Below are 55863 nucleotides of genomic sequence, written 5' to 3' on the forward strand. Positions count from 1 at the left end.
CAAGCGCACCGAGCAGGTCAAGCAGGGCAACCCGCTCGACACCGACACGATGATCGGCGCGCAGGCCTCGAACGACCAGTTCGAGAAGATCCTGTCCTACATCGACATCGGTCGCCAGGAGGGCGCCAAGGTCCTCACCGGTGGCGAGCGCGTCGACCTCGGCGGCGACCTCTCGGGCGGCTACTACATCCAGCCGACCATCTTCGAGGGCAACAACTCGATGCGGATCTTCCAGGAGGAGATCTTCGGCCCGGTGCTGTCGGTGACGCGCTTCGACGACTACGCCGACGCCATGAAGATCGCCAACGACACGCTCTACGGCCTCGGTGCCGGCGTGTGGTCGCGTGACGCCAACACGGCGTACCGCGCGGGCCGCGAGATCCAGGCCGGCCGCGTCTGGGTGAACAACTACCACGCCTACCCGGCCCACGCGGCCTTCGGCGGGTACAAGCAGTCCGGCATCGGCCGCGAGAACCACAAGATGATGCTGGACCACTACCAGCAGACCAAGAACATCCTGCAGAGCTACTCGAACAACGCGCAGGGATTCTTCTGATCGTCCCGCGGGTTCCCCTCAGGAGGAGGTGGTCGCCATGACCCAGATCAGCACGAGCACCGACGTCACCGAGCAGGTGCCGGAGGTGCCGGGGTCGGGGACGGGTCGCGTCGCCCTGTCTCCGCAGGCCTCCGAGCTCCTGGTGCAGCTCACCGACATCCACGGCCCCCTGATGTTCCACCAGTCCGGCGGGTGCTGCGACGGCAGCGCCCCGATGTGCTACCCGGACGGGGACTTCAAGATCGGGGGCCAGGACGTGCACCTCGGTGACCTGGTGGTGGAGGGCCTGGAGAAGCCGATCGGCTTCTACATGTCCGCCTCGCAGTTCGAGTACTGGAAGCACACGCACCTCACCGTCGACGTGGTGAAGGGCCGGGGCAGCGGATTCTCGGTGGAGGCCCCCGAGGGCGTCCGCTTCATCATCCGCTCGCGGCTGTTCACCGACGAGGAGCTGCGCGACCTGGGCGACCTGTAGCGCTCACCCGAGCACGATCGAGGGGCGCCCCCGCTGCGCGGCACGCAGCGAGGGCGCCCCTCGCACGTTCGGCCCCTCCCGACGAAGGAGTTCGACGATGAGCACCCCGACGACACCCTCCGCGACCCTGCGCGAGCTGACCGGCCTGCCGTCCTCGCCCGCCTCCCTGCGCGAGTCCGCGCTGGTGATGATCGACCTCCAGAACACCTACACCCGCGGCGTCATGGCGCTCGAGAACGTCGAGCCGGCCATCGACGAGGCGGCGGGTCTCCTCGACCGCGCGCGCAGCGCCGGGATCCCGATCGTCCACGTCCAGCACGACGCGGGCGCAGGCACGCCCTACGACGTGCGCGACGAGATCGGCGCGATCGTCGACCGCGTGGCCCCCCGCGACGGCGAGCACCGCATCGTCAAGAACTTCCCGAACTCCTTCGTGGGCACCGACCTCGACGAGTACCTGCGCGGCGTCGACGCGACGAACCTCGTGCTCGCGGGCTTCATGACACACATGTGTGTGAACTCCACCGCCCGCGGCGCCTTCAACGCGGGATTCGCGCCGTCGGTGGTCGCGGCGGCCACCGCCACCCGCGCGCTGCCGGGTCCGGACGGCGCAGTTCCGGCGTCCTCCCTGCAGAGTGCCAGCCTCGCCGGGATCGCCGACATGTTCGCCGTCGTGGTTCCGGACGCCAAGGGCATCCCCGACTGACGCACAATTTTCGGTGCCGAAGTCCCGGTCGTCGGCGAGGACGCGCGACGCACATCACTCGACAAACTCCCGTTCCCGGAAATAGGGTCCGGCCGACCATTTCGGGTCGGGCTTCGGAGGTCGTGGTGGCGCAGAAAGTCGTGGTTTCCCTCGTCGACGACCTGGACGCGTCGGAGGCCGACGAGACCGTCGAGTTCGGCCTCGACGGCGCGACCTACGAGATCGACCTCTCCGAGGCGAACGCCGCGGCGCTCCGCGACGGCCTGGCCGATTTCGTCGCCCACGCCCGGCGCAGCGGCGGCCGCCGGAGGTCCGCGCCCGCGGCGTCGGCGAGCACCCCCCGGCGTGGCGGCGGCCGTGCCGCGGTCGACCGCGAGCAGAACCAGGCCATCCGCGAGTGGGCGCGCAAGCAGGGCATGACCGTCTCCGAGCGCGGTCGCATCCCGAGCGAGGTCTCCGAGGCCTACCACAAGGCCCACTGACCGGCGCTCCGCTCCGGGCAGGTCGCGATCAGGCGCCGGTCAGGCGCCGGTCGCGTAGGCGAGGAGCGCCGGCCGGTCGATCGTGGCCGCCCGCCCACCCGGATGCACCACCAGGAGGCGACGCTCCGCGAGCGTGCGCAGGGCGGTGTTGAGTGTCTGGCGGGCGATCCCGAGACGCTGGGCCAGCAGCGTCTGGGATCCGCCGAAGTCGACGTGCCCGCCGGGGCCGGCGAGCTCGAGAAGGAGGTCGGCCAGCCGCCGGGTGACGGGGAGGAACGCGCGTCCGAGCGTCGCGCGGTTCTGGAGCCGCACGATCCGCACGAGGTCGGAGAGCAGGGCGAGCAGCGTGTCGGGGCTGGTGCGCAGCGCCCGGATCGCGGGCCCCGCCGGCACCGCGAGCACGGTGGTGTCGCGCACCGCGACGGCGTCCTCGGTCCGCGGGCCCGGCCGCAGCACCTCGAAGTAGCCGAACGCGTGCCCCTCCGCGGCGACCCCGACGTCGACGACGTCGCCCCCAGGCGACACGGCCCGCGACACCACGCTGCCGCGGAGCAGGACGAACATCGCGTCGCCCGCGTCGCCCGTGCGGAACACCGCCTCCCCGGCCGCGTACCGGCGCCCGACCGCGGCGTCGGCGAGCGCGCCGAGCGCCGCGGGCTCGAGTCCCTGCAGCTGCGGGCACGCCGCGAGGGCCGCGCGGACCCCGGCCTGACCGTTCCGTGCCGGCGCCTGAGCGTCCGCCGTCACCGCCACCCCCGATGCACCTCGGTCCCGCCGGCCGGAACACCACTCGTCCGGCCGAGTGCCGCTGTCACCGCGGTGACTGCTCGTCGATCATGACCTTCCCGCCGCTCCGCGTCGACGTCCGCGTCGGATCCGCGACAGCCCGGCCGTGCGGCGGCGCCGGTCCGGTGACCGCCCCGCGGTTCGCCGGTGGCGAACGGATGGACGGGATGAGGCGAACGTCTCGCGTGGTTGGAACCCACATGACCCCGTGCTCGACGAGCCGGGGACACGATCGGGCCTGTCCGTGGGTGGCGCCCGTCACGGTGGTGCAACCGTCGTCATCCCGTGGCGTCACGCGCGACGACTAGGATGGCCGTACGGTGCTGAGGCATCGTGGGGGTCCCGATCTGGCATCGGGCACTTGCCAAGGGACCACCGAGGTCGTCACCACGAGGGCGGCCACGGTGGAGGACCGCCGGCGCAGCAGTCAGGAGTGACGAATGTTCGAGAGGTTCACCGACCGCGCGAGGCGGGTGGTCGTCCTGGCCCAAGAAGAGGCCCGGATGCTCAACCACAACTACATCGGGACCGAGCACATCCTGCTCGGGCTGATCCACGAGGGCGAGGGCGTCGCCGCCAAGGCCCTCGAGTCGCTGGGCATCGCGCTCGAGGGCGTGCGCCAGCAGGTCGAGGAGATCATCGGCCAGGGTCAGCAGGCTCCCAGTGGCCACATCCCGTTCACCCCGCGCGCCAAGAAGGTGCTGGAGCTGTCGCTGCGCGAGGCGCTGCAGCTCGGGCACAACTACATCGGCACCGAGCACATCCTGCTCGGGCTGATCCGCGAGGGTGAGGGCGTCGCCGCGCAGGTGCTCGTCAAGCTCGGCGCGGACCTCAACCGTGTGCGGCAGCAGGTGCTGCAGCTGCTCTCGGGCTACCAGGGCAAGGAGCCCGCGGAGTCCGGCAGCCAGCGCGGCGAGGGCACGCCCTCGTCCTCCCTGGTGCTCGACCAGTTCGGTCGCAACCTCACCCAGTCGGCCCGCGAGGGCAAGCTGGACCCGGTCATCGGCCGGGAGAAGGAGATCGAGCGGGTCATGCAGGTCCTGTCCCGCAGGACCAAGAACAACCCGGTGCTCATCGGCGAGCCCGGCGTCGGCAAGACGGCCGTCGTCGAGGGCCTCGGCCAGGCCATCGTCAAGGGCGAGGTGCCCGAGACGCTGAAGGACAAGCAGCTCTACACCCTCGACCTCGGGTCGCTGGTGGCGGGCTCGCGCTACCGCGGTGACTTCGAGGAGCGCCTCAAGAAGGTCCTCAAGGAGATCCGCACCCGCGGCGACATCATCCTGTTCATCGACGAGCTCCACACGCTCGTCGGCGCGGGTGCCGCCGAGGGCGCGATCGACGCCGCGTCGATCCTCAAGCCGATGCTGGCCCGCGGCGAGCTGCAGACCATCGGCGCGACCACGCTCGACGAGTACCGCAAGCACGTCGAGAAGGACGCCGCGCTCGAGCGCCGCTTCCAGCCGATCCAGGTGGGGGAGCCCTCGGTGGCCCACTCCATCGAGATCCTCAAGGGGCTGCGCGACCGCTACGAGGCGCACCACCGCGTCTCGATCACGGACCCGGCGCTGGTCGCGGCGGCCACCCTGGCCGACCGCTACATCAACGACCGCTTCCTGCCGGACAAGGCCATCGACCTCATCGACGAGGCCGGCGCCCGCATGCGCATCCGCCGCATGACCGCGCCGCCGGACCTGCGCGAGTTCGACGAGAAGATCGCCGACGTCCGTCGCGAGAAGGAGTCCGCGATCGACGCGCAGGACTTCGAGAAGGCGGCGCGCCTGCGCGACGAGGAGAAGACCCTCATCGGGCAGAAGTCCGAGCGCGAGAAGCAGTGGAAGTCCGGTGACCTCGACGTCGTCGCGGAGGTCGACGACGAGCAGATCGCCGAGGTGCTGGCCAACTGGACCGGCATCCCGGTGTTCAAGCTGACCGAGGAGGAGACCACCCGTCTCCTGCGCATGGAGGACGAGCTCCACAAGCGCATCATCGGGCAGGAGGACGCGGTCAAGGCTGTGTCGCAGTCCATGCGCCGCACCCGCGCCGGCCTCAAGGACCCGAAGCGCCCCTCGGGCTCGTTCATCTTCGCCGGCCCCTCGGGTGTCGGGAAGACGGAGCTCACCAAGGCGCTCGCGGAGTTCCTGTTCGGCGACGACGACGCGCTCGTCCAGATCGACATGGGCGAGTTCCACGACCGCTACACGGCCTCGCGGCTCTTCGGCGCGCCCCCCGGGTACGTCGGCTACGAGGAGGGCGGCCAGCTCACCGAGAAGGTGCGCCGCAAGCCGTTCTCGGTGGTCCTCTTCGACGAGATCGAGAAGGCCCACTCCGAGGTCTACAACACGCTCCTGCAGGTGCTCGAGGACGGCCGCCTGACCGACGGCCAGGGCCGCATCGTCGACTTCAAGAACACGGTCATCGTGTTCACGTCGAACCTCGGTACGCAGGACATCTCGAAGGCGGTCGGCCTCGGTTTCCAGTCCGGTCAGGACTCGGGATCGAACTACGAGCGCATGAAGAACAAGGTGACGGACGAGCTCAAGAAGCACTTCCGTCCCGAGTTCCTCAACCGCATCGACGACATCATCGTGTTCCACCAGCTGCGCGAGGACGAGATCGTGCAGATGGTCGACCTGATGATCGGCCGTACCGAGAAGCAGCTCCAGAACAAGGACATGTCCCTGGAGCTCACCGACAACGCCAAGAAGCTGCTCGCCCAGCGCGGCTTCGACCCCGTGCTCGGTGCCCGGCCGCTGCGCCGCACCATCCAGCGCGAGATCGAGGACCAGCTGTCCGAGAAGATCCTCTTCGGCGAGGTCGAGTCCGGCCAGATCGTCCTGGTCGACGTCGAGGGCTGGGAGCCCGAGACCGACGACAACGGGGTCACCAAGCAGGCCCCGGAGTCGGCGACCTTCACCTTCCGTGGTGAGGCCAAGCCGACCCCGGTGCCCGACACCCCCGAGGTCGCCGCGGCGGAGTAACCCCGCCCGGTCACCGTCACCCGGAGCCCCGGTCCCCGTTCCTCGGGGGCCGGGGCTCCGGCGTGTGCGGGGGTTTGTCAGCGAAGTGCCGTTGCAGACACTCAGCGTCCGTATCGGTACTTCGATCACACGATGAGGACGGGGCCAGGTCCGTAGTGGACGCGTGGGGCCGGGAGCACGGCGGCGATCCCGAGGTGGGCGAGAAGGTCCTCGCGGAGCCCCTGCGGGTCGTCATGCTGCTGGCGGGGTCGCGATCCGAGCACGTGCAACCCGACTGATCGGAGGAGGCGCTGACGCGCCAACGTCGCACGCACCTGCTCGGGCGTCGCGAGGTGGTGTTCGACCGAGTCGATCTCCCAGACGAAGCCGAGCTCTCTGACGAGGCCGTCCACCGTGGCCAGGAAACGTCCGTCCTCGTCGTAGACGCTGACGTTCCACTCCATCGTCGGGAAGTCGTCGAACGACTCCCAGAAGTCCCGCGCGGTGAACTCGACCGGCGAGAGCACGCCGGCACCGGCGGCCTTGAGGACGCGCCTCGGCGCTGCGCTTCCCTTACGCGATCCGAGCTGCAGCTCGTGCCAGAGCTCCTCGAGGAGAACCATCCTGCGCTGGACGGCCTCGGTGACCACGGCGGCGATCTCCTCGTGGTCCTTCAGACGCTTGATGTGGTCGACGATGCAGCGAGCGAGCCAGTGGCGCCACCGGCAGTTCGTCGCGGAGCCGAGGTCGCGGCAGTCGGATGGTCCGTTCGAACCGCGCTCGACCCGTGCTGAGAACGCGGTGCTCGAGCGGGATGAGGACGTGGTCCACGGACGGCTCGCCACCGCGGCGAAGGCCGTAGTGACGCGCTCCGCTCAAGCCGGTCAGCATCGCGCTCTCGCCGCCGCGGACCAGCGCCGCGATCTCGTGCTGGAGCGGGGTGGGGGTGCCGTTCCCGAGCATCAACGTCGCGGGCAGCATCAGCGTCCACGGGCCATCCTGCTGGGTCCGTCGGTACACCGTCCGCTCGGGGACGCCGCGCCGCACGAGCTCCCGCGCGGAAATGATGCCCTCCCAGCTGGCCGCTCGGAGGGCCTCACCGTCGATCGCCCAGTCCCCACGCTTCACCACGGCGACGATCGTGAATGCCTCGCGGGTCGGGGTGTGAGGGCGCGGACGTCGGCTGTGGACGACGGACGCGGGTGTGGATGGGGCCGGGGCATGCTGCGGCCGCGGCGGGTCCGATCGGGCCGTCGGAAGCCGCTAACCGGCCGAGAGGGCCGACGCGCTGGGTCCGGCCAGTGGTCGGCGCCGGGCCCATGATCGAAGTACCGATACGGACGCTGAGCGTCTGCAACGGCACTTCGCTGACAACACCTCAGCCGCTGTAGATCCCGGCGAGGGCGGCGGCGACGCCGGCCATCTGTTCGCGGAGGGCCGCGGGGGCGAGGACCTCGACGTCGGCGCCGAGGGTGAGGAGCTCGGAGCGGGCGTGGGCGAAGGACTCGATCGGGATCACCGCGCGGGTCCAGCCGTCGGCGTCGGTCGGCCAGCTGCCCTCGGCGAGCGCGCGGGCGGTGTGCGGGCGCAGGACGGCCGGGGCCAGCTCCATCGCCCGCGGGGAGAGGCGCACGGTGGCCTCGGCCTGGTAGAGCGCGTCGGTGAGCTCCTGGGTGCGCTGGTGCCAGTACTTCCAGAGGTCGAAGCCCTCGGGACGGTCGAAGCGCACGTCGAGGGTCTCGAGGTCGAGGATGCGCGCGATCCGGTAGGTGCGCGGCTCGGCGGCGCTGTCGCCGGACGGCACGGCGACGAGGTACCAGGTCCCGGCCTTGAGCACGAGGCCGAGCGGCTCGAGCTCGCGCTCCACCTCGGGCTCGCGCCCGCCGGTGGCCCAGCGGCGGTAGCGCACGCGCACCACGCGCTGGTTCCACACCGCGTCGGCGACCCCGGTGAGGGTGGGGACGTGGTCGGCCTCGCGGAACCAGCCGGGCGCGTCGAGGTGGAAGCGCTCGGCGATGCGGCCCGCGCGGTCGGACAGCTCACCGGGCAGCGCCGCCTGCACCTTGAGCTGCGCCGCCGCCAGCACCCGCCCGAGGCCGAGCTCGGCGGCGGCGTCCGGCATCCCCGAGAGCGCGAGCGCGTCCGCCTCGTCGGCCGTCATCCCGGTGAGGTGGGTCCGGTACCCCTCCAGCAGCGAGTAGCCGCCCTCGGGGCCACGGTCGGCGTAGACGGGCACGCCCGAGGCCGACAGCGCGTCCATGTCGCGGTAGATCGTGCGGATCGAGACCTCGAGCTCGTCGGCGAGCTCCCGCGCGGTCAGGCGACCACGGCTCTGCAACAGGAGCAGCACGGAGAGGAGGCGGCTGGCGCGCACACGTCAGTGGTACCCCATGGCTGACAGACCCTGTCAGGCACGTCCCCCTTCCGGGCTCACGGGTTCGCCCGGTTGCTGGTCGGCGGGCTGGAGCTCGTCGGGAATCCCGTCGGCGTCGGCGTCGCTCAGCAACGGGTCGCCCATGCCGGCGCGGGCCGCCTCGAGCTGCGCGGCCAGCGCCACCCCGAGCAGCAGCGCGACGCCGGTGACCGTGGCCCACAGCAGCAGCGCCATGATCCCGGCCAGCGGCCCGTAGGTGTCGCTGAAGTCGCCGGAGACCGCGACGTAGAGCGCCACGCCGCCCGACGCGGCGAGCCAGAGCACCACGGTCAGCCCGGCGCCGAGCGCGAGCCACGAGAGCCCGGGTTGGTGGCGGCGCGGGGAGTACCGGAACAGCACGGTCACCGCGACGACGAGCGCCGCGAGGCCCACCGGCCAGCGCAGGACGTCGAACACCGTCTCGGCGACGTCACCCCAGCGGTAGACGTCCTCCACGGCGTCGCCGAGCGGACCGCCCGCGATGATCAGCACGAGGCCCACCCCGAGCGCCGTGCCCGCCGTCAGCGTCAGGACCGCGGCGCGGAGGTACTTGCGCACGAACGGCCGGTCGCGCTCGGTGCCGTAGATCCGGTTGGTGCCGCGTTCGAGCTGGGCGATGGCGCTCGTCATGGCCAGGAACGCGGTGATCAGGCCGAACGCGACGGCGAACTCGCCGACGTTCTCGCTGCGCGAGTCCTCGGCCTCGGGGGCCTCGCCGTCCTCCTCGGGCAGCTCCGCGGGGCCGCGGGCGACGACGTCGGCGAGCAGCTGGTCGCCCGCGCCCGGGGACACGGCCACGACCGTCCGCGCGACGACCTGCGCGACCGACTCCGCGCCCACCGCCGTCGCGAGCCCGCTGCCCGCGATCACGAGCGGGACGATCGCCAGCGCGAGCTGCAGCGCGAACCCCCGCGCGTGACTGAAGCCGTCGCCGTAGCGGAAGCGCAGCAGGGCGTCGCGCAGCAGCGTGCGCAGCCCGACGCGCCGCGCGGTGTGCCACGCGTCGTCGGCCTGCAGCGCGTCCCCGTCCATGTCGGTGGTGACGGGCACCGCGCGTACCGAGCTCACGCGCACCATCATCGCCGATGTCCGGTCGAGTTCCGCGGCGCTGCGCCTCCGGCAGAACCTGACCGCAGGTGTCAGCCACGGTGCGGCAGGCTGGCCCCATGGTGGAGACGCTGACCCGCGAGCAGGTCATGGCACACCGCATCGCCGCCCAGGGGCTGCACCGCGACCGCCCGCTGGACGCGCTGTTCGCGCTGGGGCTCCAGGACTCGGGACCGACGGCACGGCTGGCGCTCGCCGCCCGCACCGACGGCGAGGTCGACCCCGTGGCGCGCGGGCTCGTCGACGGCTGGACACACCGCGGCGCCCCGCACCACCACCCGCCCGCCGAGCGCAACGCCGTCGCCGCGGCGGCCCGGCCGTTCGACGACGCCGACGCGGCCGCGCGCCTGAACTGGAGCGGGCCCGAGCAGCGCCGGGTCGGCATCCCCGCCCGCGAGTCGATCGACCGCGCGGCCGACGCGCTCGCCGAGGTGGTCACCGAGCCGATGACGAAGGGCACCGCGAGCGGCGCGGTGACGAAGCTGCTCCCCGACGTCCTGCTCCGCGACTGCCGCGGCTGCGCCACGGTCCACGTCAACGAGCAGCTCTTCCGGCTCTCGGCGTTCCCGGTCGGCGTCGGCCTCGACCCGACCGGCAAGACGCTGCTGCTCACCCCGCCGCCCGCCGGCTGGGAGCGTCCCGTCGACGGCGACCCGGCCCGCGCCGCCCGGCTGGTGCTCGACTACCTGCGCCTCCACGGGCCCGCCGGCCCGCGGGAGGTCGCCGACTTCGTGGGGACGACCCCCACCATCTTCGCGCCGGCGTGGGACGCGGCGTTGCCCGAGCTCGCGGAGGTCGAGGTGGCGGGCCGGCGTGCATGGCTGCCCGCCGACGACCTCGACGCCGCGCTCGGCGCGCCCGACCCCGACGTCGTCCGCCTCCTCCCGCCGCTGGACCCGATCCTCCAGGCGCGCGACCGCGAGATCCACGCGCCGGACGAGTCGCTGCGCAAGGACCTCTACAAGATCATCGGGAACCCGGGCGCCCTGCTGGCCGACGGCGAGATCGTCGGCACCTGGCGACCCAAGGCGTCCGGGAAGAAGGTGACCCTCGAGATCGCGCCGGTGGCGCCGCTGCCCTCGGACGTGCGCACCCGGCTGGACGACGAGGCCGAACGCGTCGCCGCCGCCCGGGGCCTGACGCTCGCCGGCCTCACGGGCGTGTGAGCGGGGTGCCCGGTGCAGCGAACGCGCTGTTCGCTGCTTCTAGGCGCGCAAAGTCCCCGTTGATCACGCGCCGGGCAGGGCCGCGTCGATCGCCTCGAGCGTCGCGCGCGCCCCGGACGCCAGGGACACCGCGCGCCCGTGACGGATCTCCGGCTCCCGGACGTTGATCCGGATCAGGGCGCCGGAGGCGGCGGAGGCGAGCTCGGCGTGGCGGCGCACCGTGGGGACGGCGGTGCCGGCGCCGACCTCGACGACGACGAGGCGGGGCGCGTCCCGGCTCCGCAGCCAGGCGCGGTGCGCGGCCATCCGGTCGCCGTGGTGCCCGGGCACCCAGGCCCCGTCGCCGAACATGAGGATGTTCGGCCGCGCGACGCGCCCGCACCGCGGGCACGCCGGCAGGGGAGGGCGGGCGCGCATCGTGTCCTCGTCGATGACGACGTCGACGTCGTCGGCGGGCCAGGTGCCCTCGTGGCAGGGCGCCGTGCACTGCAGGGTGCCGATGGCGCCGTGGCACTCCACGACGTCGTCCTCGGCGAAGCCCGCGGCCTGGAACGCGCCGTCGACGTTGGACGTGAACACCTGGGTCGGCCACCGGTCGGCCCAGCGCCGCAGGACGCCGAACCCGGCGTGCGGCACCGTGCGGCGGTACAGCGCGAGGCGGTGGCCGTAGAAGCCCCAGGCGAGCTCGGGGTCGGCGTCGAAGTGCTCGGGGTCGGCGATCTCGGAGAAGCGCAGCCCGAGCCGGCGGTACGGCGGGTACGCGCGCCAGAAGCCCTCGGGCCCCCGGAAGTCGGGCAGCCCGGAGTCGACGCCCATCCCCGCCCCGGCACCGACCAGCAGTGCCTCGGCACCGGCGAGCGCCTCCGCCGCGGCGGCGACGCCCGCCGGGTCGGGATGGCTCAGGAGCCGGACCCCTCCACGCGCAGGACCAGCTCGAACTCCAGGAGGTCGGCGCCCGACGACACCGGCTGCTTGCGCTCGCCGGCGTGCGCGGCGGCCGCGGCGCCCCCGTCGCGCCACGCGGCGAAGGCCTCCTCGGACTCCCACTTCGTGTAGACGAAGTACCGGTCGTCGCCCGAGGTGGGGCGCAGCAGCTCGTAGCCGAGGAACCCGGGGGTGTCCTTGATCGCGTCGCCGCGGGCGGCGAAGCGCTTCTCCAGCTCGGGCCCGTTGCCCTCGGGGACCTTGATGGCGTTGATCTTCACGACGGCCATGGGACTCAGGGTACGTCGCCGGCCTCGCCCGGCAGCGCGAAGCGGCCGTCCGCGAGCTGCTCGACGAGCCCGTCGACGAGCAGTGAGTCGAGGCACCGGGAGCGCTGCGCCGGGTCGGTGAGCCAGGCGGCCCCGAGGGCCTCGGCGGTGACCGGTCCGGGGGCGCCCCGCAGGACGTCGAGCAGCCGCCCGCGGACCTGGCGGTCGGTCCCGGCCCAGGTCTGCGCCTTGCGGACGGGTCCGTCCCACGCCGGACGGCCCAGCCGTTGCCAGGCGCAGCGGTCGACGACGGGGCAGTCGGCGCACCGGGGGCCGCGCGCGACGCAGATCGTCGCGCCCAGCTCCATCAACGCCGCCGACATGGTCGCCGCGTCGTTCGTGCGGGTCGAGCTCGGCTCCGCTTCGTCTCCCGTCTCGTCGTCCGGCAACAGCGCCTCGACGTCGGCCAGATCCCGCGCCGCCGCGGCGCCCGCCTCGGCACGGCCGTGCACGGCGCGGGCGACGACGCGGCGGACGTTCGTGTCGACGACCGGGACCCGGCGGCCATGGGCGAACGCCGCGACGGCCCGCGCGGTGTAGGTGCCGATGCCGGGGAGCGACTCGAGCGTCTCGACGTCGCCGGGCACGACGTCGTCGTGGTCGGCGGCGATCGCCTGCGCCGCCGCGTGCAGGCGCAGCGCCCGGCGGGGGTAGCCGAGCTTGCCCCAGGCCCGCAGCACGTCCGACGCCGGTGCCGCGGCCATCGCCGACGGACGGGGCCAGCGCTCGAGCCACGCCCGCCAGGGCTCCTCGACCCGCGCCACGGGCGTCTGCTGCAGCATGATCTCGGAGACCAGGACGCCCCAGGCCGTGGTCTCCGGTCGACGCCACGGCAGGTCGCGGGCGTGCGTACGGAACCACGGCACGAGGACGTCGGCGAACGTCCCGGGCCGTGCGGTGGGTGTGGACCCCGGCGTGGTGGTGGCGGCCATCGACCGTCGATCCTGCCCCGCGCACCCGCCGTCGCCACCGTCGGGTGAAACGGACCGACGACCGCGTGGTGGTCGATCGCGGGGAGCGAGCGCGAACCTACTTTCCGTGACGTGTGGGAGCCGGCCGGACCGCTTCCGCCGTCGGTCTACTGGCGGCGGCGCTGCGTGGCGCTCGGCGTGGTCGTCGCGGTGCTCGGCGGGCTGATCTGGGCCGTCGTCGGTCTTGCCGGCGGCGACGAGCCGGACCCCGCGACGGTCGAGGCCCGCGCCCGCGCGGCGGCGATGGCCGGCCCGCAGACCACCACCCCGGCGCCGCCGTCGGGGCAGGAGCCGGGGCCGGAGTCGGCGGCACCGACCGGCCCGATCGCGGCCGCGTTGCCGTCGGTGATCCCGCCCGGCGGCGCCCCCGCCCTCACCCCGGGCCCTGACGGCGCCCTGTTCGTGCCCCCGGGCGGCGACGGCTTCCGGAACTTCCTGCCCCCGGGTGTGCCGGCGGGCTCCTCGGGGCCCCTGCTCGGGCCGGCCGGCACGACCCCGCCCGCCGCGACCTCGCCGACGCCCCCGGCGGCCGAGACCCCGCCGTCCGCGACCACGGACCCGACCACCACTGAGCAGCCCACCCCCGCGAGCGCACCGGCGCCGGGACCCTGCGCCGACGGCGACCTGCGGATCACCGCCCGGACCGACGCACCGAGCTACGCCGCCGGCCGCAAGCCGGTGCTGAGCCTCGTCGTCACCAACACCGGCGCCACACCCTGCGTCCGCGACCTCGACGCCGCCAAGCAGGCCGTCGCGGTGGTCAAACGGCCCGGCGACGGGCTCTGGGGCAGCAACGACTGCTCGCCGGGCGACACCGACGACGTGCGCACCCTCGCGCCCGGCGAGGAGGCGGTGTTCTCGGTGCACTGGTCGGGCAAGACCTCGCAGCCCGGCTGCCGCGGCGAGCGGACCGCCGTGCCGCCCGGCACCTACCAGCTGCTCGCGCGGCTCGACGGGATCGTCAGCGACCCCGCGCCCTTCACCCTCGAGGGCTGAAGTCCGCATCGACACCGGCGAGGCCGGTGCGCATCAGCGCGCCGTGGAGGTCGTCGGCGACCGCCGCCGTGAGCCCCTTCGGCGTGCGGGCCTCGCCCGGCGGCACGATCGCCCGGCTGATGCCGAGCCGTCCGGCCTCGGCGAGCCGGCGCTCGAGGGCCACCACCCGGCGGAGCTCGCCGCCGAGACCGACCTCGCCGATCGTCACGAGCCCGGAGCGCACGGCCTGGTTGTGGAACGCCGAGGTGACGGCGACGGCCACCGCGAGGTCCGCGGACGGCTCGCGCAGCTTCATGCCGCCGACGGTGGCGACGAAGACGTCCTTGTCGTGCAGGCGCAGCCCGCAGCGTTCCTGCAGCACCGCGAGGATCTTGGCGACCCGGCCGCTGTCGAGGTCGGACACCACGCGCCGCGGCGGGGTGTCGTGGGCGCGGGTGGCGACGAGCGCCTGCACCTCGGCCATGAGGGGGCGTTTGCCCTCCATCGCGACCGTGACCGCCTGCCCCGCGACGGTGCGCTCGAGCCCGCCGGTGAACAGGCCCGACGGATCGGTGACCTCGGCGATGCCGCCGTCGTTCATCTCGAAGCAGCCGACCTCGTCGGTGGCGCCGAACCGGTTCTTCAGGCCGCGCACCATCCGCAGGGGGGAGTGCCGGTCGCCCTCGAACGAGAGCACGACGTCGACGAGGTGCTCCAGGGTGCGCGGCCCCGCGACCGCGCCGTCCTTGGTGACGTGACCGATGAGCACGACGGGCAGGTCGCGCTGCTTGGCGAGGGCGACGAGCGCGCTGGTGACCGTGCGGACCTGGGAGACCCCGCCCGGCGAGCCCTCCGCGGTGGCCGTGCCGACCGTCTGCACCGAGTCGACCACGAGCAGCTCGGGGTCGACGGCCTCGACGTGGGCGGCGACCTCCTCGAGATCACCGGTGGCCGACAGGAACAGGTGCGGGGCGAGCCCTCCGGTGCGCTCGGCCCGCAGCCGGACCTGCCCCGCCGACTCCTCGCCCGTGACGTACAGCACGGTCGCGCCGGCCCGGGCCCGCTGCGCGGCCACCTCGAGCAACAGCGTGGACTTGCCCACCCCGGGCTCACCCGCCAGCAGGACGACGACCCCGGGCACGAGGCCCCCGCCGAGCACCCGGTCGAGCTCGGCGACGCCGGTGGGCCGCGCCTTCGCCGTCTCCAGCCCGACCTCGCCGATCAGCCGGACGGGGCTCGCCGGTCGGGCGGCGGCAGCGGGCGCGACCCCGGGCCGGCCGGTGCGTCCCGCGGACGGCAGGTCCGGGACCTCCTCGACCGTGCCCCACCCGCCGCAGTCGGGACAGCGCCCGACCCACTTGGCGGCGGCGTGACCGCAGGCGGTGCACTCGAAGCGGCTGGCGCGGGCGCGGGAAGGCACGGTCGGAACGGTAGGCCCGACCCCCGACAGCGCCGGCGGCGACGCGGCGGGACTACCCGACCGCGGGCTCCGACGCGGAGACGATCAGCGGGATGGTGACCGCGCCGGCCCGCTCGAACGTGAAGGTCACGGCGTACGTCGGCCCCGCGGCGATCGCCTGCGTCACACCGGTGAGCACGACGCGGGTCGTGCCCGACTGGCGGGTGTCGAGGTTCGCCGGTCCGACCGGGCCGGGCTCGGTGCCGACCATCCGGATCGCGTTGCTGCCGGGGACGACGTTCGCGCCCTCCTGGCGGGCGCCGAGGGCGTACGGCGTCGACACCGAGACGAGACGGTCGGCCGTCGGGCCCTCGTTGATGATCGTGCCGCGCAGCGGCACCTCGCCGCCGGACGGCACGTTCTGCGCCTCACCGGCGTCGATGGAGAGGTCGCGCAGCACGATCGGGCCCACCTGGCCGGTCGCGCCGTCGGCCTGGGAGACCACCGTGTCGGTCTGCGTGACGCTGCCGGCGCTGCAGCCGGCGAGGGCGAGGGCCGCGGTCAACAGGGTCGCGACGACGAACCCCGGGCGGGGCCCGCGCGGGCGGCGGCTCATGATCGCAGGCGTCCTCTCGCAGGGGGGCAGTCTCTCGACGGGCAGCGACACCTTAGTACCAGCGGCGGGTCCCGGCCCCGCGGGAGCGTGCGCTCACCTCGGCGAGCACGGCGCACGGTGACTTGTCAAGTCCCTGACCTGCGAAGACGGCGGGATCCCCTGCGATGCCCGTGCGTCGGACGTGTTAACCTCGTAGAGGCGAAAGGGGCTCGGGACACATGGTTTTCAAGGTCGGCGAGACCGTCGTCTACCCGCACCACGGTGCCGCTCTCATCGAGGCCATCGAGACCAGGACGATCAAGGGCGAGGAGAAGAAGTACCTCGTTCTCAAGGTTGCTCAGGGCGACCTGACCGTCCGGGTCCCCGCGGACAACGCCGAGATCGTCGGTGTCCGCGACGTGGTGGGCCAGGAGGGGCTGGACCGGGTGTTCGAGGTGCTGCGCGCGCCGCACACCGAGGAGCCGACGAACTGGTCGCGCCGGTACAAGGCGAATCTCGAGAAGCTCGCGTCGGGTGACGTGAACAAGGTGGCGGAGGTCGTCCGCGATCTCTGGCGCCGCGAGAAGGACCGCGGCCTGTCCGCGGGTGAGAAGCGCATGCTGGCGAAGGCGCGCCAGATCCTGGTCAGCGAGCTGGCGCTCGCGGAGGGCACCGACGAGGTGGCCGCCGAGTCGCTGCTGGACCAGGTGCTGGCGTCCTGAGCCACGCTCGATGACCGCGGGGACGCGGTGACCGTCGCGGCGATCGTGCCCGCGGCGGGACGTGGTGAACGGCTCGGTCTCGGCCGGCCGAAGGCACTGGCCGTCGTGGGTGGGCTGACGTTGGTGGCCCGTGCCGTGGACGGCCTGGTCGAGGGCGGCGTGGACGTCGTCGTGGTCGTCGCCCCACCGGGCGGCGAGGACGGGATCCGCGCCGCGCTCGACCACCGCCGGGCCACGGTCGTGCCCGGCGCCGACGACCGTGTCGGCTCGGTGGCGGCCGCCCTCGCGGCCGTGCCCCGCGACGTCGAGGTCGTGCTCGTGCACGACGCCGCCCGCTGTCTGTGCCCGCCGGAGGTCGTGCGCGCGGTGATCGACGCGGTTCGTGCGGGCCATCGCGCCGTGGTCCCGGCCACCCCCGTGGCGGACACCCTCAAGCGCACCGGGCCCGGGGGCGTGGTGATCGCCACGATCGACCGCACCGGCCTCGCCGCCGTGCAGACGCCCCAGGGCTTCGAGCCGGCGACCCTCCGCGCCGCCCACGAGCACGCCCGCACCGGGCGCGAGGCCGGCGGACCGGTCACCGCCACCGACGACGCCGGGCTCGCGGAGGAGATCGGGGTGGGCGTCGCGACCGTGCCCGGCGACCCGCGCGCCTTCAAGGTCACCACCCCGCTCGACCTCGCGATGGCCGAGGCGCTGGTCGCGGCCGCGACGGCGGGGGCGTCGTGAGGGCGGGAGACGCAGCGGCGTGGAGCTCGACCTCGTGAGGGTGGGGGTCGGCACCGACGTGCACCCGCTGCGTCCCGGCGTGCCGTGCTGGGTGGCCGGTCTGCTGTGGGAGGGCGTCGACGGCTGCGCGGGGCACTCCGACGGCGACGTCGCCGCGCACGCCCTCTGCGACGCGGTCCTCTCCGCCGCCGGGCTGGGCGACGTCGGTGCCGTGTTCGGCACCGGACGGCCCGAGTGGTCCGGTGCCTCCGGTGTGCGGCTGCTCGGGGAGGTCCGGGCGCTGGTCGGCGCCGAGGGCTGGGTCCTGGGCAACGCGGCGGTGCAGGTGATCGGGAACGCCCCGAAGATCGGCACCCGGCGAGGCGAGGCGCAGGCGGTGCTCTCCGAGGCCCTCGGCGGCCCGGTCGCGGTGTCGGGGACGACCTCGGACGGCCTCGGGCTCACGGGCCGTGGCGAGGGCCTGGCGGCGGTCGCTACGGCGCTGCTCCGGCCGGCCTGACTTCTCCCGAACGGCACCCACCGCCCGCGCGCGCTTCCTACGATCCGCGCGAGGGGAGGTGCCGGGTGTTCACGACGCACTGGTCGTCGAAGTCCCATCAGGAGATCTTCGACGCGCTGGCCTCCGGCGGGCCCGACGGCTTCCGCGACACCAGCGGCACGTGGCAGCGCCTCGCCGACCGCATGGTCGCCGTCACCGACTCGGTCGAGCGCGCCAACCGCACCCTCGGCGCGACCTGGCACGGCGTGGCGGCCACCGAGGCCGACCGGCGCCTGCAGCCGCTGCGCCCGTGGGTCGACCAGGCCCGCGACGCGGCCGCGCGGGTCAACACGGCCGGCCAGGACCAGGCGGTGCGCCTGTCGGAGACCCAGGCGCGCGTCCCGGCGCCGCAGTTCTCCTCGATGTGGGACGCCGGGGTCGACGGGTTCCTCGACGGGTCGTCGCTGCTGGGCACCGTGCGTCCGGTGGCCGAGACCGTCGCTCCGGTGCCGCTCGGCGGCGCCGACGCGGTCTACCAGATGCTCCAGCAACAGCGGGCCCAGGAGGACGCGCAGCGGGCCATGACGGAGTACCAGGACGCGAGTCGCGGGCCCATGGAGACGCTGCCCGCGTTCGCCGGTCCGGGCGGGGCCCCGATCGATGCGGGTGCCCCGCCGACCGTCCAGGGCCAGCCGCCGGGTGGGGGCGGGGCGCCTGCCCAGGGCGGGGGTCCCGGCGCGGCGGGTGTGCCGGGCGGTCTGCCGGGCGGTGCCGGCGCGGTCCCTGGCGTGCCGCGTGTCCCGGCCGGCGGTGGCGGCGCGGGCGGCGGCGCGGGCGGGTCGGGTGGTGCCGGAGGCGGTGGTGCCGGAGGCGGTGGTGCCGGGGGTGCGGGAGCCGGGAGTGGGGCCGCGGGCGGTGCCGGGGCCGGGGGTGCCACGGGAGCCGGCGGCGCCGTGCCGTCGTCGTCACCCGCCGCGGGCGTCCCCGCGGCTCCGGGCGTGCCGGGGTCCGGCGGTGGCGGGGCGGGCCTCCCGGGGTCCGGTACCGGCGGGGCGGGTCTGCCGGGGTCGCCCGGCGTGCCCGGGGCCGCCGGTGGGGGCGCCGGTGGCGTCGTCCCTCCCGTCGCCGGGGGCCCGGGAAGTGCACGGCCGGTGCCGGGTGCCTCGACGGGCGGAGGCCGGTCACCCGGCCTCCCGGGTGCCTCCGGCTCCGCGGGCTCGGGCGGCTCCGGTGGCGCGCTCGGTGAGGCGGGCCGGTCCGGGGGAGCCAGCGGCGGTGTCCCCGGGTCGCGGCTGCCGGGTGCGGCGGTCGGGGTGGGCGACGGTGCCGGTGCCGGTGGTCGTGCCGGCGGCGGCCCCGGAGGGTCGACGGGCGAGCCGGGCGCCCGGGCCGGAGGTGCCGGTGGTGCTCTCGGCGAGGCCACCGCCGCGCGGGCCGCCGGCGCCGCGGCGGCCGAGGGACGCGCCGGCGCGGTCCCGATGATCCCGCCCGCCGGCATGGTGGGCGGCCCGGGCGGGGACGGGCGCCGGCAGCGACCCGACTACCTCGCCGAGGACGACCCGGACGCCATCGCCGGGGTGCTGCCGGCGACGGCGCCGCCGGTGATCGGCGAATGAGCCGCCGGTGAGGGCGATGACGCTCGGTGCGGGGTTCGCCGGGGCCCGGCTCGACGTCGGCCAGTACGTCGCGCTCTGGCGCGCGCTCGGGCTGGGGACGCGCCCCGCGACGCTGTACGTCCTCGACCACGGCGAGACCTACGCGGAGCGGGACGCCCTCGACGCCGCGGCCTGGCGGCGTCTCGCCGCGCAGAGGCTGCTCGACGCCCGCGGGGCACCCGATCCGGGGCTCGCCGACGCGCTCGCGGTGCTCGACCGGCCCGCCGTCGAGCTGGACGTGGTGGTGCAGCGTGACGGCGCGCCACCCCGCACCGCCGTCGCCGCGGCGCGCGGCACCCTCGGTCTCGTCGCCCGGCTCGACGGCGACGGGCTGCTCCTGGCACCGGCCGATCCCCACGACCTCGCCGGCTCCCTGCTGACCCGCCTGCCCGACGTCCGCGCGGCCCCGGTTGTCGGGATGTCACTGCCCGCCGCCGCCCTGTTCGGTCGCGGCCGCACGCTCGACGAGCGCGCCCACCGGCTGCGCCGGGCCGGCGTGCCCGCCCACCACGTCGACCGCGTGCGGGCCCTGTGGGCGACGACGCCGACCCGCGCCCTGACGTTCGGCTGCTCGGCCCGCGACGGCGACGGCGTGTCCCGCCGCGGCTCCCGCACGCTCACCGTCCTCGACACCGCCGTCGGACGGGTGGCGTGGGGCCTCGACGCGTCGGGCCGGCGGGTCCTGGTGCAGCCCCTCGACCGCCCGCGCCTGCGGGCCGCCCTGGCGGACCTCCTCGACGAGCACTCCCGGGCGGTGACCCCGAGCGATCAGCCCGACGGGTGCGCCGCGGACTGCGCCGCGAGACGGGCCCCGCGGTCGAGCAGGTAGCGGGCGATCATGCGGTGGATCGGCGTGACCACCACGAGGACCGGGGCCGCCCACGGGTGCTCGCGGCGCAGGAGGAAGACGACCAGGACCCGACCGGGCTCGGCGATGACCACGAGTCGCGGCGTGATCAGGCCGCCGGCGACGCCGTAGACGGCCTCGTGCGGCCCGGCGGACACCCGGTGCCAGCCCAGCGGCGCGGGGTCGGACGCCGGGGCCAGGCGGAGCCCCAGCACCCGGCGGTGGGCGATCCGCACCAGGGAGCGGAGGACTCGCGGCGCGCGACCCATGGCCAGCTCGGCGAGCTCCTCCGGGGCGAAGCGCGCGAGGACCTCCGGCGCGACGTCGACGGCGAACGCGTCGCCGTAGTCGACACGGTCCAGCAGGCCCATCGCCGTCACGCGCTGCGGGATCGCCACGCGTCGGGCCACGGTCCACCTCCCCGTCCACGATCCGGACGACACCGCGGAGCCGCCGCCGGTCCTTCGATTCCCGAAGCACGTCCCACGGAGTCTCGGGGTCGGGCCGCCGCCGCGCGCCCGGGCCGTCAGCCCCGCAGCACCGCCCGCACGGCCGCGGGGGCGTCGGAGGGCCGGTGCAGGGGCACGGAGCGCCCGCCGCCGGCGGCGGCGAGCCGGGCGCACGAGATGCGGGCCTCGTCGTCGTCGACCGTCACGAGCGTGTGGATCCGTGCCGAGCCCGACCCACCCGCGACCGGCGCCGGGTCCTCGCCCTCGTTCCACGCGCCGTCGGTGAGCACGATGAGGTCTGCGTGCGGGACACGGGCCGCCGCGGCCTGGGCGAGCGCGGTGCGCAGGCCGAGGGCCAGGTCGGTGGTCGAGCCGCCGCGCAGGTCGAGCAGCGAGTCGAGCACCGCCGAGGCCGGCGCGGGGGAGTGCAGGTGGCGCAGCACGACCGCCCGCGACCAGAACGCGACCACGGCGATCTCGTCGTCGGAGCGCAGGCCGGCCGCGAGCGCGCCCGCGGTCGTCACCGCCGTCGTCAACGGCTTCCCCGCGACCGACCCGGACGCGTCCACGAGCAGCACGATCGCGCGGCCCGGGGAGCGCCAGCCGCGCCAGCGGAGGTCCTCGGCGCGGATGGGGCGATGTACCAGCGACCGCTCGAGCGTGGCGTCCAGGTCGAGGTCCAGCCCCTCGCCCGCGACGGTCGCGAGCCGGCTCGAGCCTCGCCGTTCGGTGTCGCCCGCGCGCGCCGGCGGCACGAGCAGGCGCACCGCCAGACGCCGGGCGGCGGCGCGCAGCAGCGGGTCGGTGGCGCGGGCGAGGTCGGCGAGCAGGTCGACGGTCGCGTCGGGATCCTCGTCGTAGGCACCGGACACGGCGGCGTCGTCGAGCACCCCGACGGTCGGGCTGACCTGCTGGAGCTCGTCGCCGTGGCGTCGCGACAGGTCGGCGCGGGTCTCGGTGCGCCGGGACTGGTCGCGCAGCAGCTCCTCGACCTCCTTCGGGTCGGTCACCACGCGCGGCGGGGCCCCGGGCGAGCGTCCCGTCTCGGGCGGGGCGCCGCCGGGGCTCAGGCTTTTCCCGGGTTACCGTCCCCGTCGGCGCTCTCGCCCGCCGGCGCGCTCGCCGCCCACAGCTCGGCGACCACGTCCTCGACCGTGCGCGTCGACCCCTCGAGCAGCTGGACCCGCCCGGTGAGCGCGGCGAGGGCGGCGTCGGTGCCCGTGGACTCGGCCGCCGGCGCGAGCCGCCCCGCGAGCGCGACGGAGCGCACCTCGGCCAGCGACGCCGCGACGGCCACGAGGTCGAGCGCCCCGCGCACCGAGGAGCCGAGGCGCAGGTCGGGGTGCTCGCGGGTGGCCCGGGCCGCCCGTACCGCGCGCTCCACGAACCCCGTGTCGACGGGCCCGTGGTCGCGCCGGACGATCGCGGTCTCCTCGTCGGCGCTCTGGTGGGCGAAGCCCACGCGGCACGAGCGGTCGTAGAGCGCCGGCGTGATCCGGCCGGTGCCGACGGCGTCCGACGGGTTCATCGCCGCGACCAGCCGGAAGCTCGGCGCGGCGTCGACAATCCCGAGGCGCGGGACGTGCAGGCGCCGCTCGGAGAGCACGCCCAGCAGCACGTTCAGCGTCTCCTCGGGGACGCGGTTGAGCTCCTCGACGTAGAGCAGCGCGCCGGAGGTCAGCGCGCGGACCAGGGGACCGGGCACGAAGTTCTCGGGCCGGTAGTCCTCGGTGAGCACGCGGGAGGGGTCGTGGTGGCCGACGAGGCGGGCCGGGGAGAGCTCGGCGTTCCCCTCGACCAGTTCGAGACCGACGCCGGCGCCCTCGGCGAGCGCGCGCAGCAGCGTCGTCTTGCCGGTGCCGGGCGGGCCCTCGAGCAGGACGCTGCGCCCGGCGGCCAGCGCCGCGGCGATGACCTCGGACTCGCGCACACGGCCGACGACCTGCGCGCGCGTGGCGTCGATCATGGAACGGACCGGCAGGGAGCCGGCGGTGGGCAGACCGGGGGCGGCCCCGGCGTCGTCGGGGGTCACGCAGCGCAGCGGGGCTGGGCCGTCGTGCTCTCCGGACACCGGGGCCGCGGAACCGTTCGTCACAGGTGGTCGGCTACCTCAGTCGAAGACCACGACGCCGCGGATGTTCTTGCCCGCGTGCATGTCCTCGTAGCCCTGGGCGATCTCGTCGAGCTTGTAGCGCTTGGTCACCAGCTCGTCGAGCTTGAGCTTCCCGGCGTTGTAGAGGTTCAGCATCATGGGGATGTCGGCCTTCGGGTTCGAGGACCCGAACAGCGCGCCCTTGAGGCTCTTCTCGAACAGGGTCAGCTCGCCGATCGGGATCGGCACGCCGATCTCGGTGATGTCGCCGAGGCCGGTGACGACGACCGTGCCCTGCTTGCGGATGGAGGCGAACGCCTCGCCGACGTGCTCGGGCTTGGTGATGCCGATGGTCACGAGCGCGGAGTCGGCACCCTGGCCGTTGGTGAAGCCCTTGGCGATCTCGGTGGCCTCCTCCATCGACTCGACCGCGTGGGTCGCGCCGAGCTCGAGGGCCTTCTCGCGCTTGAAGGCGACCGGGTCGACGGCGATGACGTTGGCCGCGCCGGCGTGCGCCGCGCCCTGGACCGCGTTCGCGCCGATGCCGCCGATGCCCTGGATGATCACGGTGTCGCCGGGCGAGACGCCGGCGGCGTTCACCGCGGTGCCCCAGCCGGTGCCGACCGAGCAGCCGAGCAGGCAGGCGACCTCGAGGTTGGTGTCCTGCCCGACCTTGATCGCCGAGTCGACCGCGACGGTCGAGTACTCGCTGAAGGTCGAGATGCCGCACATCTGGCCGACGTTGGAGCCGTCCTCGAGGTGCAGGCGGGTCGAGTCCTCGGTCCAGCGGGTGCCGGCGAGCAGGCCCGCGCCGAGGTCGCAGAGGTTCGAGTGGCCGGTGGCGCACCAGCGGCACTGCCCGCAGGCCGGGAGGAAGGAGAACAGGACCTTGTCGCCGACCTCGAAGCCCTTGGTGTTCGGGCCGACCGACTCCACGATGCCGCCGCCCTCGTGGCCGCCGGCGAAGGGGTAGGTGCCGACCGGGATGTCACCGGTGGCGATGTGGTCGTCGGAGTGGCACAGACCCGAGGCGACCATCTTCACCCGGATCTCGTCCTGACGCGGGTCGTCCACCTCCACCGTCGCCGTCTCGTACTTGCCCGGGGCCTGACGGACGAGAGATGTCCGGCACGTGATGGACAACGCTGACCACTCCTCGCGTAGCGAAACCGTCGAATGACGAGCGCGACTCTATGTCTGTCCTCACACGTTGGGAAGGGGGTTACCGAACGATCGGTCGGTCGGACGCGCTCCCTGCGCCATGGGCCGCCGGGGGCCGGGGGGTGGGCCCGTAGGATCCGGGCGGTGAGCCTGCACCTGTACGACACCGCACGACGCGAGCTGCGGGAGTTCCGTCCGCAGCACGCCGGCACGGCGTCGATGTACGTGTGTGGGGCCACCGTGCAGGGCGTCCCGCACGTCGGGCACGTCCGCTCGGGTCTCGACTTCGACGTGCTGCGGCGCTGGCTCGCGCACAGCGGGTACGACGTGCTGCTCGTCCGCAACGTCACCGACATCGACGACAAGATCCTGGCGAAGGCAGCGGCCGCCGGTCGTCCATGGTGGGAGTGGGCCGCGACGCACGAGCGCGCCTTCGCCGCGGCGTACGACGCGCTGGGGTGCCTGCCGCCGTCGGTGGAGCCGCGCGCGACCGGCCACATCACCGAGATGGTCGAGCTGATCCAGCGGCTCATCGACCGCGGTCACGCCTACGCCGTGGACGGCGACGTCTACTTCGCGGTGGGCACGTGGCCCTCGTACGGCGAGCTCTCCGGCCAGCGGGTCGAGGAGATGGAGCAGGGCGAGGGCGCGGACCTGCGCGGCAAGCGCGACGCGCGCGACTTCACGCTCTGGAAGGCGGCCAAGCCCGGCGAGCCGGACTGGCCGACGCCGTGGGGGCGTGGCCGTCCCGGCTGGCACCTCGAGTGCTCCGCGATGTCCACGCACTACCTCGGCCCGCGCTTCGACATCCACGGCGGCGGGCTCGACCTCGTCTTCCCGCACCACGAGAACGAGCTGGCCCAGTCCCGCGCCGCCGGCGACGGGTTCGCCGAGTACTGGCTGCACAACGCCTGGGTGACGATGGCCGGGGCGAAGATGTCGAAGTCGCTCGGCAACACGCTGACCATCCCCGCCGTGCTCTCGCGCGTGCGGCCGGTGGAGCTGCGCTACTACCTCGTCGCGCCGCACTACCGCTCGACGCTGGAGTACTCCGAGGACGCGCTGGCCGAGGCCGCCGCCGCGTACCACCGCATCGAGACCTTCGTGCACCGCGTCAACGACCGGGTCGGGGCGGTCCAGGTCGGGCGCATCAGCGACGCGTTCGCCGCCGCGCTCGACGACGACGTGGCCACGCCGGCAGCGCTCGCCGAGGTGCACGAGACCGTCCGCGCCGGCAACGCCGCGCTCGACGCCGGCCGGCGGGACGAGGCGCTCACGGCCGCCGCCGCCGTGCGGGCCATGACCGGGGTCCTCGGCCTCGACCCCGTCGTGTGGGCGGAGTCGTCGGCGGGCGGCGGGACCGGGGACGCGGCCCGCGAGGCGCTGTCGGCGCTGGTCGGGTCGCTGCTGGACCAGCGCACGCGGGCCCGCGCGGAGCGCGATTTCGCCCGCGCCGACGCCCTGCGCGACGAGCTCACCGCCGCCGGCGTCACCGTCGAGGACACCGCCGACGGACCCACCTGGACCCTCAAGGACGGTGCGTAGCCGACGATGGCCGGCAACTCCCGACGCCCCGGCGCCCGGCGCAACCCGGGCTCGAAGAAGGGGCCCACGAAGGGTTCGGGCGGCAAGGGGCGGTCGAGCCTCGAGGGCAAGGGCCCGACCCCGCCCGCCGACAAGCGCCCGAACCACAAGTCGTACCGCGCGGGCGGCGCGGCGGCGGCTCCCCGCAAGCCCGCCGGTGACGACCGGGGTGCGGCGCGCCGTGCCCCCGCCCGTCGCGAGGACCCGGACGGCCCACAGACCGTCCTCGGCCGCAACCCGGTGGTCGAGAGCCTGCGCGCCCACAGCCCCGCCACCGCGCTCTACGTCGCCCAGAACATCGAGATCGACGATCGTGTCCGCGAGGCCATCAAGATGGCTTCCGAGCGCGGCGTCTCGGTGCTCGAGGTCCCGCGCGGCGACGTCGACAAGATGGCCGACGGCGCCGTGCACCAGGGCCTCGCGCTCGCGGTGCCGGCGTTCCAGTACCTCCACCCCGACGACCTGCTCGAGGAGGCCCGCCAGCGCGCCCACCTCGACCGCGTCGAGCCGCTGCTCGTGGCGCTCGACGGGGTGACCGACCCCCGCAACCTCGGCGCCGTCCTGCGCTCGGCCGCGGCGTTCGGGGCCCACGGGGTGCTGCTGCCGCTGCGCCGGTCGGTCGGCGTGACCCCGGTGGCCTGGCGGACCTCCGCCGGCGCCGCCGCCCGCGTGCCCGTGGGCCGCGCGACGAACCTCAGCCGCACCCTGACGGCCTGGCTCGACGACGGCCTCGTCGCCGTCGGGCTGGACGGGGACGCGGCGACGGACATCGACCACCTCGACGACGTCGCCGGCCCCGACGCCGCCCGGGGCCCGCTCGTGGTCGTCGTCGGTTCGGAGGGCAAGGGCCTCTCCCGCCTCGTCGGCGAGACCTGCACGGGCACGGTGTCGATCCCGATGGCGGGCGACGTGGAATCGCTCAACGCCTCCGTCGCGGCCGGCGTCGCCCTGGCGGAGATCGCGCGGCGCCGGCGCGCCTGAGGTTGTCGCAGCGAACGCCCTATCGGCGTGCTCAACTGGATGTTCGCTGCTTCTACGCGCGCGAAGTCCCCGTTGATCACCGAGGGGGCGCCGGGTGGCGCGGGCGCGCCGGGCTCGGCCCCTCGCGGAGATCACCAGCGCACTGTGCACCTGATCGGCGCGACAGAGGTGCCTGACGCGCTCGTGATCTCCGGCGCGCCACCGGCCCCGTTCCGGCGACGGGCGCTCCTCGCCCACCTACCCGAGCGAAGGTGCCCTCCGGTCGGAAACCTCGCCCGGCTCGGACGACGCCGCGGGCCCGGCCGCCGGCGCGTTCCGGCTCGGCACGGCGAGGTCCGTCGACGCCTCGCGGCCGCGCAGGACCCGGGACTCGATCACGTGCCAGCGTCCGGCCTCGTCGCCCGCACGTTCCAGCGCCGCGCCCGAGGCGACGACGCCGCCGTCGACCTCCTTGGCGGCCTCGGTCAGCCGCGCCGCCTCGTTCACCGGGTCGCCGATCACGGTGTACTCGTAGCGTCGCGTGTCGCCGATGTTGCCGGCGACGGCCTCGCCCGCGGAGACGCCGACGCCGGCGGAGATGTCGTCGAGCTCGGCGTCGATGCGCCGCGCGAGCTCGCGGCCCGCGCGCAGGGCGCAGCCGGCGGCGTCGGGGAGCTCGGTGGGGGCGCCGAAGACGGCCAGGGCGGCGTCGCCCTCGAACTTGTTGATCCAGCCGTCGTGCTGCTCGACGACGTCGATGACCACCGCGAAGAACGCGTTGAGCGTCTCGACGACCTCGTGCGGGGGCCTCGTCGCGGCGAGGCGGGTGGAGCCGACGAGGTCGACGAACAGTACCGCGACCTCGCGGACCTCGCCGCCCAGCTCGACGTCGTTCTCGAGCGCGGTGCGGGCGACGTCCTCGCCGACGTGGCGGCCGAAGAGGTCGCGCACGCGCTCCCGCTCGCGCAGGCCGCCGACCATGGTGTTGAAGCCGGCCTGCAGCAGCCCGAGCTCGGTGGTGTCGAAGACGGTGACCTCGGCGTCGTAGTCGCCCTCCTCGACGCGGCGCTGGGCGCGGCGCACGGCGATCACCGGGGCCGCCGTCGAGTTGGCCGTCAGCACGGTGACGAGGAACCCCACGACGAGCGCGACACCGCCGAGCACGAGGACGACGAGGGCGAGCCGGTCGGTCGAGTAGCCGCCGAAGACGAGCGAGGCCGCGGCCGCGAGCAGCACGCCGACCAGGGGGACGGCGGTGCCGAGCGCCCACGACCCCACGGCGCGCAGCGCGACGCCGGGCAGGATGCGGTCGTTCGGGGGCCGGTCGTTGAGCACCCGCGCGACCTCGCGGCGCAGGACGCGCTCGACGAGCCGGGCCGTCACGGCCACCGTGGCGACCCCGCCGAGCGCGACCGTCACGCCCACCGAGAGCCCGAGCCGCGGGCTCGACGGGAGGTTGAGCGCCACGAACAGGGCGAGCGCGGCCGCCCACAGCACCGTCTGGACGGTCGCGAGGCGCAGCGGTCCGCGCAGCACCACGCGTCGCACGCGCTTGCGGTGGCGGCGCACGGCGGCCTCGGTCGCGTCCGGCCCGGGCGCGCGCGGGATGCGCATCCGCGCGTGCCCCCAGATCACCCCGACGAGCACGGCGACGACGAGGTAGCCCGCGAAGGCGATCAGGTTGCGCAGCAGCGCGCCGGGGTCGTCCTCGACGAGCGTGCCGAGCGGCAGCACCCACGCCGCCACGACGAGCACGACGCCGGCGCCGACGACGTTCGGGATGACGACGACGAACACGAGGGCGAGCCGGGTGACGGCGCGCAGGCCGCGGTCCTCGGGTGCGTCGGACGCCCTCGTCGGCGGCGCTGCGGCCATGCGCGGACCCTAGCGTCGGCCCTCGCCCGTTCGGCGCAGCGACCGACGCAGGTCACTCAGCCGGTCGCGAGCGCCGTCCGCGTCACACGCCGCCGTGTCCGCAGCGCCCCGAGCACCCGGCAGACCACGTAGATCACGAAGGCGATCGAGGCGACGAACGGGCTGATGGGCAGCCCGGCGCCGAGCGAGAGCAGGATGCCGCCGATCACGGCGACCTCGGCGAACACGACCGCCAGCACGGTGGCCAGGGTCGGCGAGGCCGTGACCTGCGCGGCGGCCGCACCGGGGGTGATGAGCAGGCACAGGACCAGCAGGGCACCGACGATCTGCACGCCGAGCGCGACCGTGACGCCGAGCAGGACCGCGAACACGATCGACAGCGCGCGCACCGGCACCCCGCGGGCGGCGGCCATGTCCGGGTCGAGGCTCGCGAACAGCAGGGGGCGCCGGACCACGGCGAGCACACCGAGCACCACGACCCCGACGACCGTCAGCGTGAGCACGTCGCCGGTGTCCACCCCGACGATCTGCCCGACGAGCAGGCCGAACTTGTTGGCCGAGCGCCCGGTGTAGAGCGCCTGGAACAGCACGCCGAGCCCGAGCCCGAACGAGAGCAGCACGCCGATCACCGAGTCGCGCTCGCGCTGCGCCCGCCCGAGCGCCCCGAACAGCAGCGCGACGAGCACCGCACCCACCAGGGCGCCCCAGCCGATCGCGTCGGTGCCGAACACCAGCAGCGCCCCGGCGCCGCCGGCGAACGCCAGCTCGGCGGTGCCGTGCACCGAGAACGCCATGCCGCGCCCGACGACGAGCGGGCCGAGCAGCCCGGCGAGCACCGCCAGCACCACGCCCGCGATCAGCGCGTTGCGGACGAAGTCGAGCGCGAGCAGGTCCAGGATCGACGTCGTGGAGGTCACGGCCCGCCCCCGGTGTGCACGAGCCGGTCCTCCGCCCCGACGACGACGATGCGGTCGCGCACGCGGACGACGTCGACGTCGGTGCGGTAGAGCTCCGAGAGCGTCTCCGACGTCATCACCTCGTCGGGCGTGCCGATGCGGAAGCGCCCGTCGACGAGGTAGAGCACGCGGTCGGTGACGGGCAGGACCGGGTTGAGCTCGTGGGTCACGAAGACGATCGCGGTGCCGTGCTCGCGCCGGCGGCGCTCGAGCAGCTCGACGACCGTGCGCTGGCGGGCGAGGTCGAGCGAGTGCAGCGGCTCGTCGGCGAGCAGCAGGTCGGGGTCCCCGACGAGCGCCTGGGCGATCCGCAGCCGCTGCTGCTCGCCCCCCGAGAGCCGCCCGACAGGGGCGTCGGCGAGCTCGAGGGCGTCCACCTGCAGCAGCGCCTCCCGCACCTGGCGGGTCCGTTCGGTCCGCCCGCTCCAGCGCAGGCCGAAGCGGTGCCCGTCGAGGCCGAGACCGACGAGGTCGCGGCCGCGCAGCGGCGTCAGCGGGTCGACGCTCGTCTGCTGCGGGACGTACCCCACGGTGGCGCTGCCGCGCGACGGCGGGCGGCCGTCGACCTCGCACGTGCCCGCCGCGAGCGGCAGCAGCCCCAGCAGGACCGAGAGCAGCGTCGTCTTGCCCGAGCCGTTGGGCCCCAGGACCGTGACGAACTCGCCGGGCGCGACGTCGAGGTCGAGGCCGGTCCACAGCGTCCGGCCCCCGCGGGAGACCTCGGCACCGGCCAGGCGGATCGACGGCGTGGTCGTGCTCACGAACAGGACCTCATGCTCCTCATGCTGGCGCACCCAGCGCGCGGGCGAGCGCGGTGCGCGTCCCGTCCAACCACGTCAGGTAGTCCTGGCCGGCGGGCAGGGTCTCGGTCACGTCGACCACCGGCACGCCCGCGCCGGTGGCGGCGGCGCGGAGCTGCTCGGTGATCGGCGTCTCGGTCTGCGGATTGAACACCAGCGCGTTCACCCCCCGCGTCCCCACCAGGGTGCCGACCTCGGCGACGACGCCGGCGGGCGGGTCGGTCTCGTTCTCGATCGCCTCGCTGAAGGCCTGGGGCGTCGCGTCGGCGACGCCCGCCGTGGCGAGCAGGTAGTGCGCGATCGGCTCGGTGGCGAAGACGCGGGCGTCCGGCCGGGCCTGGCCGATCGCCGCGAGACGGGCCGCCTCGTCGTCGACCCGCGCGGTGAAGGCGGCCCCGCGCTCCCGCAGCGCCCCGGCCTGGGCGGGCTCGAGGGCGCTGAGGCGCTCGACGACCTGGTTCACGACGCCCCTGACCGCGGTCGGGTCGAACCAGACGTGCTCGTTCTCCTCGGCCTGGTCGCCGCGCAGGACGAAGGCCTCGATCGAGCGGGAGCGCAGCTGGGGGTCGCTGTCGAGGGTCTGGGTGACCCACTCGTCGTAGCCGCCGCCGTTGAACACCACCAGGTCCGCGCCGGTGATCGCGGCGGCGTCGGTCGGGGTGCTCTCGTAGGAGTGGGGGTCGGCGGCCGGGTCCTGGATGATCGATCGGACCTCGACGCCCGGCCCGGCGATCGCGCCGACGACCGATCCCCAGACGTTCGTCGTGGCCACCACCTGCAGCGTCCGCCCCTCGGCCGGTGCCGGGGCCGCGGAGTCACCGGACCCCGAGCACCCGGCGACGAGCAGCAGTGCGCCCAGGGCGGCGGCGACGAGACCCGCCGGACGGCGGACGGGGCGGGGAACGGCGGGCACGGGGCGGCTCCTGGGTCGGGGTGGAGGGGTGTCTCGACCGCAAACGATAACGGTTATCGATAGCGATTGACACCGTCGGGTTCGTCTGAGCAGGTCACACCCGTCGCAAACGGACGCCGTTCCGTCGCCCGGAGTGGCCCTAGATCGAAACAGTCGATACCGTCGGGCGGTGGCAGAGGCACTCGAGGGGCGCCGATCGCGGCGCACCGCCACGCTGGCCTCGCTGGCGGCGGAGCTGGGCGTGTCGCGGACGACCGTGTCCAACGCCTACAACCGCCCCGACCAGCTCTCGCCGGCCCTGCGGCGCCGCGTGCTCGACACCGCGCGTCGTCTCGGCTACCCCGGACCGGACCCCGTCGCCCGCTCCCTGCGCACCCGCAAGGCCGGCGCCGTGGGCCTGCTGCTCACCGAGGCCCTGTCGTACGCGTTCCGCGACCCGGTGGCCGTGCAGTTCCTCGAGGGCCTCGCGCTCGCGTGCGAGGACAACGGCTCGGGCCTGCTGCTCGTCCCGGTCAGCCCCGAGGCCGACGACCCCGGCGCCGTCGCCCGCGCCGGTGTCGACGGGTTCGTCGTGTACTCGATGCCCGACGACGACGACAATTTCCACGCCGTGCTGGAGCGCCCGGTGCCGGTGGTCGTGTGCGACCAGCCCACCGCCGTCTCCGACGTCGACCGCGTCGGCATCGACGACCACGCCGCGATGGTCGACATGGCCCGCCACCTCGCGAGCCTCGGCCACCGCCGGGTGGGCGTGCTCTGCATGCGCCTGTCGACCGAGCGCAACGACGGGTTCGCGAGCCCCGAGCGCCAGGAGCGCGCCCGCTACGAGGTGCAGCGACGCCGGCTGGCCGGGCTGCGCGAGGGGTTCGCCGAGTCCGGCGTCGACTGGACGAAGGTGCCCGTCGTCGAGCGCTACGACCACAGCGAGTCCGCCGGCGCGTCCGCGTGCGAGCAGCTGCTGGCCCAGCACGACGTCACCGCCGTCGCCTGCACCTCCGACATCCTCGCGCTCGGCGCGCTCCGGCACGCCCGCGAGGCCGGCCGCGTGGTGCCCGACGAGCTGACCGTGACGGGCTTCGACGGTGTCCCGGCCGCCGAGCGCGCCGAGCTGACGACGATCCGCCAGCCCACCCTGGACAAGGGCCGCGCGGCCGGCGAGCTGCTGCTCGACCGCGGCGACCGCCAGCGTTCCCGCACGCTCCTGCTGCCGACCGAGCTGCTGGCCCGGGCGACGTCGGGGCCGGCGCGGGAGGACTAGATCCCGAGGGCGTCCAGGAAGCCGGCCGCCCAGCGCTCCACGTCGTGCTCCAGGACCTGGTCGTGCAACCGGGTCATGCGGCGCCGGGCCTCGTCGGGGTCCGGACGGGCGGCGGCGACGATCGCGTCGGCGACGCCGTCGAGGTCGTGGGGGTTGACGAGGAACGCGCCGTCGCCCAGCTCGTCGGCGGCGCCCGTGAACTCGGAGAGCACCAGCGCCCCGTCGCCGTCGGCCCGGCAGGCGACGTACTCCTTGGCCACGAGGTTCATGCCGTCGCGGTAGGGCGTCACGAGCATGACGTCGGCGGCGCGGTAGAAGGCCACGAGCTCCTCGCGCGGCGTCGACTGGTGCACGTAGTGCACGACGGGCCGGCCGACCGAGGCGTAGGCGCCGTTGATCCGGCCGACGGTGAGCTCGATGTCGTCGCGCATCTCGGCGTAGTGCTCGACGCGCTCGCGGCTGGGGGTCGCCACCTGGATGAGGACGGTCTCGGCCGGGTCGAGCCGCCCGCTCTCCAGGACCTCGGCGAACGCCTGCAGACGCACGTCGATGCCCTTGGTGTAGTCGAGGCGGTCGACGCCCAGCAGGACCGTGCGGGGGTCGCCGAGCTCGTGGCGCAGGACCTCGGCGCGCTTCGTCGTGTCCGGCTCGCGGGCCATCCCGTCGAGGTGCGCGGAGTCCACGGAGATCGGGTGGGCGGCGACGGTGACGCTGCGCCCGTCGGGTGCGGTGAGCCCGGCGTCGTCGGGCGTCGCCTCGGTGAGGCGGGTGGCGACGCGGCGGAAGTTCTCGGCACCTCCGGCCGTCTGGAACCCGACGACGTCGGCGCCGAGCAGGCCCTCGATCACCGGCCGCCGCCACGGCAGCTGGGCGAACAGCTCCGCGGGCGGGAACGGGATGTGCAGGAAGAAGCCGATGCGCAGGTCGGGGCGCCGCTCGCGCAGCAGCCGCGGGACCAGCTGGAGCTGGTAGTCCTGCACCCAGACCGTCGCCCCCTCCGCGGCGGCCGCGACCGTGGCGTCCGCGAAGCGCTCGTTGACCGTCCGGTAGGCCTCCCACCAGGCGCGGTCGAACCGGGGCGTGGCCACGACGTCGTGGTAGAGCGGCCACAGGGTGGCGTTGGCGAAGCCCTCGTAGTAAGTCGCGACCTCGTCCGCGCTGATCGGTACGGGACGGATCGCCAGGCCGTCGTCGTCGAACGCTTCGGGCTCGGCGTCCGGCCGACCGGGCCAGCCGACCCACGCGCCGCCGCGGGCGCGCAGGGTCGGCTCCAGCGCGGTGACCAGCCCACCCGGGCTGCGGTGCCACGCGCCGTCGGCGTCGAGGTCGAAGGGCAACCGGTTGGCCACCACCAGCAGGTCAGAAGACCCGGGGGCGTCCTCGGCGTGCGTCACGTGCTCGCTCCTCCGCGGTGACTCCGGGCAGCAGACGGCGGGCCAGCCGCTGCAGGGGCCAGCCGATCTGCTCCCCGACCGAGACCCCGGCCGCGAGAGCGAGACCGACCGTCAGGGCCAGCAGGATCGTGACCGCTCCCTGGGCGACGCTGTCGTACGCGAGCTGCGAGAACCCGCGGTACATCGTCAGACCCGGCAGGAGCGGCGTGATCCCGGCGACCACCAGCACCAACGGAGGGGTACCCAGGAGGCGGGGCAGGAGCATCGCGACGAGCCCCAGCGCCGCGGCGGCGAGGGCGGGCGCGACGACCTCGCCGGCCCCGAACAGCCCGAGGATCGAGTTGCCGGCCCACGCGGTCGCCCCGGCCAGCGCCGCCAGCGGCAGCGAGCGCCACGGCGCGTAGGCCGACAGGGCGAACAGCACCCCGGCCGCGGCGGCCGCGATCAGCGACAGCGGGTCCAGCGAAGGCTCCGGCCCGGGCGGGACGACCGCCGCGTACGCGCCCGCGTCCGTGCCGAGGACCGCCCCCACCAGCTTGATGCTGACGACGACGCCGACCAGCAGCCCGGCCGACGCGATCACGACCTCGACGGCCCGGCCGGCGGCGGTCAAGGGGAAGCCGGTGATGGCGTCCTGCACCAGACCGACCAGCGAGAGCCCCGAGAGCAGCACGACGATCCCGGCGGCGATGACGAACGCCGGCGAGTCGTCGAGCATCCCGGACCAGGCCAGGGAGGTCGCGCTGAGCGTCACGATGGCCGCGCCGACCATCTGCTGGAAGAACAGCGGCACCCGGCGCTGGCGCAGCCAGCGCGCTGCGGCCCAGATCACGCCCGTGGCCAGGACCGACAGCACCGCGACCAGCGCGCCGCCGCCGATGAGGAACGCGACCGCCCCCGCGAACAGCGACCGTGCGAGCCCGGCGACGAACCGCGGGTACGGGTGCGGGGCCTGCACGGCGTGCCGCAGCCGGGTGCTCGCCTCCTCCACCGGCAGGGGCTCGTCGGTGTCGACGACCGCGGCGATGAGCTCGTCGATCTCGGTGAGCCGCGTGTAGTCCTGGGTCCGGTAGCGGACGTTGCGCATGGTCGTCACCGGCCCGGCCTCGTTGCCGCGGTGACAGCACATGGTGATCGTCGAGAACGCGATGTCGACGTCGCACGTCGGGAGGCCGTAGGCGCTCGCGATGTTGAGCATCGTGTCGTACGCGACGGCCGCCCCGGCCCCGGTGGCGAGCTGGACCTCGCCGATCCGCAGCGCGAGGTCGAGCACCCGCAGCACGAGCGTGTCGTCGGCGACCTGAGGGCCGGTGACCGCGGGGAGCAGGTTGTCCCGGACGGTCGGGGCGTCGATCGCCCGGCTCAGATCGGGTGCGACGGGGAACTGTCGACGGAGCGAACCGCGGGCTCGCTGGGCCACCCCCACCGGCGGACCTTCCTCTCCCTGCTCGCCGGAGTGCTCGGGCCGTGGACGGGGCACACCGGGAATCTTCATCCAGCACCTGCCCTGACGTGTGGTGGACGACGGTGGTTGTCGGAGCCCGGGCGTGCGCCACGTCCCACCCGATCGCACCTGCCCGGGCCCGCGCCGGGCTCCCCGCGGGCCGGCGGCCTCCACACTGCCAGCGCGCGGCGCGCGGCACAGCGGGATCTCGGGCGGCGGGGGTGCTTCCGGACATCAGGAGCGCGGGCGGCACCTCGTGCGGCCTGTGGAGGTGCGTGGTGCGCTGCTGATCATGGTCGTCGCCGGCGGGCGCCCCCCGCCCCGGCGTGGTGCCCGGGCCGTACGATCGTGCGCACGCCGGCGTAGCTCAATCGGCAGAGCACTCGCCTTGTAAGCGAAAGGTCCGGGGTTCGATTCCCCGCGCCGGCTCCAGGTCAGACCGGGGAGAACGTGGAGCGATGCGGTCCCGGCGCTGAAGTGCCACAGTCGGACACGTGGGCAACCTCATCGGCTTCGCCCTGGTGGCCCTCGTGTTCGTGGTCCTGGGTGCCGGCGTCGTCTCCCACGCGCGTGGCACGTCGGGCGCTGCGTCGCGGGCGGGGAGAGCGGCGGTCGAGGTCGAGTCGCTGTTCTCGCCGGCCAAGAGGCACCAGCTGGAGCAGCAGGAGATCGTGGACACCACACGTGTCGACCAGAGCAACGGCGACGGCAACCCGCTCGACCGGTACACCGATGCTGCGGCGCTGCGCCGACGGTGGAACCGCGACGGCGACTGATCCCGAGAGGTCCGGGTTCGATTCCACGCCCGACCAGCACCTCCGCTGGCACGCTGACCCGATGCGCGAGGGTCGACGCAGCCGCACCGCCGAGTACGTGGCGTTGTTCCGGGCCCTGGAGGACGGACGGCCGGGCCGGTTGTTCGCCGATCCCCTGGCGGCGTCGTTCCTCGATCCGCCGCTGAAGCAGGTCGCGGCGGCCGCTCGGCTGCCCCTCCTGCGCACCCTCGTCCCCTGGGTCATCGACCGGCGCTATCCGGGACCCCGGCCGTCCGCCGTGGCGCGCACCAAGGTCCTCGACGACGCCGTCACCGCGGCCGTCGCCGGCGGCGTCGAGCAGCTGGTGATCCTCGGCGCGGGCTACGACAGCCGCGCCTACCGCCTGCCCGGAGCGGACCGGCTGCGCGTGTTCGAGGTCGACCACCCCGACACGCAGGCGGTCAAGCGCCGCGTCCTGAGGCACCCGCCTCCGCACGTGCGGTTCGTCGCCGTCGACTTCGACCGCGACGACCTGGCCGGCGCGCTGGACGCCGCCGGCTTCCGGTCCGCGCGACCCACCTTCGTCCTCTGGGAAGGCGTCGCCAGCTACCTCTCCCCGGAGGCCGTCGACGCCACCGTGCGCTGGGCCCACGACGCCACCGGGACGGGCAGCGACCTCGCCGTCACCTACGTCCACCGCGGGCTGATCGACGGCACCGTGTCCTTCCCGCACGCCGGACCGTGGGTGGACTCGGTCGCCGCCGCCGGCGAACCGTTCGTGTTCGGCTTCGACCCCGCCGAGCTACCGGCCTACCTGAGCGAGCGCGGCTGGACGCTCCGCGAGGACCTGTCGACCACCGAGGCCCTCACCCGCCACGGCCTGGACCCGTCGGGCGTGCCCGCCTTCTACCGCATCGCCCTCGCGCACCACTGAGCTCACTCGCCCCAGAAGGCGTCCAGGGCGGCCTGGTCGGAGTAGTGACCGCGGCCCTCGACGATGAGCCCGTCCTCGACGCGCAGCAGCTGGCACCCGGTCACGTCGAGACGGCGCCCGCGGTGCTCGGCGGTCGCGTGCTGCACGGCGACGACGAAGCGGTCGCCGGCGCAGACGTCGAGCAGCTCGTTGCGGAAGGTGCCGCCGGAGAGCGGTCCGAGCTTGGCGAGGAAGTCGTCGCGGATCGCGGCCCACCCGCGGTGGGTGCCGGCGACGGGGCTCGTCCCCGGCAGCACCCAGACCGCGTCCTCGGCGAAGCAGGCGGCGACGGCGTCGAGATCGCGGGCGGCGAGGGCGGCGTAGACACGTCGCACGACGTCGACGGCGGCGGGATCTCCCATGGCGAACCCCCGGTGGCGGGACGGATCGGGAGCCATCGTCGTGAGGAGAGAGCCCGCGCGGCAAGGCACGATCCGTGCCGTGACCCTCGACGACGTCCGCGCCGCGATCGACCGCATCGACGACCAGATCGTCGCGCTCCTCGCCCAGCGACAGCGGCAGGTCCACGCGGCGGCGGGGTTCAAGCACGACGACGCGGCCGTGGCGGCCCCCGAACGCCGCCGGGCGCTCATGGCCCGCCTGAACGAACGCGCGGTCGAGGAGGGCGTCGACCCCGAGGTGGTCACGGCGACCTGGACCGCGATGGTCGACGCGTTCGTCGCGCTCGAACTGCGCGACGTCCACGGCCGTCAGGCTCCGGAGTAGCTCACGGTGTCGTCGTCGGGCCCCGACGAGGACCTCCGCGCGCCGGTGCGTTCGGCGCCGATCCCGGCGAGGACCACGGCGACGACCCCGAGCGCGGCGGACGGCGTCGGGACCTGGGCGAGGACGACGAGGCCGACGGCGAGCGCGATGGCCGGTTCGAGGCTCATCAGCGTGCCGAAGGCGGCGGTGGTCAGGCGGCGCAGGGCGAGCAGCTCGAGGCTGAACGGGATCACGGGTAGCAGTAGGGCGATGCCGAGCCCGGCGAGCAGCACCGTCACACCCAGGCCGCCCGACGCCACGCTGTCGAGCAGCCCCGGCCCGGCGACGAGGGCCGCGACGAGCCCGGCGACCGGCATCGACACCGCCAGCCCGGTCACGCCCGTGACCTCGTCGCCGACGCGCTGGGTCAGCAGGATGTAGCCGGCCCAACAGGCCGCGGCGGCGAGGGCGAAGCCGACGCCGGCGGGGTCGAGGTCGCCGGCCCACGGGTGGGTGAGCAGGACGACGCCGACCGCGGCGAGCAGGGCCCAGCCCCGCGCCCTCCCGCGCCCGCGCACGAGCGCGACCCCGAGCGGCCCGAGGAACTCCAGCGCGCTGGCCGTGCCGAGCGGGATGCGGGCGAGCGCCTCGGTGAACAGGATCGTCAGCCCGGCGGTCACGACGCCGAGCCCCACGCAGGCGGCCAGGCTCCGGCGCGTGAACGCCGAGGGCCGCGGGCGCACGATCAGCACCAGCAGCACGCCCGCCCAGAGGAGCCGCAGCGCGGCCGTCCCCGTCGACCCGATCGCGTCGAACAGCCACACCGAGCTCGCGAGCCCGACCTGGACGCAGAGCATCGATCCCGTCGCCATCGCCACCCCGGCGCGCGCGGCGGGCAGGCGGGCGGGGGAGAGCGTCGATGCCGTCACGGCGGCCAGTGAAGGCGAGCGCCACCGTTCGCGTCCACGTGGGATTCGTGCACAGATCGTCCGTCGATCGCGGATGATGGGTTGGTGGACACCCGGCGCCTGCCCCACCTCGTCGAGTTCGCCCGGCACGGCTCGATGCGGGTCGTGGCCGACGTGCTGGGGACGAGCACGTCGGTGGTCTCCCAGCAGATCGCGGCGCTGGCCCGCGAGGTGGGCACGGCGCTCGTCGAACCGGACGGGCGCCGGTCGCGGCTCACCCCCGCCGGGCGGCGCCTCGCCGATCACGCCCGCACGATCCTGGCCGACGTCGAGACCGCGCGGCTCGACCTCGACCCGGACGCCGAGCCGCGCGGGACCGTGCGCGTGGCGGGGTTCGCGACCGCGATCCGCCGCGCGTTGCTGCCGACCGTCGAGGCGCTGGCCCGCACCCACCCGCAGGTGCACCTGACGATCCGGGAGTACGAGCCGGCCGAGGCCCACGCGATGCTCGTCGCCGACCAGATCGACCTCGCGCTGACCTACGACTACGACCTGGCGCCCGCCGTGCTCGACCCCGACCTGACGGCGACGTCGTTGTGGTCGACGTCGTGGGGCCTCGCGGTCCCGTCCGCGGAGGTCGCGCCCGAGGGCTACGAGGACGCCCTGTCCGTCGTCGACGCCTTCCGCGGTCACGACTGGATCGGCAACTCCCGCAACCAGGCCGACGAGCAGGTGCTGCGCACCCTCGCGTCGATGGCCGGGTTCCACCGCCACATGACGCACGAGGCGGACAGCCTCGAGCTGGTCGAGGACCTCGTGCTCGCCGGGCTCGGCGTCGGGCTCCTGCCCGCGGACCGCGCCGTGCGTCCGGGCATCTCGGTCGTCCCGCTGGCCTCGCCCGGCGTGCGCATGCGGGCGTACGCGGTGACCCGGCGCGGGCCGAGCGCGTGGCCGCCTCTGACGCTCGTACTCGGGCAGGTCGCGGCGAGCTGGATCCGGACCCCGTGACCGAGCCACCCGGGCGTGCCCACATCTCGCCTGGTCAGGGAGTACTGCCACCCACTCGGTGGACGTCGCGGTGGATCCGCTAACGGGGTCGCCGGGACACTCGACGTCCCTGGCGACGACCGAGACCTCCGCGGGGAGAGATTCAGATGATCGCCCAGACCCAGACCGCCGACATCGCCACCCTCGACGTGGCGGACCTGCCGGGCACGATCGTCGTCCCGCAGCCGCGGGCCGCCGCGCCGGTGGCGCCGGTGCCGACCACGGTCCCGGCGCCGGCCGATGACCACGTCGAACTGCTCGCCGCCGAGCTCCTCTCCTCGGCCGCCGTCGTGAACTGGGTCGGCCGGCTGACGCTGCTGCTCGCGCTGGGCCTCGTCGCCTGGCTGACGCTCCTGCCCTGACACACATGATCGCCCCGGGTGCTCCGTGGACCCGGTGGCATCGGGTCCGGGGTGCACCCGGAGCGATCATGGGTCCCCGGAGATCAACGGGGACTTTGCGCGCCTAGAAGCAGCGAACAGCGCGTTCGCTGCAACACCGGGGCGCTGCGACACCCGGCGCGCCCCTACGGCGTGATGACCACCTTCAGCGCCAGGTTCGCGGCGGCGTTGGCGAACACGTCGTAGGCCTCGTCGATCTGGCCGAACGTGAACCGGTGCGTGCCCATCTTCTCGGCCGGGATCCGACCGGACGCGACCATCTTCAGCAGCGTCGGGATGGAGACGGTGTCGACGAGGCCCATGGTCAGGCTGACGTTCGAGATCCACATGTCCTGCATCGGCAGCTCGACCGGGGTGCCGTGGACGCCGATGTTGGCGATCGTGCCGCCGGGACGGACCAGCGACGCCGCGGTCAGCAGGGTCTCCGGGTAGCCGACGGCCTCGATGGCCACGTCGACCCCGAGCCCGTCGGTCAGCGAGACCACGTCGCTGACGGTCCCCGGCCCGACCTCGACGGTGTCGGTGGCGCCGAACTCGGTCGCCTTCTCCAGGCGGAACTTGTTCGAGTCGATCGCGATGACCTTCGACGCGCCCCACAGGCCCGTCGTCAGCACGGCGGACAGGCCGACGGCCCCGGCGCCGACGACGGCGACGGTGTGGCCCGGCCGGACGCCGCCGGCGAGCACGCCGACCTCGTAGCCCGTGGGCAGCGAGTCGGCCAGGAAGATCGCCTGCTCGTCGGTGACCTCGGGCGGGACGGCGTAGAGCGACGTGTCGGCGTAGGGGACGCGAACGAGCTCGGCCTGGGTGCCGTCGATGAGGTGGCCGAAGATCCACCCGATGCCGCCGACCGTCTGGCAGTGGGACGGGATGCCGCGCTGGCAGTACTCGCAGCGCCCGCACTTGGTGATCGCCGGGACGAGGACGCGGTCGCCGACCGAGAAGCCGCGTACGGCGTCGCCGACCGCGGTGACCGTGCCGACCGCCTCGTGGCCGAGGATGCGGCCGTCGGTCACGGCGGCCACGTCGCCCTGCAGGATGTGCAGGTCGGTGCCGCAGATGGTGGTGGTGTCGACCTTGACCACGACGTCGGTCGGCTCCTGGACCGTCGCGTCCGGGACGTCCTCCCAGGCCTTGCTGCCGGGGCCGTGGTACACCAGTGCCTTCATCCTGTGCCTCCGTCGGTTCGCTCCCGCGGTGGCCCGGCTGCTCCCCCGCGAGCCACCGTGCTCCGACGCTAGTGGCGTGGCGCACACCTGCCTGTCCCATCCTGGGACGTCCCGGTGACGCCGACGACGGGTCCCGACGATCACTGACCCGGTACCGGGACAGGTGCGCCTCCGGCGCTCGTGAGCACTTCGGAGTGCCGGAGCACTCCGAAGTGCTCACATGCGCGCAGCGCACCTACGCGATGTAGCTGATCCCGAACGCGTCGATCTTGCGGTACAGCGACGAGCGGGCGATGCCCAGCATGGCGGCGGCCTGGTAGCGGTTGCCGCGGGCCTCGTAGAGCGCCTGGATGATCGCGTCGGCCTGCGCGGTCTCCAGCATCGTCAGCCGCGGCGCCCGGCTCGTGAAGCAGAGGGCGGGCAGGTCGGGGGCCTGGACGACGCCGACCGGCTTGCGCGCCACGACGTAGCGCAGCACGTCCTCGAGCTCGTTGATGTTGCCCGGCCACGCGTAGCCCTCGAGCACACGGATGACCTGGTGCGACAGCCGCAGCGAGCGCCCGCCCGACAGCGAGTGCAGCACCTTGAGCGCGAGGTCGGCGAGCTCGTCGGTGCGGTGGCGCAGCGCGGGGATGCGGACGGTCTCGTGGAAGTGGCGCAGGAGCAGGCCGTAGGGGCGCCCGGCGTCGACCGCGGTGGTGTCGAGGCACGCGACGACCACGACGTCGCCGGCGTGGGCGAGCAGCAGGCGCAGGGCCTCGTCGAGGCGCCGGGCGGCCAGCGGGGCGACCGCCTGCAGCCCGCGGAGCACGACGAGGTGGGGGCGTCCCGACGGGCGCCGCAGCAGGCGGGCGAGCGGGGCGGCGGCGCCGTCGTCGCCCTCGGCGGTGTCGACGTCGACGACGGTCACCGCGCCGTCGCGGTGCAGCCGGCCGAACTGCTCGACGGCCAGCGTCCGCTTGCCGACCCCGGCCTCGCCGACGAGCACCTGGTGGCGCCGCTGCCCGAGGTTCGCGGCGAGCTCCTGGCGGGCGCGCAGCGAGGGGGTGAGCAGGTCGCGGTTGGCGCGGACCCGGGCCTCGGCGTGCTCGTGGTCGGCGGCGGCCCCCCGCAGCGAGGCGGCGAAGTCGCGCCGCGCGGTGGGCGCGACGTGCGAGCCCTGACGGCGCCGCGCCTCGGCCTCGCGGCGGGCGACGTCGTCGACGGCGGGCCCGGCACCGACGGCGCAGCCGACCAGCCGGCCGTCGTGGCGGATCTCCCGCACCGCGATCTCCGCGCCGGTGCCCGACGGGAGGTCGACGAGGTAGGGCTCCGCGGGGTGCTCGAGCGCCAGACCCGCGAGCGCGACGTCGGCCAGCGCCTGCTGGTCGGCGGGCGGCAGGCGCCGTGCCCCGGCCCCGAGCACGACGTCCTCGCCGTCGGTGGCCACCACCCACGCCGCACCGTCCGCGGCGCTCGCGGCCAGGGCGTCGTGCACGGCGAGGATCCGGCCCCGGCGCCCGGCGCCGTCCCGGTCGGCGATCTCGGCGGCCAGCATCCGCACGAACGGCAGGTCGCGCCCGGCCCCGTCGGCGGCGTGGCGGACCACGACGACCGCGAGATCCCCGGCCTCGTCACCCCGCGCGACCGGCGCCGCGGCGGCGGCCAGGACGGCGAGCTCGGGGTGCAGGTGCTCCGGGCCCTCGACGGCGAGCGCCCGCCCCTCGTGCAGCGCGAGCGTCGCCGCCGTCGTGCCGACGACGTCCTCGGCGTGCCGGTACCCCGGCGCGAGACAGACCGCGTCGAGGATCTCGGCGAGGGCCGGGTCGGTGTCGCGGCGCAGGCGCACGACGCCGTCGCGGTCGACGACCAGCACCGAGGCGTCCAGCTCGGGATGACGCCCGGGCACGCCGTCGAGGACCCGCGCCGCCGCGGCGGTCGAGGCCACGCCGTCGAGGCCCGCGAAGCTCGCACCCAGCCGCGTGGTGTCGATCCCCGCGGCGCGGGCGCGCTCCCACGAGGCGAGCACCTCGGGGCGCACGTCCCCGGGCTCGACGGCGTCGCGGCCGTGCCGCAGGTAGCGCCGCCGGGCGGCGTCCACCGCGCGCGTGGGGGCCACGTCCGGTGACGCTAGACCGACCGGCGGGCCCGGGACAGGCCCGTGCGGGCGGTGTCGATCAGGCGCTCAGGACCGCAGGGTGTCGCTGGGCGAGCAGCCGTAGCGCCGGCGGTAGGTCACCGAGAAGCGGCCGGGGTGGGTGAAGTGCCAGCGCGCGGCGACGTCGGCGACGGTCGTCGTCCGCGGGTCGGCGGCACGCAGCTCCTCGTGGGCCCGGCCGAGCCGGATCTCGCGCAGGTGACCCAGCGGTGTCGTGCCCCGCCAGCGGCGGAAGGCCATCTGGAGCCCGCGGACACCCAGGCCCGCCACCTCCGCGACGTCGGCGACGTCGACGTCCTCGGCCGCGTGCTCCTCCAGGTGGGCGACGGCGCGGCGCAGCGTGGCGGGCTCGGGAGCGTGCGCCACCGGGCCGTGCTCGGCGGCCGGCCCGAGCTCGGCGAGCACCTCCTCGGCCGTGGCGCCGACGGTCGTCCCCTGCCGGTCCGCGCGCTCGAGCAGGGTGTCGAAGGCGACGTCCGTGGCGACCTGGTCCCGCCGCGCGAGCAGGGCGCGGGCCGCGACGACCGCATCGTGGGCGCGGGTCGCGGTCTCCCAGGCGCCGTGCTGCGGGTCCGCGAGGCGTGCCGCGAGCAGCCGGTACGCGTGGCGCGCGACCTCGGTGGCGACCGCGCGCGCGGCGGGGTCGAACGCCCGGGCCGCGCTGGCCGCGAGCGCGAGCGTCGCCCCGCCCCCGCCCACCGGCACCGTGAGCACCGACCTCGCGGCCTCGTGCCCCTCGCGGCTGCCGGACAGCCCCGGCCAGCGCCGGTCGGTGGCGACGTCGTCGACCACGACGGTGTGGCCCGACCGGCTCGAGGCCGCGCGGGGCCCCTGCGCGATCGCCTCGACGACCGGGGAGGCGAGCTCGCCGGCGCTCGCGGTGACGGTCGTCCCGCCGCGCACGGGGACCGCGATCTCGGCGAAGCACGCCGACGCGGTGACGCGCAACGCCCGCCGGCACAGGAGAGTGAGCTCGGCGACGGGGACCTCACCGGCGGTGTGGCGCGGCTCCGAGCGTGCGGTCTGCTCGCGGCCCCGACGGGTCTCCGGCGCCGTCTCGTGCGGTCCGGCCAGCGCGAGCGAGCCGTCCTGGTGCCCGGCCGCGGCGCCACGCGGGAACGCGGGGCGCTCCGGTCCCATGGCAGCACCTGCCTCTCGACGATCGGACTCCGCCGTCCGGGGTGCGACCCACCCCTCCGGGAGGCCGCGCGCGGCCGGCGGAGCGGCTGGGGAGTCAACCGACGAGGCCACGATCCTAACGCGCGGGGATCCCGGCCCCGGACGCGACGGAGCGCGACACGGCCCGCGAGGACCTGGTCGGGTGGTGTGCGTCGGGTGGGGACCACGACCGCGCCGATACGCTGCGGGCATGCCGATCGGGACGGCCGCCGACGACGGCGTCGCACGCGTGCGCCGGGCCGGCTGGCTGGTGACCGGGGCGGCGCTCGTCGTCGCGGCGGCGACGCTGGTGGTGATCGGGCTCGTCCCCCCGGGGCCGGGGCGTACGGCGAGCGTCGTCGTGGCCGTCGTGCTGGCCTTCGTCCTGGCCGCGTGGCGTGCCGTGCGGGCCCGGCGCGACACGACCGGCGTCGACGGTCTGCGGCCGATCTCGAGCTGGCTCGCGGCCTTCGCGTGGGCGGTGACGGTGTTCTCGGCGCTCGTCGCCCTCGCCGATCCCACCCACGGCGGTCGGGCCGTGGTGGCCGGGCTGCTCGCGGGCTGCCTGCTGGTGCTCGTCGGACGCGCGGGGGAGCACGTCGGCACCCGGTCGTGAGGTCGGGGTGAGGGGCGCGCAGCGCCCTGACCTGCGGTGGCCGTGCCGTCGCGTCGGTGTCACCCTGGGACGACCATGACCGACGCGCCCACCGACGCCGCCGACGACGAGGCCGGTGCCGACGAGAAGGTCGACGGGCGCGCGGCGCGCTGGGCGGGCCACCGCGAGGCCCGCCGTCTCGAGCTCGTCGACGCCGCGGTGGCGGCGATCGCCGAGCACGGCCCCGAGGTCACCACCGAGCAGATCGCCGAGCGGGCCGGGGTGTCGCGGCCCGGTCTCTACCGGCACTTCGACGGCCGCGACGACCTGCAGAGCGCGATCGCCGCACGTTCGGTGGAGCGGCTGGTCGCCGAGCTCGAGCCGGTGTGGCGGCCGTCCGGGCGGCCCTTCGACATGCTGGCGCGGGCCCTGCGGGCGCACCTGGGGTGGCTCGAGGCCAACGCGAACGTCTACCGCTACCTCAAGCGGACCTCGTTCGGCACCGGCGGGGAGTCGGCGACGACCAACGTGCGCGCCACCGTCGCCTCCCACGTCGCCGGGATGCTCGTCGACGGCTCCCTCGGTGCGGAGATCGCGCCGCCGGTGGCGCACCCGCTGGCGTTCGGGCTCGTGGGGATGGTCGACTCGGCGAGCGCGCACTGGCTCGACGAGCCGCACGGAGCCACCCGCGACGCGCTCGCGACCCAGCTCACGGAGTCCTGCTGGGCGGTCATCCGGGCCACGGTGGGGCCGGCGGTGGGGACGTAGGCCGGACGCGGCCGTGACGGAGTCGTGATCGGCGCGACGGGACCCCCGACCGGGTGAGCCGTGGGGATGCGCGACGATGGAGGCCCCGCCGGAGAGAGGATCCGACGCATGGCGATGCGCCGCTCGTTCCCCACCGTCCTGTCCGACCGGCTGCCCGAGACACGCGACTTCTACGTCGCGCTGCTCGGCTTCGAGGTCGCCTTCGACAGCGACTGGTACGTGGCGCTGACCCGCACCGACGGCGACGAGGTGCACGAGCTCGCGATCTGGGCCGTGGGGCACGAGCTGGTGCCGCCGCCGTACCGGGCGGACCCGGCCGGGGTGATCCTGACCTTCCTGGTCGACGACGTCGACACCGTGCACGCCGAGGCGCGGCGCCAGCGTCTGCCGCTCGTCGCGCCGCCGCGTGACCTGTTCCACGGCCGGCGCCAGATGCTCGTCACCGATCCCAACGGCATGCTCGTCGAGATCTCCAGCCCGAGCACGCCGTCGCCGGCGTTCGCCGCCGAGCTCGGGCGTCGCGGCCGGGCCCCGGAGACCACCGGGTGACCGATCCCTCCGAGCCCGCCGCGCCCGACGGGCGGGATCGTGGGGCCAACCCGTTCACCGAGCTGCTCGGTGGCCCGGGCCAGGCGGTCGACGCATCGGTGCCCGGCGTGGTGTTCGTCGTCGTCTGGCTGGTCACCGACGCCCTGGCCTGGGCCCAGCCGATCCTGGCCGGGGGCGTCGCGGCCGTCGTCGTGGCCGGCGGGGTCGCGCTCTGGCGGTGGCGCCGGGGCGAGCGGCCGCGGGCCGTGGCCGTCGGTCTGCTGCTGGCGGTCGGCGCGGCGCTGCTCGCGCTCTACACCGGGCGCGCGCAGGACTTCTTCCTCCCGCGGATCATCGCCAACGCCGGCAGCCTCGCGGCCTGGCTCGTCTCGATCGCGATCCGCTGGCCCCTGCTCGGGCTCGTCGTCGGCGCCCTCACGGGGCGTCCCACGCTCTGGCGGCGGGATCCGGACCTCGTGCGCGGGTACTGCCGGGCGAGCTGGGTGTGGGTGGCGCAGTACGCGGTGCGGGTCGTGGTCTTCACCGGCCTGTGGGCCGCCCACCAGGTGGTGGCGCTGGGCATCGCCCAGGTGGTGCTGACGTGGCCGCTCGTCGTGGTGTGCATCGCGGCGTCCTGGCCGCTCGTGCGTTCCGCCCTGCCTCCCGGGCACCCTGGTCCGCGGCACCCCGTCGTGCCCGCGTCCCGACCCGGGCCCTGACCGCCGTCACCCCCGTCCGGAGCAGCGTCTGGGCCGGACGGTGGAGACACAACTCGTCCCAGGGTGAAGGCCCTCACCGCCGGGCAACGAGGCACGATGGGCGGGCGTCGTCCGTTGTGGTCGGCGGGGGCGTCGAAACACCGTGGACGCCTCCGCCGACACACCAGACGGCGTTCCGTCGTGCCCGCCAGCCAGCCAGCCCGCCCGCCCCCGATCCGCGCCTCCCGGGAGCCATGTCACCCGCGAACCCCGAAGAGAAGTCCGAGAAAGCCACCGGCATCGGCCTGACCTTCCCGCAGATCATCGCCAGTGCGCTGGCCGCCGCGACCGCGGCGATCCTCGGGTCGTTCATGGGCGTGCTCGGCACGATCGGCGGTGCGGCCGTCGCGTCGATCATCAGTACGGTCGGCTCGGCGCTGTACCAGAAGTCGCTCGAGGTCACCCGCGACCGGGTGAAGGAGCGCCTGGTCGTCGCCGGCCCCGGCGGCACGAAGGTGGCGAACGCCGTCGGCCGCGTCACCGGAGTGGCCCCGGGCGCCGCGCCGGGCCGCCCGGGCGTCCCGCCGCAGGGCCAGCCCCGGCCGGGGGTGCCGGGCCGACCGCCGGCCCCCGGTGCTCCCGGAGTCCCCGCCACCCGGGCCCAGCCGACCCGCGTCGCCGGGCCGCCCACGCCCGGACCCGGCGTCCCCGTCCCGCCGGGCCACCAGCAGCAGCGTCCCGGCACGCCCCCCGGTGACCCGACCCGGCGCGTCCCCGGCCCGGTCGGCCCGCCGTCCGGACGCCCGGCGGACGGCCGGGTCGCCCTGCGCGCCGACGGCCTCGCCGACCCGACCCGCGTCCACCCGCGGGCGACGCCGCCGCCTCCGCAGGACACCGCGGCGCGTCCCACGGCCTTCATCCCGCAGAGCCGGCAGACGGGCACGCCGCCCGGCGGTGGCCCGACGCAGATGATGGGTCCCGGGGGACCGGGCGGCCCGCCGCCCGGCGACGCCGTCACCCAGGTGGCCCCGCTCGAGCCGGAGCCCTCCGGGCCCCGCCGGTTCAGCCTCGCGGGCCTCGCGGCCGGCCTGAAGGGCCTGGGCTGGAAGACCTGGGTGACGCTCGGCGGCGTCGCCGCGAGCATCTTCGTCATCGCCCTGCTCGCGTCGTTCGGCGTCGAGACCGCGGCCGGCCACCCGCTGTCCGGCGGCGCGAGCGGCACGTCGGTCGGCAGCATCTTCGGTCAGCAGACCGACACCAGCGAGGCCACCACGACGCCGTCCGACTCGTCGTCCACCGACGAGACGTCCGCGACGACGTCGTCGCGGCAGCAGGACGACCAGAACGGCACCGACACCCAGCAGCCCGGCTCCGGCAACGACGGCGGCGGCACCACGACGTCGCGGTCGACGCAGTCGTCGCAGAGCGGTCTGGTGCCCAACCTCCTGCCGCGCGGCGGCAGCGGCTCCGGGGGTGCGTCCACCAACGGCTGAGATCCCGCCGTGCCATCCACCGACGGCCGGGCGGACGCCTTAGCGTTCGTCCGGCCGTCGGCGTGCGCGGCGGCTCCGAGGGTCCCGGGGGGTGTGCGGATGGGTCGGCGCGGCGTGCTCGTGCTGCTCCTCGTGCTGGCGGCCTCGACGGTCCTGGCCGCTCCGGCCTCGGCCGACACCCCCGCGGACCTGGCGCAGGTGAAGCAGCGGCTCGACGCGCTCGCCGAGCAGCGGGGCGCCCCGTCCGCGGTCAGCGCCTGGTGGGTGGACACGACGACCCGGACGGTCGTCCTCGCGCTCAACGCGTCGCCGCGCGACGGCCACGACGCCGACTACGTGCGCGCCGCCCGCGACACGGACCCCGCGGTGCGGGTGGTCGGCGGTGTCGCCGCCCCGGCCCCGCGGGCCGACCCGCCCGTCTACGACCTCGTCGGCGGCGACGCGATCCGTCTCAACGGGACCCGGTGCTCGATCGCGTTCTCCGCGACGGCCGTCACCGGGGAGCCCCGCGTGATCACGGCCGGGCACTGCACCAACCGCGGCGGCGACGTGCGGGGCGCCAACAACGCCCCCCTCGGGGCGGTGCGCTCGTCGGTCTTCGACCGCACGGGCGACTGGGGCGTCGTCGACGCGGGCCCGGGCTGGCGGGCCACCCCCTCGGTCGCGGCGGAGGGCTCCACCACCCGGTCGATCACCGGCACGGCGACCGCCACCGTCGGGGCGCCGGTCTGCCGCTCGGGATCGACCACGGGCTGGCGCTGCGGCACGGTCACCGCCGTCGACGTCACCGCCAACTACGCCGCGGGCCCCGTCGAGGGTCTCGTGCTCACCACCGCGTGCAGCGAGGGCGGCGACTCCGGCGGCCCGTTCGTGTCCGGGAGCTCGGCGCTCGGCCTGCTCTCCGGCGGCACGGGCGACTGCACCGCCCCGGGCGGCACGAGCCTCTACCAGCCGATCGACGAGGTCCTGCGCACCGAGAACCTGCGGCTGGTGCCTGACGGCATGTGAGCACTTCCGCGTGCTGGAGCACTCCGAAGTGCTCACATGCGCCGCAGGCGCACCCGCAGGGCCCGGGCGGCGGCTTCGGGGTCGTCGGCGTCGGTGATCGCGCGGACGACGACGACGCGGGTGGCGCCGGCCGCGAGGACCTCGTCGAGGCGGTCGTGGTCGATGCCGCCGATCGCGAACCAGGGGCGGGCGGTGCCCGCGGCGGCGGTCGCGCGGACCAGGTCGAGGCCCGGCGCAGGTCGGCCCGGCTTGGTCGGCGTGGGCCAGCACGGGCCGGTGCAGAAGTAGTCGGCGCCCACCTCGACCGCCCCCGCGGCCGCCTGGGTCTCGTCGTGGGTCGAGCGCCCGATGAGCACGTCGTCGCCGACGACGCGGCGGGCCCACGGCACCGGGAGGTCGTCCTGGCCGAGGTGCAGCACGTCGGCGTCGGCGGCCAGCGCGAGGTCGGCCCGGTCGTTGACGGCGAACAGCGCCCCGTGACGGCGCGCGGCCTGCGCGAGGATCTCCAGGGCGGCGAGCTCCTGGCGCGCCTCGAGCCCTTTCTCGCGCAGCTGGATGACGTCCACCCCGCCGCGCAGGGCGGCGTCGGCGAAGTCGGCGAGGTCGCCGCGGTCGGCGCGCGCGTCGGTGCACAGGTAGAGCCGGGCGTCCTGCAGGCGGGTCCGGCGGTCGATGCGCGTGGGGCTCGGTGCACTCACCGTCACGACGCTAGCGCGTAGCGTCGGACGCCGTGTCGGACCGGCTGGTCGTGGTGGGCGCGGGCGCGGTGGGCTCCGCGGTCGCGTGGGCGGCGGCGCGCGAGCGGCTCGCCGGGGAGGTCGTGCTCGTCGACCCCGACCCGGGGTCGGGGGCCTCGCGGGTGGCCGGGGGCATGCTCGCGCCGATCAGCGAGGCCTGGCCCGGCGAGCGTGAGGTCCTCGAGCTGGGCGCGGCGTCGCTCGAGCGGTGGCCGGGGTTCGCCGCGGCGGTGGCGTCCGACGCGGATCTCCCGGTGGGGCTGCGTCGCGAGGGCACGCTGCAGGTCGCCGTCGACTCCGCCGACGTCGCCGACCTCGACCGCGTCGCCGAGCACCTGCGGGCGTGGGGCCGGCCGGTGGAGCGCCTCACCGGCCGCGAGCTCCGGCGTCGCGAGCCCGCGCTCGGTCCGGGGGTACGAGCCGGGCTGGCCGTGCCCGACGACCTCGCGGTCGACAACCGCGTCCTGCTCGACGCGCTGACCGCGGCGTGCCGGGCCCGGGGCGTCGTCGTCGATCGCCGCCGGGTCGACCGCGTGGTCGACGACGGGGTGCGGGTGACGGGGGTCGCCCTGGAAGGCGTGGAGCTGGCGGCCGACCGGGTCGTGATCGCGGCGGGCGCCTGGTCCGGGGCGCTGCACCCCGTCCTCGACGGCCGGGTGCGCCCGGTGAAGGGGGAGATCCTGCGGGTGCGGGCGCGGCGCTCGTCGCTGCCGCCGCCGTCGCAGACCGTGCGGGCGTCGGTGAGCGGGCGGCCGGTGTACGCCGTGCCGCGCGACGGCGGCCGGCTGGTGGTCGGCGCGACCCAGTACGAGGCCGGCTTCGACCCGGACGTGCTGGTCGGCGGGGTGCGCGACCTCATCGGCGACGTCGAGCGCGTCCTGCCCGGGGTCGCCGACTACGCGCTCGACGAGTCCGCCGCGTCCTTCCGGCCGGGCACCGACGACAACCTCCCGGTGTTCGGGTCCGTCGGCCCGTCGGGGCTCTTCGCGGCGACCGGGCACGGGCGCAACGGGATGCTGCTGGTGGCGGTGACCGTCGACGCGCTGACCGCGGCCCTGCGGGGTGACCCGCTGCCCGACGCGGCACGGGCGGCGGCCGCCGACCGATCGACGGTCGCTCCCGGCTGACGTCCCCGCGTACGGTGGGAACCGGACACCACGGGAGCCCGGGAGGGCTGAGAGGGGGCCGTTCGGGCCCCGACCGTCGAACCTGATCCGGGTCATGCCGGCGCAGGGAGGGGAGGCGCGGAGGATGACCACCGTCTGGCTCAACGACGAGTCCCGCGACGTCGGGACGGGCACGACGGTCGCCGCCCTCATGGCCGAGCACGGGGTGCCCGAGCGCGGCGTCGCGGTGGCCGTCGACGGCACCGTCGTCCCGCGCGCCGCCTGGGCGACCGTGCAGCTGATCGAGGGCACCCGGGTCGAGGTGCTCACCGCGGTGCAGGGGGGCTGATCCGATGGATCCGCTGGTGATCGGTGGTCGCAAGTTCTCGTCGCGCCTGGTCATGGGGACCGGGGGAGCCTCCGGGCTGGCGGTGCTCGAGCGCGCGCTCGTCGCCTCGGGCACCGAGCTGACGACCGTCGCGATGCGTCGCCTCGACGCCGGCGGCGGACCGGGCGTGCTCGCGCTGCTCGAGCGTCTCGGCATCGAAGCGCTGCCCAACACCGCGGGCTGCCGCACCGCGGCCGAGGCCGTGCACACCGCCCGGATGGCCCGCGAGGCGCTGGGGACCGACCTGGTGAAGCTCGAGGTCATCGCCGACGAGCGCACGCTGCTGCCCGACCCGATCGAGCTGCTCGACGCCGCGGAGCAGCTCGTCGACGACGGCTTCACCGTGCTGCCCTACACCAACGACGACCCCGTGCTCGCGGCGAAGCTCGCCGACGCCGGGTGCGCCGCGGTCATGCCGCTCGGGGCGCCGATCGGCACCGGTCTGGGCATCCGCAACCCGCACAACATCGAGATGATCACGTCGGCGGCGACCGTGCCGGTGGTGCTCGACGCCGGGATCGGGACGGCGTCGGAAGCCGCGCAGGCGATGGAGCTGGGGTGCGACGCGGTCCTGCTCGCGACCGCCGTCACCCGTGCCTCCGACCCCGAGATGATGGCGACGGCCATGCGCCTGGGCGTCGAGGCCGGGCGCGCGGCCTACGGCGCGGGCCGCATCCCCCGCCGCTGGTGGGCGCAGGCGTCGAGCCCGCACGTGGACTAGCGAGGTTGTCAGCGAAGTGCCGTCACGGACACTCAGCGTCCGTATCGGTACTTCGATCACTCGCGATCGGCGAGCCCCGCCACCGCGAGGCGCCCGGCCGCGTGCATCGGCTCGGTGGAGCGCAGGGCGCGGCACAGGACGAAGGCCCCCTCGAGCGCGCTGAGGATGCCGAGCGCGCGGTCGCGGTCACCGTCGAGGCGTTCGGTGAGGGCGTCGGTCCACGCCGTGAAGACCTCGGCGGTCGCCTGCCGCAGGACCTCGTCCGTGCTCGCGACCTCGAGCGCGACGGTCGCGATGGGGCAGGCGTCGGCGTAGTCGGTGGCCTCGAGGGTCTCCGCGGCGCCGGCGAAGACGGCGCGGACGGACGCGACCGTGCTCGCCTCCGCGTCGTACGCCGCGGTGACGAGCGCCTGGAAGAACGCCCCACTGGCCCGGATGACCTCGCCCGCCAGCTGCTGCTTCCCGCCGGGGAAGTGGTGGTAGAGCGAGCCGAAGGGGGCGTCCGCCTCCGCGACGACGGTCTTGAGCCCGGTGCCGGCGTAGCCCTGGCGACGGAAGAGCTCGGCGGTCGCGACGAGGATCCGGTCGCGGGTCGGGGCCTTGTCCACGCCGGACATCCTATGCTCTCCTCTCACTAGATCGTTCTACCTAGAACGATCTCGTCGGGAAGGGGTGAGGGGCATGCGTAGCGTGCTGATCGGGGTCGTCGCCGGGCTCGGGGTGCGGGCGCTGCTGCCCGTGGCGCTGCGGGCGAAGTTCCGCGGGGACGTCGCCAAGCTCAACGCCGGAGACCCGTCGTCGCTGCTCACGGCGTACGCCGACGACGCCGTGCTGCACTTCCCGCAGGGCGACCACCGCTTCGCCGGGCCCTGGCGCGGCAAGCCCGCGATCGAGCGCTTCCTGCGCACGTTCGTCGCCTCGCGGGTGCAGGGGCAGCTGCGCGACATCGCGGTCAGCGGGCCGCCGTGGGCGATGACGCTGTGGGTGCGCTTCGACGACCACGCCGACGCCGACGACGGCACACGCCTCTACGAGAACCGCGCGGTGCTGGTGCTGCGCACGCGCTGGGGCCGCGTCGTCGACCACGAGGACTTCTTCGCCGACACCGAACGGATCGCCGCGTTCGACCGCGCACTGGCCGAGCGGGAGGTCCTCGCCGCCGCGCGGTGAGCGGGTGGATTTCCTGACGTCCAACGTCAGCGTGGACGCCAGGCTGGCACGCCGGGCTGGGACCCCGCCGGCGTGTCGCACCGGCGAGCGTGTGGCGATCCTGGCGTCAGATGCCAGGAAAGCCGCATTGCTCGAACACCCGTGTTCGAACCGACCTCAGCGCCCGAGGGCGACAGGGAGGGCGTCGACGCCGTAGACGATCGAGGTCGTGCGGAACGGCTGGTCGTCGAGGGTGCCGGCGTCGGGGGCCAGGCGGAGCTCCGGGAAGCGGCGCAGCAGGGCCGGGTAGGCCGTGCGCAGCTCCATGCGGGCCAGCTCGGCGCCGATGCAGCGGTGGATCCCGTGCCCGAACGCGAGGTGCGGGGTCGGGGCACGGCGGGGGTCGAAGCGCTCGGGGTCGTCGACGAGACGCGGGTCGCGGTCGGCGCCCGACAGCGACACGAGCAGCCCGTCGCCCTTGCTGATCGCGACGCCGCCGAGCGTCATGTCCTCGGTCGCGAAGCGCGGGAACGCGATCTGCACGACGGTCAGGTAGCGCAGCAGCTCCTCGACGAACCCGTTGACGGCGTCGGGCTCGTCGCGCACGAGGGCGAAGCTCTCGGGGTCGCGCAGCAGCACCATGGCCCCGAGCGCGAGCATCGACGCCGAGGTCTCCAGGCCGCCGGTGAGCAGGCCGTCGGCGAGCTCGGCGAGCTCGTCGTCGCCCAGCTCGTCGCCGTGGTCGCGGATGAGCTGGCCGAGCAGGCCCTCGCCGGGCTCGACGCGCTGGCGCGCGACCACGCCGCGCAGGTACTGCAGCGAGCCGGAGATGTTGTCGAACACCGCGCCCGCCCCGCCGAACAGATCGAACCGGGCGGTGGAGAGCGCCTGGAACTCGTCGCGCTCCTCGTAAGGGATCCCGAGCAGCTCGCAGATCGTCAGCGAGGGGATCGGCGTCGCGAAGTCCCGGACCAGGTCCACGGGCTCGCCCGCCGCGGCCAGCTCGGCCATGGCGTCGAGGCGTCCCTCGACGATCTCGGTGATCCGCGGTCCGAGCCGGGCCAGGCGCCGGATCGTGAACTCGGGGGTCAGCAGCCGGCGCAGCCGCGTGTGCTCCGGCGGGTCGGTGAACCCGAGCCCGCCGGGGTTCTGGCCGTCGGTCACGCCGGCCTGCCCCACGAGGTGGCCGAAGTCGTTGGAGAGCCCGCGCGTTCGCCCGAGGACGGTGCGCGCCTCCTCGTGCCCCGTGATCAGCCAGGCGGTGACGCCGAAGGGCAGCGGGAAGTGCCGGACGGGCGCGTCCTCGCGGGCCTCGCGCAACCCGGCCACCGGGTCGAGGCCGTCGCGACGCAGCGGCATGAGGGCGTGGTCGGGCAGCAACGTCACGGGGTCGAGGCCACGACGGCTACGCCACGCGAGGTACTTCCGCGCCGTCCAGCCCACGACCCGTGACCGCAGTGCGGCCAGCCGTGAACGGTCCACCACCGTGTCCACTCTGCCCTCCCCGCGTTCGACGACGCCGACCGGGGGCCGAGGCTAGGACGTCTGAGGGTCCGATGGACCCGGAGGTGGGGGTGTGTCACCCCACCGTTCGTCGGGGTCGACCCGGGGGAGTCCCCCGGGCGGTGTCTCGGCGGTGTCGACGGCTGCGTCGATGGCTGGGTCGTCCGTTTCGTCCGGATGTGACCGTACGCGGGAGGACAACCCCCGCACGACCGTCGGGCCCCGCAGGCCGAGGCGCCCGAGCTCGAGCTCCGCGAGACGGGAGAGCACGTGGGGCTCCCCGCGACGCCAGCCCGCCGCCGCGCCGCCCGGCACGGCCCGGGACAGCCGCCGCGGCGAGCCGTGGGCCAGCGCGCGCAGGGCCAGGAGGTCGGCGTCGTCGGTGCCCGCCCGCAGGCCGTCGCGCAGCACGAGGACGGCCCGCGCGGCGAGCATCCACCGGACGCGCAGCGTCACCCACGTCACGAGCACCGGGACGAGCGCGAGGATCACCAGCAGCCACGCGAGCCCGGAGGCCAGCGCCTCGACCGCGGCCACCTCCTGCTCGCCGGCCGCGACCAGGGAGTCGCCCGCGCCGGTGCCGCTCGAGAGCGCGCGGGCGAGGTCGTCGCCGACGAACGGCACCCCGGCGGCGGTGTCGGCGGCGCCCGCGAACGTGTCGCGCACGTTCTGGCCCGCCCCGCCGAGCTGGCGGCCGGGCCCCTGCAGCGCCAGCACGGTGTCGTGGAGGACCACCGCCAGCGAGACGACCACGGCGA

General features: G+C 75.1%; 58 protein-coding genes, 1 tRNA gene and 1 riboswitch (2 of these 60 only partly in view). Of the genes, 31 read left to right on the top strand and 28 right to left on the bottom strand.

Annotated features, from left to right (window positions below; all coding sequences use genetic code 11):
• From exaC to ACR9E3_RS07010, 4 genes are all read left to right on the top strand, one after another.
• Window positions 1-556, top strand: partial view of an acetaldehyde dehydrogenase ExaC gene (exaC, locus tag ACR9E3_RS06995; protein ID WP_460379424.1) — the final stretch only. The gene continues 968 nt to the left of window position 1, outside the view; 556 of the gene's 1524 nt are visible here — the last part of the coding sequence; its start codon lies off the left edge, out of view; its stop codon occupies window positions 554-556.
• A gap of 37 nt (window positions 557-593) precedes the next feature.
• A complete protein-coding gene (locus ACR9E3_RS07000; RefSeq protein ID WP_460379426.1) occupies window positions 594-1031 on the top strand; it encodes a DUF779 domain-containing protein in 438 nt (145 codons plus the stop codon).
• A 97-nt stretch (window positions 1032-1128) separates the two neighbouring features.
• A complete protein-coding gene (locus tag ACR9E3_RS07005) occupies window positions 1129-1737 on the top strand; it encodes a cysteine hydrolase family protein (RefSeq protein ID WP_460379428.1) in 609 nt (202 codons plus the stop codon).
• Window positions 1738-1862: 125 nt separating this feature from the next.
• Window positions 1863-2219 (top strand): histone-like nucleoid-structuring protein Lsr2, encoded by a 357-nt coding sequence (locus ACR9E3_RS07010; RefSeq protein ID WP_460379430.1) that lies wholly within the window; start codon window positions 1863-1865, stop codon window positions 2217-2219.
• 39 nt (window positions 2220-2258) lie between these two features.
• Here the strand turns inward: ACR9E3_RS07010 and ACR9E3_RS07015 are convergent, their stop codons facing one another.
• On the bottom strand, window positions 2259-2966 hold the full coding sequence (locus ACR9E3_RS07015) for a Crp/Fnr family transcriptional regulator (protein WP_460379432.1): 708 nt from the start codon (window positions 2964-2966) through the stop codon (window positions 2259-2261).
• A gap of 479 nt (window positions 2967-3445) precedes the next feature.
• On the opposite strand from ACR9E3_RS07015, the gene ACR9E3_RS07020 reads away from it, so the two are divergent.
• Window positions 3446-5983, top strand: coding sequence for an ATP-dependent Clp protease ATP-binding subunit (locus tag ACR9E3_RS07020; protein WP_285657536.1), 2538 nt, complete (start codon window positions 3446-3448; stop codon window positions 5981-5983).
• A gap of 125 nt (window positions 5984-6108) precedes the next feature.
• Here ACR9E3_RS07020 and ACR9E3_RS07025 read toward each other — a convergent pair whose 3' ends face one another.
• From ACR9E3_RS07025 to ACR9E3_RS07035, 3 genes are all read right to left on the bottom strand, one after another.
• Window positions 6109-6612: a hypothetical protein gene (locus ACR9E3_RS07025; RefSeq protein WP_460379434.1), complete on the bottom strand. Its 504-nt coding sequence runs from the start codon at window positions 6610-6612 to the stop codon at window positions 6109-6111.
• Between the two features lie 728 nt (window positions 6613-7340).
• Window positions 7341-8336, bottom strand: coding sequence for a helix-turn-helix transcriptional regulator (locus ACR9E3_RS07030; RefSeq protein WP_460379436.1), 996 nt, complete (start codon window positions 8334-8336; stop codon window positions 7341-7343).
• Between the two features lie 33 nt (window positions 8337-8369).
• A complete protein-coding gene (locus ACR9E3_RS07035; protein ID WP_460379438.1) occupies window positions 8370-9443 on the bottom strand; it encodes a YihY/virulence factor BrkB family protein in 1074 nt (357 codons plus the stop codon).
• Between the two features lie 98 nt (window positions 9444-9541).
• Between ACR9E3_RS07035 and ACR9E3_RS07040 the strand changes: the two genes are divergently transcribed.
• On the top strand, window positions 9542-10648 hold the full coding sequence (locus ACR9E3_RS07040) for a winged helix DNA-binding domain-containing protein (protein WP_460379440.1): 1107 nt from the start codon (window positions 9542-9544) through the stop codon (window positions 10646-10648).
• Between the two features lie 63 nt (window positions 10649-10711).
• Here ACR9E3_RS07040 and ACR9E3_RS07045 read toward each other — a convergent pair whose 3' ends face one another.
• The 3 genes from ACR9E3_RS07045 to ACR9E3_RS07055 all read right to left on the bottom strand — a co-directional run bounded on the left by ACR9E3_RS07045 (window position 10712) and on the right by ACR9E3_RS07055 (window position 12833).
• A complete protein-coding gene (locus ACR9E3_RS07045; protein ID WP_460379442.1) occupies window positions 10712-11464 on the bottom strand; it encodes an SIR2 family NAD-dependent protein deacylase in 753 nt (250 codons plus the stop codon).
• A gap of 83 nt (window positions 11465-11547) precedes the next feature.
• A complete protein-coding gene (locus ACR9E3_RS07050; RefSeq protein WP_285657547.1) occupies window positions 11548-11862 on the bottom strand; it encodes an antibiotic biosynthesis monooxygenase family protein in 315 nt (104 codons plus the stop codon).
• A 5-nt stretch (window positions 11863-11867) separates the two neighbouring features.
• The gene (locus ACR9E3_RS07055; protein WP_460379444.1) at window positions 11868-12833 is read right to left on the bottom strand and encodes an HhH-GPD family protein; all 966 of its coding nucleotides are present in this window, start codon (window positions 12831-12833) and stop codon (window positions 11868-11870) included.
• A gap of 111 nt (window positions 12834-12944) precedes the next feature.
• Here ACR9E3_RS07055 and ACR9E3_RS07060 point away from each other — a divergent pair, with 111 nt between their 5' ends.
• A complete protein-coding gene (locus ACR9E3_RS07060) occupies window positions 12945-13868 on the top strand; it encodes a DUF4232 domain-containing protein (protein WP_460379446.1) in 924 nt (307 codons plus the stop codon).
• Here the strand turns inward: ACR9E3_RS07060 and radA are convergent.
• Both radA and ACR9E3_RS07070 read right to left on the bottom strand, forming a co-directional pair.
• Entirely contained in the window at window positions 13852-15267 is a 1416-nt protein-coding gene (radA, locus tag ACR9E3_RS07065; RefSeq protein WP_460379448.1) for a DNA repair protein RadA, read from the bottom strand. The two genes, ACR9E3_RS07060 and radA, sit on opposite strands and share 17 nt — an antisense overlap.
• A gap of 52 nt (window positions 15268-15319) precedes the next feature.
• Window positions 15320-15862, bottom strand: coding sequence for a copper chaperone PCu(A)C (locus tag ACR9E3_RS07070; RefSeq protein WP_460379450.1), 543 nt, complete (start codon window positions 15860-15862; stop codon window positions 15320-15322).
• A 218-nt stretch (window positions 15863-16080) separates the two neighbouring features.
• Between ACR9E3_RS07070 and ACR9E3_RS07075 the strand changes: the two genes are divergently transcribed.
• The 5 genes from ACR9E3_RS07075 (at window position 16081) to ACR9E3_RS07095 (ending at window position 20254) form a co-directional block, all read left to right on the top strand.
• Complete coding sequence (locus ACR9E3_RS07075) at window positions 16081-16563, top strand: CarD family transcriptional regulator (RefSeq protein WP_116707106.1); 483 nt, start codon at window positions 16081-16083, stop codon at window positions 16561-16563.
• A gap of 27 nt (window positions 16564-16590) precedes the next feature.
• Window positions 16591-17292 carry a 2-C-methyl-D-erythritol 4-phosphate cytidylyltransferase gene (ispD, locus tag ACR9E3_RS07080; protein WP_460379453.1) on the top strand — a complete coding sequence of 234 codons (702 nt, stop codon included), beginning with the start codon at window positions 16591-16593 and terminating at the stop codon, window positions 17290-17292.
• Between the two features lie 34 nt (window positions 17293-17326).
• Entirely contained in the window at window positions 17327-17791 is a 465-nt protein-coding gene (ispF, locus tag ACR9E3_RS07085; protein ID WP_460379455.1) for a 2-C-methyl-D-erythritol 2,4-cyclodiphosphate synthase, read from the top strand.
• A 65-nt stretch (window positions 17792-17856) separates the two neighbouring features.
• Window positions 17857-19386 carry a WXG100 family type VII secretion target gene (locus ACR9E3_RS07090; RefSeq protein WP_460379457.1) on the top strand — a complete coding sequence of 510 codons (1530 nt, stop codon included), beginning with the start codon at window positions 17857-17859 and terminating at the stop codon, window positions 19384-19386.
• 16 nt (window positions 19387-19402) lie between these two features.
• Window positions 19403-20254, top strand: coding sequence for an ESX secretion-associated protein EspG (locus ACR9E3_RS07095; protein WP_460379665.1), 852 nt, complete (start codon window positions 19403-19405; stop codon window positions 20252-20254).
• Here ACR9E3_RS07095 and ACR9E3_RS07100 read toward each other — a convergent pair.
• From ACR9E3_RS07100 to ACR9E3_RS07115, 4 genes are all read right to left on the bottom strand, one after another.
• A complete protein-coding gene (locus ACR9E3_RS07100; RefSeq protein WP_460379459.1) occupies window positions 20194-20682 on the bottom strand; it encodes a hypothetical protein in 489 nt (162 codons plus the stop codon). The two genes, ACR9E3_RS07095 and ACR9E3_RS07100, sit on opposite strands and share 61 nt — an antisense overlap.
• 116 nt (window positions 20683-20798) lie before the next feature.
• The gene (locus tag ACR9E3_RS07105) at window positions 20799-21731 is read right to left on the bottom strand and encodes a vWA domain-containing protein (protein ID WP_460379461.1); all 933 of its coding nucleotides are present in this window, start codon (window positions 21729-21731) and stop codon (window positions 20799-20801) included.
• 56 nt (window positions 21732-21787) lie between these two features.
• Window positions 21788-22753: an AAA family ATPase gene (locus ACR9E3_RS07110; RefSeq protein ID WP_460379463.1), complete on the bottom strand. Its 966-nt coding sequence runs from the start codon at window positions 22751-22753 to the stop codon at window positions 21788-21790.
• 78 nt (window positions 22754-22831) lie between these two features.
• Window positions 22832-23956: an NDMA-dependent alcohol dehydrogenase gene (locus ACR9E3_RS07115; protein WP_460379465.1), complete on the bottom strand. Its 1125-nt coding sequence runs from the start codon at window positions 23954-23956 to the stop codon at window positions 22832-22834.
• Between the two features lie 162 nt (window positions 23957-24118).
• On the opposite strand from ACR9E3_RS07115, the gene cysS reads away from it, so the two are divergent.
• Together cysS and rlmB are read left to right on the top strand one after the other, a co-directional pair.
• Window positions 24119-25519, top strand: a complete 1401-nt coding sequence (gene cysS, locus ACR9E3_RS07120; RefSeq protein ID WP_460379467.1) for a cysteine--tRNA ligase — start codon at window positions 24119-24121, stop codon at window positions 25517-25519.
• 6 nt (window positions 25520-25525) lie between these two features.
• The gene (gene rlmB, locus ACR9E3_RS07125) at window positions 25526-26539 is read left to right on the top strand and encodes a 23S rRNA (guanosine(2251)-2'-O)-methyltransferase RlmB (protein ID WP_460379469.1); all 1014 of its coding nucleotides are present in this window, start codon (window positions 25526-25528) and stop codon (window positions 26537-26539) included.
• Between the two features lie 237 nt (window positions 26540-26776).
• Here rlmB and ACR9E3_RS07130 read toward each other — a convergent pair whose 3' ends face one another.
• From ACR9E3_RS07130 to ACR9E3_RS07145, 4 genes are read right to left on the bottom strand one after another with little or no spacing between them, the layout of a single operon-like run.
• The gene (locus ACR9E3_RS07130) at window positions 26777-28393 is read right to left on the bottom strand and encodes an adenylate/guanylate cyclase domain-containing protein (RefSeq protein ID WP_460379471.1); all 1617 of its coding nucleotides are present in this window, start codon (window positions 28391-28393) and stop codon (window positions 26777-26779) included.
• Window positions 28394-28449: 56 nt separating this feature from the next.
• Window positions 28450-29310, bottom strand: a complete 861-nt coding sequence (locus tag ACR9E3_RS07135) for a metal ABC transporter permease (protein WP_460379473.1) — start codon at window positions 29308-29310, stop codon at window positions 28450-28452.
• A complete protein-coding gene (locus ACR9E3_RS07140; protein ID WP_460379666.1) occupies window positions 29307-30116 on the bottom strand; it encodes a metal ABC transporter ATP-binding protein in 810 nt (269 codons plus the stop codon). The genes ACR9E3_RS07135 and ACR9E3_RS07140 overlap by 4 nt, the downstream gene beginning before the upstream one ends.
• Window positions 30117-30129: 13 nt before the next feature.
• On the bottom strand, window positions 30130-31062 hold the full coding sequence (locus tag ACR9E3_RS07145) for a metal ABC transporter solute-binding protein, Zn/Mn family (RefSeq protein WP_460379475.1): 933 nt from the start codon (window positions 31060-31062) through the stop codon (window positions 30130-30132).
• Window positions 31063-31231: 169 nt separating this feature from the next.
• Here ACR9E3_RS07145 and ACR9E3_RS07150 point away from each other — a divergent pair, with 169 nt between their 5' ends.
• Window positions 31232-32320, top strand: a complete 1089-nt coding sequence (locus tag ACR9E3_RS07150; RefSeq protein ID WP_460379476.1) for a LacI family DNA-binding transcriptional regulator — start codon at window positions 31232-31234, stop codon at window positions 32318-32320.
• Here the strand turns inward: ACR9E3_RS07150 and ACR9E3_RS07155 are convergent.
• Together ACR9E3_RS07155 and ACR9E3_RS07160 are read right to left on the bottom strand one after the other, a co-directional pair.
• Entirely contained in the window at window positions 32317-33714 is a 1398-nt protein-coding gene (locus ACR9E3_RS07155; RefSeq protein WP_460379478.1) for an alpha,alpha-trehalose-phosphate synthase (UDP-forming), read from the bottom strand. The genes ACR9E3_RS07150 and ACR9E3_RS07155 overlap by 4 nt on opposite strands.
• The gene (locus ACR9E3_RS07160; RefSeq protein ID WP_460379480.1) at window positions 33680-35134 is read right to left on the bottom strand and encodes a threonine/serine exporter family protein; all 1455 of its coding nucleotides are present in this window, start codon (window positions 35132-35134) and stop codon (window positions 33680-33682) included. Before ACR9E3_RS07160 ends, ACR9E3_RS07155 begins: the two co-directional genes overlap by 35 nt.
• Window positions 35135-35514: 380 nt before the next feature.
• Between ACR9E3_RS07160 and ACR9E3_RS07165 the strand changes: the two genes are divergently transcribed.
• The 3 genes from ACR9E3_RS07165 to ACR9E3_RS07175 all read left to right on the top strand — a co-directional run bounded on the left by ACR9E3_RS07165 (window position 35515) and on the right by ACR9E3_RS07175 (window position 36847).
• Window positions 35515-35590: transfer RNA gene (locus ACR9E3_RS07165), tRNA-Thr, on the top strand.
• Window positions 35591-35652: 62 nt separating this feature from the next.
• A complete protein-coding gene (locus tag ACR9E3_RS07170; protein WP_460379482.1) occupies window positions 35653-35934 on the top strand; it encodes a hypothetical protein in 282 nt (93 codons plus the stop codon).
• Between the two features lie 61 nt (window positions 35935-35995).
• Entirely contained in the window at window positions 35996-36847 is an 852-nt protein-coding gene (locus ACR9E3_RS07175; RefSeq protein WP_460379484.1) for a class I SAM-dependent methyltransferase, read from the top strand.
• A gap of 2 nt (window positions 36848-36849) precedes the next feature.
• On the opposite strand, the gene ACR9E3_RS07180 is transcribed toward ACR9E3_RS07175, so the two are convergent.
• The gene (locus tag ACR9E3_RS07180) at window positions 36850-37248 is read right to left on the bottom strand and encodes a nuclear transport factor 2 family protein (protein ID WP_460379486.1); all 399 of its coding nucleotides are present in this window, start codon (window positions 37246-37248) and stop codon (window positions 36850-36852) included.
• Window positions 37249-37327: 79 nt separating this feature from the next.
• On the opposite strand from ACR9E3_RS07180, the gene ACR9E3_RS07185 reads away from it, so the two are divergent.
• Window positions 37328-37612, top strand: a complete 285-nt coding sequence (locus tag ACR9E3_RS07185) for a chorismate mutase (RefSeq protein WP_460379488.1) — start codon at window positions 37328-37330, stop codon at window positions 37610-37612.
• Here the strand turns inward: ACR9E3_RS07185 and ACR9E3_RS07190 are convergent.
• Window positions 37597-38520 (bottom strand): EamA family transporter, encoded by a 924-nt coding sequence (locus ACR9E3_RS07190; RefSeq protein WP_460379490.1) that lies wholly within the window; start codon window positions 38518-38520, stop codon window positions 37597-37599. The two genes, ACR9E3_RS07185 and ACR9E3_RS07190, sit on opposite strands and share 16 nt — an antisense overlap.
• Window positions 38521-38604: 84 nt before the next feature.
• Between ACR9E3_RS07190 and ACR9E3_RS07195 the strand changes: the two genes are divergently transcribed.
• The gene (locus ACR9E3_RS07195; RefSeq protein WP_460379492.1) at window positions 38605-39507 is read left to right on the top strand and encodes a LysR family transcriptional regulator; all 903 of its coding nucleotides are present in this window, start codon (window positions 38605-38607) and stop codon (window positions 39505-39507) included.
• 146 nt (window positions 39508-39653) lie between these two features.
• The gene (locus ACR9E3_RS07200; protein ID WP_460379494.1) at window positions 39654-39908 is read left to right on the top strand and encodes a hypothetical protein; all 255 of its coding nucleotides are present in this window, start codon (window positions 39654-39656) and stop codon (window positions 39906-39908) included.
• A 164-nt stretch (window positions 39909-40072) separates the two neighbouring features.
• On the opposite strand, the gene ACR9E3_RS07205 is transcribed toward ACR9E3_RS07200, so the two are convergent.
• The 3 genes from ACR9E3_RS07205 to ACR9E3_RS07215 form a co-directional block, all read right to left on the bottom strand.
• Complete coding sequence (locus ACR9E3_RS07205; protein WP_285650887.1) at window positions 40073-41116, bottom strand: alcohol dehydrogenase catalytic domain-containing protein; 1044 nt, start codon at window positions 41114-41116, stop codon at window positions 40073-40075.
• 235 nt (window positions 41117-41351) lie between these two features.
• Entirely contained in the window at window positions 41352-43214 is a 1863-nt protein-coding gene (locus ACR9E3_RS07210) for a helix-turn-helix domain-containing protein (protein ID WP_460379496.1), read from the bottom strand.
• 66 nt (window positions 43215-43280) lie between these two features.
• Window positions 43281-44393, bottom strand: coding sequence for a helix-turn-helix domain-containing protein (locus ACR9E3_RS07215; RefSeq protein ID WP_460379498.1), 1113 nt, complete (start codon window positions 44391-44393; stop codon window positions 43281-43283).
• 229 nt (window positions 44394-44622) lie between these two features.
• On the opposite strand from ACR9E3_RS07215, the gene ACR9E3_RS07220 reads away from it, so the two are divergent.
• From ACR9E3_RS07220 to ACR9E3_RS07245, 6 genes are all read left to right on the top strand, one after another.
• Window positions 44623-45027: a hypothetical protein gene (locus tag ACR9E3_RS07220; protein ID WP_460379500.1), complete on the top strand. Its 405-nt coding sequence runs from the start codon at window positions 44623-44625 to the stop codon at window positions 45025-45027.
• Window positions 45028-45102: 75 nt separating this feature from the next.
• Window positions 45103-45774, top strand: a complete 672-nt coding sequence (locus tag ACR9E3_RS07225) for a TetR/AcrR family transcriptional regulator (RefSeq protein ID WP_460379502.1) — start codon at window positions 45103-45105, stop codon at window positions 45772-45774.
• A gap of 108 nt (window positions 45775-45882) precedes the next feature.
• Entirely contained in the window at window positions 45883-46323 is a 441-nt protein-coding gene (locus ACR9E3_RS07230) for a VOC family protein (RefSeq protein ID WP_460379504.1), read from the top strand.
• On the top strand, window positions 46320-47021 hold the full coding sequence (locus tag ACR9E3_RS07235; protein WP_460379506.1) for a DUF3159 domain-containing protein: 702 nt from the start codon (window positions 46320-46322) through the stop codon (window positions 47019-47021). Before ACR9E3_RS07230 ends, ACR9E3_RS07235 begins: the two co-directional genes overlap by 4 nt.
• Before the next feature lie 233 nt (window positions 47022-47254).
• Window positions 47255-48493 carry a hypothetical protein gene (locus ACR9E3_RS07240; RefSeq protein ID WP_460379508.1) on the top strand — a complete coding sequence of 413 codons (1239 nt, stop codon included), beginning with the start codon at window positions 47255-47257 and terminating at the stop codon, window positions 48491-48493.
• A gap of 99 nt (window positions 48494-48592) precedes the next feature.
• A complete protein-coding gene (locus ACR9E3_RS07245; protein ID WP_460379510.1) occupies window positions 48593-49501 on the top strand; it encodes a S1 family peptidase in 909 nt (302 codons plus the stop codon).
• 32 nt (window positions 49502-49533) lie between these two features.
• On the opposite strand, the gene thiE is transcribed toward ACR9E3_RS07245, so the two are convergent.
• Complete coding sequence (gene thiE / locus ACR9E3_RS07250) at window positions 49534-50199, bottom strand: thiamine phosphate synthase (protein WP_460379512.1); 666 nt, start codon at window positions 50197-50199, stop codon at window positions 49534-49536.
• 32 nt (window positions 50200-50231) lie between these two features.
• On the opposite strand from thiE, the gene thiO reads away from it, so the two are divergent.
• The 3 genes from thiO to thiG all read left to right on the top strand — a co-directional run bounded on the left by thiO (window position 50232) and on the right by thiG (window position 52453).
• The gene (thiO, locus tag ACR9E3_RS07255; protein WP_460379514.1) at window positions 50232-51365 is read left to right on the top strand and encodes a glycine oxidase ThiO; all 1134 of its coding nucleotides are present in this window, start codon (window positions 50232-50234) and stop codon (window positions 51363-51365) included.
• Between the two features lie 20 nt (window positions 51366-51385).
• Window positions 51386-51491, top strand: a riboswitch (TPP riboswitch).
• A complete protein-coding gene (gene thiS / locus ACR9E3_RS07260) occupies window positions 51490-51693 on the top strand; it encodes a sulfur carrier protein ThiS (RefSeq protein ID WP_460379516.1) in 204 nt (67 codons plus the stop codon). It overlaps the preceding riboswitch by 2 nt.
• A 4-nt stretch (window positions 51694-51697) precedes the next feature.
• Complete coding sequence (thiG, locus tag ACR9E3_RS07265) at window positions 51698-52453, top strand: thiazole synthase (protein WP_460379518.1); 756 nt, start codon at window positions 51698-51700, stop codon at window positions 52451-52453.
• A 56-nt stretch (window positions 52454-52509) separates the two neighbouring features.
• On the opposite strand, the gene ACR9E3_RS07270 is transcribed toward thiG, so the two are convergent.
• Window positions 52510-53061 (bottom strand): TetR/AcrR family transcriptional regulator, encoded by a 552-nt coding sequence (locus ACR9E3_RS07270; RefSeq protein WP_460379520.1) that lies wholly within the window; start codon window positions 53059-53061, stop codon window positions 52510-52512.
• 73 nt (window positions 53062-53134) lie between these two features.
• Here ACR9E3_RS07270 and ACR9E3_RS07275 point away from each other — a divergent pair, with 73 nt between their 5' ends.
• Window positions 53135-53623: a nuclear transport factor 2 family protein gene (locus ACR9E3_RS07275; protein ID WP_460379522.1), complete on the top strand. Its 489-nt coding sequence runs from the start codon at window positions 53135-53137 to the stop codon at window positions 53621-53623.
• A 156-nt stretch (window positions 53624-53779) separates the two neighbouring features.
• On the opposite strand, the gene ACR9E3_RS07280 is transcribed toward ACR9E3_RS07275, so the two are convergent.
• Together ACR9E3_RS07280 and ACR9E3_RS07285 are read right to left on the bottom strand one after the other, a co-directional pair.
• Entirely contained in the window at window positions 53780-55069 is a 1290-nt protein-coding gene (locus ACR9E3_RS07280) for a cytochrome P450 (protein WP_460379667.1), read from the bottom strand.
• Window positions 55070-55138: 69 nt separating this feature from the next.
• Window positions 55139-55863, bottom strand: the 3' portion of a protein-coding gene (locus ACR9E3_RS07285) for a hypothetical protein (protein ID WP_460379524.1). It continues 103 nt past the right edge of the window; 725 of the gene's 828 nt are visible here — the last part of the coding sequence; its start codon lies beyond the right edge, outside the window; its stop codon occupies window positions 55139-55141.

The organism is Actinomycetospora sp. C-140 (assembly GCF_054796175.1).

Excerpts from the sequence above, each read along its gene's own strand:
- ACR9E3_RS07275 (WP_460379522.1), top strand. The coding sequence starts at position 53,135 with ATGCGTAGCGTGCTGATCGGGGTCGTCGCCGGGCTCGGGGTGCGGGCG.
- thiS (WP_460379516.1), top strand. The coding sequence starts at position 51,490 with ATGACCACCGTCTGGCTCAACGACGAGTCCCGCGACGTCGGGACGGGC.
- ACR9E3_RS07040 (WP_460379440.1), top strand. The coding sequence starts at position 9,542 with ATGGTGGAGACGCTGACCCGCGAGCAGGTCATGGCACACCGCATCGCC.
- ACR9E3_RS07180 (WP_460379486.1), bottom strand. The coding sequence starts at position 37,248 with ATGGGAGATCCCGCCGCCGTCGACGTCGTGCGACGTGTCTACGCCGCC.
- ACR9E3_RS07240 (WP_460379508.1), top strand. The coding sequence starts at position 47,255 with ATGTCACCCGCGAACCCCGAAGAGAAGTCCGAGAAAGCCACCGGCATC.
- ACR9E3_RS07050 (WP_285657547.1), bottom strand. The coding sequence starts at position 11,862 with ATGGCCGTCGTGAAGATCAACGCCATCAAGGTCCCCGAGGGCAACGGG.
- ACR9E3_RS07020 (WP_285657536.1), top strand. The coding sequence starts at position 3,446 with ATGTTCGAGAGGTTCACCGACCGCGCGAGGCGGGTGGTCGTCCTGGCC.
- rlmB (WP_460379469.1), top strand. The coding sequence starts at position 25,526 with ATGGCCGGCAACTCCCGACGCCCCGGCGCCCGGCGCAACCCGGGCTCG.
- thiG (WP_460379518.1), top strand. The coding sequence starts at position 51,698 with ATGGATCCGCTGGTGATCGGTGGTCGCAAGTTCTCGTCGCGCCTGGTC.
- ACR9E3_RS07000 (WP_460379426.1), top strand. The coding sequence starts at position 594 with ATGACCCAGATCAGCACGAGCACCGACGTCACCGAGCAGGTGCCGGAG.
- ACR9E3_RS07230 (WP_460379504.1), top strand. The coding sequence starts at position 45,883 with ATGGCGATGCGCCGCTCGTTCCCCACCGTCCTGTCCGACCGGCTGCCC.
- ACR9E3_RS07005 (WP_460379428.1), top strand. The coding sequence starts at position 1,129 with ATGAGCACCCCGACGACACCCTCCGCGACCCTGCGCGAGCTGACCGGC.
- ACR9E3_RS07070 (WP_460379450.1), bottom strand. The coding sequence starts at position 15,862 with ATGAGCCGCCGCCCGCGCGGGCCCCGCCCGGGGTTCGTCGTCGCGACC.
- ACR9E3_RS07215 (WP_460379498.1), bottom strand. The coding sequence starts at position 44,393 with ATGGGACCGGAGCGCCCCGCGTTCCCGCGTGGCGCCGCGGCCGGGCAC.
- ACR9E3_RS07175 (WP_460379484.1), top strand. The coding sequence starts at position 35,996 with ATGCGCGAGGGTCGACGCAGCCGCACCGCCGAGTACGTGGCGTTGTTC.
- ACR9E3_RS07245 (WP_460379510.1), top strand. The coding sequence starts at position 48,593 with ATGGGTCGGCGCGGCGTGCTCGTGCTGCTCCTCGTGCTGGCGGCCTCG.
- ACR9E3_RS07225 (WP_460379502.1), top strand. The coding sequence starts at position 45,103 with ATGACCGACGCGCCCACCGACGCCGCCGACGACGAGGCCGGTGCCGAC.
- ACR9E3_RS07075 (WP_116707106.1), top strand. The coding sequence starts at position 16,081 with ATGGTTTTCAAGGTCGGCGAGACCGTCGTCTACCCGCACCACGGTGCC.
- ACR9E3_RS07205 (WP_285650887.1), bottom strand. The coding sequence starts at position 41,116 with ATGAAGGCACTGGTGTACCACGGCCCCGGCAGCAAGGCCTGGGAGGAC.
- ACR9E3_RS07130 (WP_460379471.1), bottom strand. The coding sequence starts at position 28,393 with ATGGCCGCAGCGCCGCCGACGAGGGCGTCCGACGCACCCGAGGACCGC.
- ACR9E3_RS07200 (WP_460379494.1), top strand. The coding sequence starts at position 39,654 with ATGATCGCCCAGACCCAGACCGCCGACATCGCCACCCTCGACGTGGCG.
- ACR9E3_RS07045 (WP_460379442.1), bottom strand. The coding sequence starts at position 11,464 with ATGGGCGTCGACTCCGGGCTGCCCGACTTCCGGGGGCCCGAGGGCTTC.
- ACR9E3_RS07095 (WP_460379665.1), top strand. The coding sequence starts at position 19,403 with ATGACGCTCGGTGCGGGGTTCGCCGGGGCCCGGCTCGACGTCGGCCAG.
- ACR9E3_RS07055 (WP_460379444.1), bottom strand. The coding sequence starts at position 12,833 with ATGGCCGCCACCACCACGCCGGGGTCCACACCCACCGCACGGCCCGGG.
- ACR9E3_RS07220 (WP_460379500.1), top strand. The coding sequence starts at position 44,623 with ATGCCGATCGGGACGGCCGCCGACGACGGCGTCGCACGCGTGCGCCGG.